Genomic DNA, 57671 nt, shown 5'->3' on the forward strand with positions numbered 1-57671 from the left:
CACCACCACTATCTGAAAGGGCTTCAAGTTTATAGTAAAGTGCATCTAGCTGAGCCAAGGAGAGATTGTCCACATCCTCAACAACCATCTCCTGATCATTATCCTGAAATTTTTCTTCACTTTCACAGGAAGTATAGACTAGCATCCCAAAAACCAAAGGAAGGAGCATTCCATATTTCAACTGATAAATTGATTTTGACTTTTTTCTTGTTAACATGACGATTCGTTTTTTGATTAATGATTTTTTATAAAACTGATTGACTAGACTGAAATTCTGACTGTGGAAAACCTCTGAAAGCAACAATTCGTACTGTTCCTTTTTACTTGTTTTGGATGCCTTGGCATCTGCAATAAACTCATGGAGCTCAGAAATACGTGATTGATACAAGTAGACCAGTGGATTAAACCAGAATGCAATCCGCATCAACTCAAAAAAGATGAGATCCAAGGAGTGCCGCTGCTTTACATGCACCAATTCATGCTGGACTATTCGTTCCTGTTTTTCCTTTGGAATTTCTTCTCCCAAAAAGACATTTTTAAGAAAGGAGAAGGCCGCCGAACTTTTGGGAATTTTAATTTCGGTGTACTCCTGATAATATTTGGTTTTCCCTATCGCTTTTAAGTGGTACAATCGGAAGAGTTTTGCAACAAACCAAACAGTCATGATCAAGGCACCAATGGCAAACACCACATACTCCCAGGAATTGGGTTCAAAAATTGAGGTTTCCATTCCTGATGGCAGCAACACTGCCTCATCCAATTGCAAAAAGAACGTCTGATATTCAATCAGGTTTTCCGGAACATTGGTTTGTAGCGCCTCAATTTTTATCCAGGGAAGTATCAAGGACAGTACAAAGCTTGCCAAAAGATAAAAACGGTTCCATTGAAGGAAAGTTTCCTTTTTCAAAAGCAGGTCGTATACAAGTAAAAAGACCAATTGAATGGTCACACTTTCTAACAGATAGGTAATCATTTCGAGTCCTTCTTAATGGTTTGCATAATCTCTTCCAGCTCACTTAAGCTGATATCGTTCTTTTTCATAAAAAAAGACACCATACTTTTAAAGGATCCTTGAAAGTAACCGTCTACCAATTTGGATATGGACTGATTGCTATATTCCTCTTTTCGTACCAAAGGAAAATATAGGTGTCCCTTCCCTACTTTTTCATGACTCACAAATCCTTTGTCCTCCAAAATTCGAACAATGGTAGACACTGTATTGTAGGCGGGTTTGGGTTCGGGCAATTCATCAATGATGGCAGCAACATTGGCTTTTTCCAGTTTCCATAAAAACTGCATTACCTCTTCTTCCGCTTTTGTCAACTGTTTCATTTTTAAACTAAGTTTTTAGTTTTAACTTGGAACAAATATAACTAAATTTTTAGTTTAAACTAATTTTATAGTTGAAAATGTTCTTTTTACACCTTAGGCTGTAACATTTGATGTTTAAATTTGTCTCATAGTCAAACACCCAATATGGATATAGCACTTCTTGTTTTAGGTTTTATTTTGATGCTGGTCGGCATCCTTGGTAGTTTTCTACCTGTATTGCCAGGTCCTCCCTTAAGTTGGGTAGGTCTTTTGCTGCTTTACTTGACCAAAGCTGTACCAGACAATTGGTGGATTTTGGGCGGTACCTTGGTCCTTGCTCTTGGTATTACCATCTTGGACTATGTAATTCCAGCAGCGGGAACAAAAAAGTTTGGTGGTAGTAAAGCAGGGATGTGGGGGAGCATCATCGGTCTGTTGGTGGCCATCTTCTTTCCCATTTTTGGCCCATTTGGAATAATTATTTGGCCCTTTGTGGGTGCCTTGGTAGGTGAGCTCATGAACAAAGCCGACCAAAAAACTGCTATGAAAGCAGCCTTTGGGTCCTTTATTGGTTTTTTAACGGGCACCTTTATGAAGTTGGTTTTGACCTTTGCCTTTGCTGTGTTCTATGTTATTGTAGCTTTAAAGTACGCTGGGGAAATATTCTCATTCTAACCACTGCACTTTTTCGGATATTGGTTTTCGGGGAGATGGTTCTATGTCGCCATCATAATACCCCATATAGAAAAAGCCCAAGCACTTTTCATCTTCTTCCAAATCCAAAAACTCCCCCATGTATTTGATCAAGCCCGGGGAGCTCCAGTAGCATCCAATACCTAATTCCGTGCAGCACAGCCACATATTTTGAACAGCCATTGCGGTAGCTGCCAACTCCTCCCACTCGGGCAAACTCTCTTCGGGATCCCGTTGCATGCAAATAGCAATTACAGCTCCGGAACGCCCAGGGTTTTCCTTTAGTTTGTTTATTTTGACTTGTTTGGGTTTGGGATCCACTTCCTGATACTTGTCCGAAAGAAATTGCCCCAATTCCCGCTGTTTCCCATTCATAAAAACCTTAAACCGCCAAGGCTCGGTTTTCTTGTGGGTAGGCGCCCAGTTGGCAGCTTCCAATATTTTTTCAATGATTTCCCTGGCAATGGGTTGGCTATTGTATTGGGCTGGAAAAACACTTCTCCGGTTCTGGATCAATTCAAAAATCATAGACAATTGTTTAGAGTTCCAAAGATAAGGCCTGTTCCGTTCCCTATTAATGTTTCATCAACAAATCCATACAATTTTGCAATGCCGGATTCCTATTGTCCTCCTTCCATACCATGGAAAGTACTGCTCGCTGTTTAATTCGTTTTAATTCAATGAACTTTACCTTCATCTGGAAGCCGTATTGCAAGGCCGTGGGAACAATGGCGATGCCCAATTTATTTTCCACCAACTTAAAAATAGTTTGCGCATGCACCGATTTATGCGAAACCTTGGGTGTAAACCCGGCATCCTCGCAAATGCTCAAAACGGTATCATAATATAGGGGGCTATAGTCTTGGGAAAACAAGATAAAATCATCTTCGGATACCTGTTTCATCCCTTTAAATTTTTTGGATTCCATGGGATGGTCCTCGGGAAGAACCAGTGAGAAAGTATCCTCAAACACAGGTCGCAATTTTAATCCCTTGGGTACCCTGGCCAAACGGACGAAGCCCAAATCAAGTCGGTCGTGTAAAATGGCATTGACCTGTGCCCTATTGGAAAGTTCCTCCAAACTGGTATGTATCAAGGGGAACTGCTTCTTTAAATCCAAAAGCAGGTTGGGCACCACATTTTGCATTGCGGATCCCAAAAATCCTATCCTGATTTCCCCCAAATGCCCCTCACCTATCAATTTTAGTTGTTTTTTGGTCTGTTCCAAGTGGTTCAACACAAACTCCACCTCTCCTTTTAAAAATGCTCCCGCAGGAGTCAATTGCACTTTTTTCTTATCCCGAATAAACAATTGGGTCTCCAAGATTTCTTCCATTTGCTTGATTTGCGTACTTAAACCAGGTTGGGAAATGAACAATTTTTCAGCCGCTTTTCTATAGTGGAGTTCTTCGGCCACAGCCAAAAAATAAATGAAATGTCGAAGTTCCAGTTGATAATTCATACTTATTAATTATTACAAAAATAAGTATTGGTAATTATTAAACATAGCTTTTACCTTTATCTGATAAAATTGAACACATGCAACTACCCAAAACATTTCATTTTGGTGAAGATCATTTAACAGCCAGCATTGCCTTGGGCCTAGCAGATGGTTCCATTCAAGGAGTGGTAACCGATCATTGCTTCGAAAAAATAAAAGCGAGCAGTCTTCGCGTACAAAACATAGTGGCAAGGGGTGACACCGTTTACGGAATAAACACGGGTTTTGGCCCTTTATGCAATACCAAGATTTCCAAGGAGGATACCAGAATCCTTCAATCCAATATCTTACAAAGTCACAGTGTGGGCGTTGGGCAACCCATTGCCCAGAAGTTGTCCAAACTCATGCTCATTCTAAAAATCCACGCCCTTTCCAAGGGATTTTCGGGAATTGCCGTAGCGACCATACAAAGAATGCTCTGGCATTTGGAAAACGATGCCATTCCCGTGGTTCCATCCCAGGGCTCTGTGGGAGCTTCAGGAGATTTGGCTCCACTTTCCCATCTTTTTCTCCCTTTGATCGGGCTGGGTAAAGTTGATTATGAAGGCAAGACCATTACCACGGACGAGCTCTTCAAAAAAACAGGATTAAAGCCTTTGGAACTTGGCCCAAAAGAAGGACTGGCATTGATCAATGGCACCCAATTTATAGCAGCCCATGCCGTTTTGGTCGTTCAAAAGTTGCAATATGCTTTGCGCCATGCGGATATTATTGGAGCCATGATGCTGGAAGGGCTTCAAGGTTCCATGAAACCTTTTCACGAAAAACTCCATGAGGTTCGTCCCTTTAAAGGAAATCAGCATGTAGCGGGCAGAATCCGAACGCTGCTTCAAGGTTCTGAAATTCTGGAAGATCATATCGATTGCGAAAGGGTTCAAGACCCGTACTCCCTGCGTTGCATCCCCCAAGTGCATGGGGCATCACGAAATGCATGGCTGCATTTAAAAGAATTATTGGAAGTAGAGTTGAATGCCGTGACAGACAACCCCGTGATCATAGATGATGAACTTACCATAAGCGGAGGTAATTTCCACGGACAACCTCTGGCCATGGCCCTGGATTATGCAGCTTTAGCCGCATCTGAATTGGGGAATATTTCTGACCGTCGAGTGTATTTGGCCCTTGAGGGAAACAGCCCCGGCGTTCCCAAATTGCTGATGGAAGATACAGGAATCAACTCGGGATATATGATCCTGCAGTACACCTCAGCAGCCTTGGCCAGTGAAAACAAGAGTCTGTGCTTTCCTGCCAGCGCTGATAGCATTCCAACCTCATTGGGGCAAGAAGACCATGTAAGTATGGGCTCCATTAGTGGTAGAAAAGCGCTGAACATCATTGAAAATGTGGAAAAAATATTGGCCATCGAATTGTTGACTGCAGCACAGGCCTTCGAATACAGAAAACCATTAAAATCTGGCATATTGCTGGATGAAATCCATAAGTTCGTAAGAACCAAGGTCTCCTTTGCTGAAAGCGACCGTGTCTTTGCAGATGACATTGAGCAGGGTATTCACATGATTCAAGAGGGTGAAATAATTGCTCTTGTGGAACATGTTATGGATTCTAAAAAATTAAAATGGAACACCCCCCACCAACACGAATTTGAAATTTATTGATCCCATGGACAAACCTTTATTGATAGGCCCATTTAGCCAGTTACTACCTATGACCAATCTGCCCTTAAAAGGCAGTTTGAAGGATGTCGATTTACCAATTATTAAAAATGGGGGCATTTTGGTTTCCGAAGGAAAAATCAAAGAGATTGGCGTTTATGAAGATTTGAAATCTCCAGACGTTGATCTGCACCTCATTGAAGGGCAATATGTCTGTCTCCCAGGGTTTGTGGACTCCCACACCCATATCTGCTTTGGGGGTTCCCGTGCCCGGGATTATGCCCTACGAAATGCCGGGGCATCCTATTTGGAGATTGCCAAGGCCGGAGGCGGCATTTGGGATACCGTGACCCAAACCCGCAAAGCCTCCCAAGAACAATTGGAAGTTGGCATTATAGATAGAAGCAAGTTTCATCTACAAAACGGAACCACCACCATTGAGGTAAAAAGCGGCTATGGTCTTTCTGTGGATGAGGAACTAAAAATGCTTCGAGCCATCAAAAATGCCAATGCAAAGACCTCTGCTGATTTGGTGGCCACATGTTTGGCCGCCCACATGAAACCCAAGGATTGGAATGGGGAAGTTGCCTATCTGGATGAAATCATTGCAAAATTGCTTCCTGCAATTAAAGCTGAAAATCTATCCCAACGAGTGGATGCCTTTATTGAGGAAAGTGCTTTTACCCCAGAAGAAATTGAAAGCTATTATGGACAAGCCCAAGAAATGGGTTTTGATATTACCGTTCATGCCGACCAGTTTACCACAGGGGGTAGTGAAGTTGCTATAAAGTTTGGTGCCATTAGCGCCGACCATTTAGAGGCCAGTACCGAAAAAGAAGTTCAACTGTTGGCAAAGAGCAATGTGATTGCAACCGCCTTGCCCGGGGCTTCCCTGGGACTGGGATGTGCCTATACCCCAGCTCGTAAAATTTTGGACGCTGGTGGCGCCTTGGCCATTGCCAGTGATCACAATCCAGGTTCAGCCCCCATGGGAGATTTACTTACCCAGGCCAGCATTCTGGGCACTTTTGAAAAATTGTCCAATACAGAGGTCTTGGCAGGAATCACCTTTAGGGCTGCGGCAGCCTTAAACCTATCCGACAGGGGAACTTTAGAATCTGGAAATCTAGCCGATTTTGTGGTATTCCCAACGGATAATTATCAAGAAATAACCTATCATCAGGGGCAATTGAAACCAGTTTCTGTCTGGAAAAATGGAAAACAAGTTTTTGAAAGAAATTAGTATGGAGCTTCAAGAATTCAAATCACAAATCCTTCAAGGAATCCCAGAGCAACTTCCTGCGCCAAAACCATATCCCAAAGGAGGGAACCCGGCTCCCAAAAGGAAGGATATTCTGACCGTGGAAGAGAAAAAATTGGCGGTTCAAAATGCCCTTCGCTATTTTCCAAAGGCGTGGCACCAAGAATTGTCCAAAGAATTTGCCGAGGAGCTCCAAACTTATGGCCGAATCTATATGCACCGCTTCAAACCGGAATATAGCATGTATGCCAGGCCTATTTCCGACTACCCGGCCAAATCCCGACAAGCTGCTGCGATCATGCTCATGATACAGAACAATTTGGATCCAGCTGTGGCACAACATCCAGAAGAATTGATTACCTATGGAGGGAATGGGGCCGTATTCCAAAACTGGGCACAATATCTGTTGACGATGCAATACTTGGCGGAAATGACCGAAGAACAGACCCTGCATATGTATTCCGGGCACCCTATGGGATTGTTCCCTTCTTCCAAGGAAGCACCAAGGGTAGTGGTCACCAATGGCATGATGATTCCCAACTATTCCCAACCCGATGATTGGGAGAAATTCAATGCACTGGGTGTTACCCAATACGGACAGATGACAGCAGGTTCCTATATGTATATTGGCCCGCAAGGCATTGTGCATGGAACTGCCATTACGGTGATGAACGCCTTTAGAAAAGTACTGAACAAGTCAGAATCTCCAGAAGGTAAAGTGTTTTTAACTGCTGGATTGGGAGGCATGAGTGGGGCACAACCCAAAGCAGGAAACATAGCTGGATGCATCACCGTCTGTGCCGAGGTAAATCCAGAAGCGGCCAAAAAAAGACACGAACAGGGCTGGGTGGATGAACTTTTGACCGATATTTCAGGGCTTATCCAAAGAACCCAAAAAGCCATTGCAAACAAAGAGGTGGTCTCCTTGGCCTATATTGGAAACATTGTAGAAGTCTGGGAGCAGTTTTTGGAAGCGGACATCTTTGTGCATTTGGGATCGGACCAAACTTCCCTTCATAACCCATGGGCAGGTGGTTATTATCCAGTTGGATTGTCTTTTGAAGAAGCCAACACGCTAATGGCTGAAAATCCATCTGCATTCAAGGATAAAGTTCAAGAATCCCTACGTAGACAGATCAATGCCATCAACAAGCACACAGCCAAAGGCACTTACTTCTTTGACTACGGAAATGCCTTTTTGCTGGAAGTATCCCGTGCCGGTGGAGAAGTAATGGCAGCAAACAATATCGACTTTAAATATCCCTCTTATGTCCAGGATATTTTGGGACCCATGTGTTTTGACTATGGTTTTGGGCCATTCCGATGGGTCTGTACTTCGGGAAATCCAAAGGATCTGCAAAAAACGGATGCTATTGCCTTGGAAGTAATGAAAGCCATAAAGTCCAAGGCGCCGGAAGAAATCCAACAGCAAATGCAGGACAACATTAAATGGATCGAGGAAGCGGAGCAGAACAAATTGGTGGTTGGTTCACAAGCCCGAATCCTATATGCTGATGCCGAAGGAAGGGCCAAAATAGCGGAAGCTTTTAACCAGGCTATTTCCGATGGGGACATTTCTGCGCCTGTGGTTTTGGGCAGGGATCATCACGATGTTAGTGGCACGGACTCCCCGTTTAGGGAAACCAGTAATATTTACGACGGCAGTAAATTCACTGCCGATATGGCCATTCACAATGTAATTGGCGATAGCTTTCGAGGAGCCACCTGGGTATCTATCCACAATGGTGGTGGTGTAGGCTGGGGCGAAGTAATGAACGGAGGATTTGGAATGGTATTGGATGGCTCCAAAGAAGCTTCAAGACGACTCAAAAACATGCTCTTCTACGATGTGAACAATGGCATATCCCGTAGGAGTTGGGCCAGGAACAAAGAAGCGCTTTTTGCCATCAAACGGGAAATGGAAAGAACCCCGAATTTGAAAGTAACTTTGCCCAATTTGGTAGAAACTGATATTTTGGACCATCTTTTCTGAGGTCATGAAAAATTATTCCAAACCCAAAACTGATAATTGGCAGGGACGCAAGAGCACCAAAAACCTCTACCTGCATGAAAAGGTGAAGTACGTTCCCCTGGAAGAGATTCCCGAGCCGCCAAAAAAATCAATAACCCTATTGGGTTATGCCTGTGATGAAGGGGTGAGTCGTAATCAGGGTCGGGTTGGAGCTGTAGATGGGCCAGATGTAATCAAAAACAGCCTGGGACGTTTTCCTAACCATTTGCCCAGCGCTGTACAACTATATGATGCTGGAAATATCACCTGTACCCAAGGGGATATGGAGGCTGCCCAAGCCAAATTGACATCTTCAGTGTGTTCGTTGTTGGACAAAAAGCAGTTTCCCATTATTTTGGGCGGAGGCCATGATGTAGCTTATGGACATTATCACGGAATCAAAAAACATTTGGATTCCAAAAAGGAGGGAAAGAGCATCGGCATTGTAAATTTTGATGCTCATTTTGATCTTCGTCAAAATACGCTGAACAACAACTCGGGCACGCCATTTTATCAAATTGCCCAGGAGTGCAAGGAGGAACATATCCGTTTTAATTACCTCTGCCTGGGAATTCGAAAAGACGCAAATGACCGCTCCCTATTTCAAACCGCCAAGGAACTGGATGTTACTTACGTGCTCACGGACACTTTCCAAATTCAATTTTTGGATGAAATCAATACGTGGATCAATGCGTTCATCAAAACAGTGGACAAGGTTTATGTTACTATTGATCTGGATGGGTTTTCGTCTGCCTTTGCTCCGGGAGTGAGTGCCCCCTCTCCTATGGGTTTTACCCCACATATTGTCTTGGAATGCCTTAAGACCATCAGTGCTTCGGGAAAATTGATCAGTGTGGATCTTGCCGAGATGAATCCCAAATATGATATTGATGGGCAAACGGCCAAATTAGCGGCTTCATTGATCCATCATATTATGGATTTGCAATTTCCTTAACGAGGTATTTTCTTTTCAGATTAAGGGATTCCGCCTTTTCGGCGGAATTAGTTCAGCTATAGTTTGCTATCCTCCCAATACGATTAAAGGGATTCCGCCTTTTCGGCGGAATTAGTTCAGCTATAGATTGCTATGCTCCCAATACGATTAAAGGGATTCCGCCTTTTCGGCGGAATTAGTTCGGCTATGGTTTGCTATGCTTCCAATACAATTAATTAGGGATTCCGCCTTCTCGGCGGAATTAGTTCAGCTATCAATTTCGGATGCGGCATAAAGCCTTTCCGAAATTGAGCTTCACTAACAAAAAAAGCCTTCCAAATGGAAAGCCTTTCATTGGCTAGCATTGTTTTAATGCTACAACCTGATTCCAATCCTATGACAGATTGAAATCCAACACAACGCGGCAAAGATAGGAATGATTTTTGAAAAACAACATAGAATTAAATAACCCTAATGATATATCGCATATGCAAAGCGGAAAACAGGTGGATTATATTGAATATACTTTTCATCAATATTATATCACTTGTATATCACATTGATATGTATTAGATTTGTGATATACCTCAATCCAAAATAAAATGAAAACAAAACAGGTTGCCCTCCGCTTTGATGAGGAATTGATTGAACTTGTTAGAGCAAAAGCAAAAGCACAAAGAAGAAGTCTCAATAATTATATTGAGTTTTTATTGTACAACGATGTTGGGAATATTCCCAATGAAGAAACCAAATCTGCCATTGAAGAGGCCAGGAACAGTGACAACCTAGATCCTATTGACGATTTGGACAAGTTCTTGGACGAGCTTTAACCACTATACCCATGTACCAATTAGTGCCTACGACCCAATTTAAAAAGGATTTAAAAAAGGTAAAGAACAACGATAAGGATTTTAAGCTGACCACAGCGGTACTCAAAGTACTACAATTAAAGGGAGTCAAAGGGATTCCCGCAAAAATGAAACCCCACAAGCTTTCCGGCAGATATAGTGATAATTGGGAATGCCATATTAAACCAGATTTACTGATTATCTGGATACAAATAGAATCTCCCAATATTATTAAGTTGGTTCGAATAGGTAGCCATTCAGACCTGTTCAAATAAAATAATTCTCAAAATTTCGAATTTTCTTTCTCTCCATTTTTGAATTATTTGGATTTATTCCATTTTTTAGGATTTATTCCATAAATTAGCTGTCCCTCTAAACTAAACAATGAAAAAGACCATTTTGCACATGGACTTAGATACCTTCTATGTCTCTGTGGAGCGCATTATCAATTCCGAGCTTAAAAATAAGCCCTTGCTGGTAGGTGGCACCAGTGACCGAGGCGTGGTGGCCGCATGCAGTTATGAAACCCGTGGATTTGGGGTGCACTCCGGTATGCCCATGAAAATGGCCAAGGAGCTTTGCCCAGAAGCCGTTGTAATTCGTGGTAATGCAGGAACCTACAGCAAATACTCCGATGTGGTAACGGAAATCATCAAAGAACATGTGCCACTTTTTGAAAAATCGAGCATTGATGAGTTCTACGCTGACCTCTCAGGCATGGATCGCTTTTTTGGTTGCTATAAATACGCTTCGGAAATGCGAAAAAAAATCATAAAAGAAACTGGATTACCTATTTCGTTTGGGCTTTCCGTAAACAAAGTGGTTTCCAAAGTAGCCACCAATGAGGCCAAACCCAACAATCAACTTAAAATAGATTTCGGCTTGGAAAAACCCTTCTTGGCACCGCTTTCCATCAAAAAAATCCCCATGGTGGGCGATAAAACCTATCAAACCCTTCGGAATTTGGGCATTCGGAAGGTAAAAACGGTACAGGAAATGCCCATGGACATTATGCAGCGGGTGTTGGGGGCCAATGGCAGGGTTATTTGGAAACGGGCCAATGGCGTGGACAACACTCCCGTAATTCCTTTTCATGATCGTAAATCGATTTCTACCGAGCGTACTTTTGACCGGGATACCATTGATGTTGTCAAACTTAAGGGCATTTTACTTGCCATGACGGAGAATCTGGCCTATCAATTACGGCGAGGCGATAAATTGACGGCCTGTATTGCCGTAAAAATCCGCTATTCCAATTTCAACACCTATTCCAAACAATTACGGATTCCGTATACCAGTGCCGACCATATCCTTATCCCAAAAATCTTGGAGCTGTTCAACACCCTGTACAGCAAAAGAATGTTGGTTCGATTGATTGGGATTCGATTTAGCCATTTGGTCTCGGGCAATTACCAAATCAATCTTTTTGAGGACACCGAAGAAGCCCTGAACCTATATCAAGCCATGGATTATGTACGAAACAGGTTTGGCGGTCGCAGTGTTATACGGGCCTCTGCCATGGGCGCAAAAACTATAGGCAGCATGCACAACCCTTTTAACGGGGAACCTCCAGTGGTATTGGCGCATAGAAAACAATGAAAAATGGAAAATGGAAAATCGAACATTTTTCGATAGTTCGATTACTCGATTGTTGGAATTTGGGATTTGGAGCTTGGGCAAAAGGTTGAATGTTGGGCCCTGAATTTTGAATGAAGGCCCATCCACAATTCAACATTAAAAATTGAACATTGAATATTGATAACTGATAATTGAACATTGTACCTAAACTGCCATACATATTACAGCATGCGTTACGGCACCTTCTCGGAGTTGGAACTTCTGGAACTTGCCCAACAGAACCATGTTACCCGCTTGGTGTTGACGGATATCAACAATACTTCTGCAGGGCTCAATTTTGTGAGGAAAGCTCCGGAATATGGAGTTACCCCCCTTTTGGGCATCGATTTCAGGAATGGCGCACAATCTTGTTTTTTGGGAATTGCCCAGAATAATAAAGGCTATCTGGAACTGAACAATTTTTTGTCCCGCCATCTTCACAACGAATTGGAAACCCCAGCTAGAGCCCCAGTTTTTGAAAATGCCTTTGTCATCTATCCGTTTGAACAGGTCTTGCTCAACGAGCTGGAAAATTTTAAAGAACATGAATTCGTTGGGGTTTCCATTCAGGATTTAAGACGGTTACCTTTTTCCAGATTGATTAAGCTCAAAAAAAAGTTGGTGGTGCAGCAACCTGTTACTTTTCGCAACAAGGCCGATTTTAATGCCCACCGTTTACTTAGGGCCATTGACAATAATGTACTCTTGAGCAAACTCCCCAAAGAGGAAGAGGCAAATGAAGAGGAAAAGATGTTTCCCGTTCAAAATCTGGCAGCCGTTTTTTCCGAATACCCCTTTATTTTAGAGAACACTGAAAAACTGCTTAATCGCTGTAGCATCCATTTCGATTTTTCCAAAGGCCGAAAACCCCAAAACCTCAACAGCTATTTGGGCAGCGTGGAAGAAGATGAAAAATTGATTGAAAAACTGTGTTATGAAGGCCTTCCTTATCGCTATAAAAAAGTAGATGCCTCCATCCAAAATCGATTGGACAAAGAGCTCAACCTTATTAAAAAAATGGGCTTTGTCTCTTATTTTTTAATCAATTGGGATATTGTTTCCGAAGCGCGTCGCAGAGGGTTCTATTATGTAGGTCGGGGTAGCGGGGCAAACAGTATTGTAGCTTATCTTCTCCGGATCACCGATGTGGATCCCATGGAACTGGACCTTTACTTTGAGCGCTTCATCAACCTATATAGAGCCAACCCGCCCGATTTTGACATCGATTTTTCTTGGCGGGACAGACCGGCCATGACCCAATATATTTTTGATCGCTTTGACCATGTGGCCCTCTTGGGAACCTATGTCACCTTTAAGGAACGGGGCGTTATTCGGGAATTGGGCAAAGTCTTTGGACTGCCCAAACAAGAAATTGATTTTTTGGTTACCGGAAGGTATAATCTTGACCAACTGGACAGCATGTCCCTACTTGTCTTGAAATATGGGAAACTCCTCAAGGACAAACCCAACTATTTGAGCATTCATGCAGGAGGGATTTTGATTAGCGAAAAGCCCTTGCACTGGTTTTCGGCCACTCATTTACCGCCCAAAGGATTTCCCACTACCCAATACGATATGGTCATTGCCGAAGATGTGGGGCTGTACAAATTTGATATTCTGGGACAACGCGGCTTAGGAAAAATCAAAGAGGCCCTGGAAATTGTGGCCTACAACCAGCCCAAAAAACATCAGGAGATTGACATTCATGATATCCAGGGTTTTAAAACCGATGACACCATAAATAATCTTATCAAAACCGCACAGTGCATGGGCTGTTTTTATGTGGAATCGCCCGCCATGCGGATGCTGTTGCGAAAGCTGGAAGTGGACAATTATTTGGGCTTGGTGGCCGCCAGTTCCATTATCCGTCCCGGGGTGGCCAAGAGCGGAATGATGCGGGAGTATATTTTGCGACACAGGAACGAGGGTCGCGCACAGGAAAAAGCCCATCCGGTGATGCTGGATATTATGCCCGACACCTATGGCGTAATGGTCTATCAAGAAGACGTAATCAAGGTGGCCCACTATTTTGCTGATTTAAATTTGGGTGAAGCCGACGTGCTCCGAAGAGGGATGAGCGGAAAATTCCGGTCGCGGGAAGAGTTCCAAAAAGTGAAGGATAAATTCATTTCCAACTGCAGAAAAAAAGGCTATACGGACACCCTCATTTTTGAAATATGGAACCAAGTGGCCAGTTTTGCCGGCTATGCCTTCGCCAAGGGGCATTCGGCTTCCTATGCTGTGGAGAGTTATCAAAGCCTTTTTCTACGGGCCTACTTCCCTCTCGAATACATGGTGGCCGTGCTCAATAATGGCGGTGGATTTTACCGTTCCGAATTTTACATTCACGATGCCCGCATGCTTGGAGCCACCATTCATGCTCCTTGCGTAAACAACAGCAATGCGGCCAACCGTATTCACGGCATCCATATTTACCTGGGGATGATGTACTTGCGGGATTTGGAAAGTCGGGTCGTGGAACGCATCATTAAAGAAAGAAGCTTGAACGGCCTTTTTGTTTCCCTCGAAGACTTTTTGGACCGGGTCATTATTTCAGTGGAACAGCTTTCCATCCTTATTCGGATTGATGCCTTTCGGTTTACGGGCATCAACAAGCATAAACTGCTTTGGAAGGCCCATTTGATGCTCTCCAAGAACGATCGCTTGGAACATCCCAAGCTCTTCCCGCCCCGACATCAAAAGTTTAAGATTCCCAAACTGTACACCACCAACTTGGAAACTGCCTTTGATCAATTGGAACTCCTGGGGTTTTGTCTATGCAGTCCGTTTGAGTTGTTGGCCGAGCCTCCCAAAAACAACAATGGTCAACGGGATTTGCATCGATATTTGAACAAACACATTGATATTTATGGGTATTTGGTCACCGTAAAAAATACCAACACCCACAGCGGTAAGCGGATGCATTTTGCCACGCTTGTAGACCAACACGGAGAGGTTTTTGACACCGTGCTCTTCCCTCCTGTTGCCGCCAAATACCATTTCAGGGGCAAAGGGATTTATCGCTTTTACGGAAAAGTGGTAAGTGAGTTTGGCTTTTTAAGTATTGAGGTCGTGAAAATGCAAAAACAGGATTACATCCCAGATCCCCGCTATGCAGACATGAAAACGAGCAAGAAACTACTAAAGCCTAAAGTTGTAAAAGGATAATCCTATATTTGTATATATAAAATATATACATATACCATGGAGAGGATTCGAAAATTAATTGATGTAGATGAGAATGCCCTTGTAATCTTAGAGGCAGAAGCAAAAAAACAAAAACGTTCCCTTAAAAGTTTTCTTGAATACACTTTGGAAGAAACTGCAAGGAGATTGGAATCCCCATCAGAGGAATACAAAGCTATGATGGACGACATGTTGACACGTGTCGCCGAAGGAAAAGTGGAGTATATTCCCATTGAGGAAATAGAGAAAAAATATGGTTTATAAAGTCCATATTTCCAAAGAAGCACAAATTGAATTGAGCTTTGCCGAATGTTTCTTTAGAGCGAAAAAATTAGAACAAATCTTTCTTCAAGATTTCAAAAAACAGCTTCAATTTTTAAAAACTACCCCAGAATCCTTCCAGGTCAAGTACAGAAGCGTTCGAATAGTACAGTTCGAACAATTTAACTACTCCATTCATTACATCATAAAAAACGATGAAGTGTTGATTCTACGAATATTGAACCAACGCCAGAATTATTAACCTATTTAAAAGCTGGATAACCTGTGATATCAGCTCCCGTAATCAACAAGTGAATATCGTGGGTACCTTCATAGGTAATCACACTTTCCAGGTTCATCATGTGGCGCATAATACTGTATTCCCCAGTAATACCCATTCCCCCTAAAACCTGTCGCGCTTCACGGGCAATCTTGATGGCCATATCCACATTGTTCCGTTTGGCCATGGAAATCTGGGCAGTGGTAGCCCTACCTTCATTCTTTAGTTGCCCCAATCGGAAGGCCAATAATTGCGCTTTGGTGATTTCGGTAATCATTTCAGCCAGTTTCTTCTGCTGCAGCTGCGTGGCCGCAATGGGCTTTCCAAACTGGACACGCTCCTTAGCATAGCGGAGTGCGGTATCATAGCAGTCCATGGCAGCACCAATGGCACCCCAAGCAATGCCATACCTAGCAGAGTCCAAACAACCCAGCGGGGCTCCCAAACCATTCTTGCCTGGCAGCAGGTTCTCTTTTGGAACTTTTACATTATCAAAAATCAATTCTCCTGTTGCAGAAGCACGTAACGACCATTTGTTATGCGTTTCCGGAGTGGAGAAACCTTCCATTCCCCTTTCTACAATAAGCCCATGAATTCTTCCTTCTTCATTTTTGGCCCATACCACAGCAACATCTGCAAATGGCGAATTGGAAATCCAGAGCTTGGCACCATTCAATAGGTAATGGTCGCCCATATCTTTGAACTTGGTCTCCATTCCACTGGGATTGGATCCATGATTGGGTTCTGTAAGTCCAAAACAGCCCATCCACTCACCTGTAGCAAGTTTGGGAAGATACTTTTTTCGTTGTTCTTCCGTTCCGTACGCAAAAATGGGATACATCACCAAAGAAGATTGCACAGAAGCCGTAGACCGCACTCCACTATCCCCTCTTTCTATTTCCTGCATGATCAGTCCATAACTGATTTGATCCAAACCAGCCCCTCCATATTCCTCAGGGATATAAGGCCCAAAAGCACCAATCTCTGCCAAGCCTCCAATAATTTCCTTTGGAAATTCAGCTTTTTGGGCGTACTCCTCAATAATGGGCGAGATATCTCTTTTTACCCATTGACGAGCCGCGTCGCGAACCAATAGGTGTTCTTCGGAAAATAGATCATCTAAATTGTAGTAATCCGGGGCTTCAAACAAATCAGGTTTCATTCAATATGATTTAGTATTACAGGCTTGCCTAAAAACATACATAAGCTACCTGGTCAAATAGATCCCGCAATAAATGCGGAATGACAAGACTCTCAAAAGAATCTTGTCAAATGTACTAACGAAATATAACTTTATACCATCCCATTGTTACATTTTTAGGTAAAAAGCTCCGGTCAAGGCAACATACTCTTCGGTGTATTCATGCCGTCCCCGTTCAATGGTCAATTCTTCCATCCTAAGTTGGGCTTCTCCAAGACCAAATTCCAGCAAACTTCGTTTGAAAGGAGCATTTGGATTTCCCCTTACGTGCAATGTACGCCTTGGATGTAATCCCAATGCGCTAGCCATATCCACAAACCGTTTTTCTTCCTTGAATGGGATTACCACAGAAAAAATACCCTCGGGAGACAACAATCGGGATACACCTTCCAAGAGTTCATCAAAGGGCAATGAAGTATTTTGCCTTGCCATATCCCTTGCCTCTGCACCACTGGTCACTTCTTCGGAATAAAATGGGGGATTGGATACAATCAAATCATATTTATCCTCAATTTCATCCACAAACTCATCCAGACCGGCATGATAACAAAAAAGTCTATCTGCCCAAGATGATGCTTCAAAATTTTCAACACATTGCTCATAAGCATCCTCATCCAATTCAATGGCATCTATAACCTCCGCCATTGAGCGTTGAGCCATTTGAAGGGCAATCAACCCCGTACCGGCACCGATATCCAAAATGGAATCCGGTTGGGCTTCCAAACTTGTCCAAGCTCCAAGCAATACCCCATCGGTGCCCACTTTCATGGCACAGCGGTCTTGATGGATAGTAAACTGTTTAAATTGAAATGGTTTCATTAAAATTCCAACCTACAAATTCCAAATTCCAAAAATGAACTCTTGTAATTTGGTGCTTTACTATTGGTTTATTTCATTCAACCTACCCGGTTCCCGAGTTTCTGAACCCTCAAGTCCAAGCAATGCATCTCCAAGTTTTTGGCGCATCCCATTGGCCATAAACTTGATTTCCGAAACAATTTCTGGATGCTCATCGGCTACGTTCTTGGTCTCACTAACATCGTTGACGACGTCGTACAACTCAATCTCCTCCATATCGATCATCCGGTAATCCCCGGGTTGACCGTCCTTCCCAGGTTCTTGTCCGTCCATGGTACGATAACGATGCGGGAAATACAACTTCCACTTGCCATAACGCACCCCGAACATTTCATTGACTCTATAATAAAAGAAATAGGCTTTTTGTGGACTGTCTTCACTTTCCCCAGTCAATAGCTTTACGGCACTTTTGCCATCAATAGTATTAGTAGGCAGATCTGCCCCTGTAAATTCAGCAATAGTAGGCAGAATATCTATAGCCATCATAGGAGCCTCTATGACTTTTCCCGCTTTCAATTTTTCTGGATATTTCATTATGAAAGGTTCGCGCTGCCCTCCTTCCCAGGCAGTACCTTTTCCCTCGCGAAGTGGTAAGGCACTTCCAGCATGGTTGCCATAAGAAAGCCAAGGCCCATTATCCGAAGTAAATATGACAATAGTGTTGTCTTCCAAACCGTTTTCCTTAAGTGCTTTATTGATTTCCCCAACAGACCAATCAATCTCCATGATCACGTCTCCGTACAGTCCCCGTTCTGATTTTCCCTTGAACTTTTCAGAAACAAACAAAGGAACATGAGGTTGCGGATGGGGCACATACAAAAAGAAGGGAGTATCCTTATTTCTTTTGATGAAATCCACGCTCCGCTCCGTAATTTGGGTAGTTAGTTGGGATTGTTCTGTGAGCGTATCGATTACCTTTTCATTTTCATATAAATGAAGATCAGGAAAGTTGAAAATTGGACCTTGCTGTGGATGATAAGGCCACATATCGTTGGAATAAGGTATACCAAACCACTCATCAAAACCATGACGCGTGGGCAAAAACATAGGGTGGTGTCCTAAATGCCATTTCCCAAAAATACCTGTTGCATATCCTTGTTCCTTGAGCATTTCCGCCAAGGTGGTTTCGGAAGCATTGATACCATGTGTATTGTCGGGACCCAAGGCATTATGTATACCAATTCGGTTGGGATAGCAGCCCGTTAAAATTCCGGCTCTGGACGCAGAACATACGGCTTGGGCAGCATAGTAATGGGTCAGTTGCAATCCCTCTGCTGCCATCTTATCTAGGTTAGGAGTCTCGATATCCGGCGAACCAAAAACTCCTACATCTTGATATCCTTGATCATCGGTAAAAATGAGGACTACATTGGGTGGAACTTTCTCTTTTTGTTCTTTGGATGGTTTTTCGGCACAGGAAACAAGGCACAATAGTGCAATGAGGAAAGAGTATCTGAACATGGTTTTGGTTGTTTGAGGTATAAATATAACTAAAACCAAATCCCTTTTAAACCCGATGAAAGAGTCCCATATCTTCTGGTGCCTTTATACAACCAACATTTGATTCCCAATTGACGCTTTGGACAAAATCATCCATTAATTGGAAAATAGATTATTGCCCTTCAGCCCTCTTATTTAATCGATTCGTGACAAGACTTTTCCCTAGACGTATAAACCTTGATTCTACTAAATAATAAACAAGCAGACTTAGAATCAACGTTATTAAGCTACTAATTAAAAAGAATTTTACCGGCTCTTCCCCTTTCTGCAAAAATCGATTGAGATACCAGAAAACAATAGGATGTATTAGATAAATCGAATATGAAATATGACCCAAAACTTTTAAAATTGAGCTAAGAAATTTTATCTTTCTATTCGGAATAATCAAAAATGAAATAGTAAATAAGATGGTTACCGTTGAAAACACCAATCTATTATTTTCGGTAATCAATGCTATTCTGTTCCCTGAAGCAGGCCAAATAACAAAAATCAAAATCGCTAGCAAAAACAAACTCCATCCTAACTTTACATTCTTATATCCATTATAAAAAAATGCGACGAACATTCCTCCTACAAAAAGAAACAATTGATTAAATGGATTAATATACTCATCCCATTGGTCTCCTAAAGGTATTTCTGGATCCAACATGTGGAACGCAAAGTAATACCCAACTAAAACCGAAACACCAAAGCACAGCCAAATTCCGTACTTAAATCTTCTGCTCAAAAGTACAATTAGAGGAAAAAAAACGTAAAAAACCAACTCATTCCCAATAGACCATGCCCCCGTGGATATATATTCTCTTGGAGCTACAAAACCAAATGCCCCAGTAAAGTTCAGCCACAGTTTTTCAGTAGGATAGGTTTTATTAAGTAGAAAAATATTGAGCAAAATAGAAATCCATAAAAGTGGATAAATCCTTAAAATTCTTTTAAGAAAGTAAGAAGGTAAATTCCTAACAACCAACCTCTCCGAATAAACCAAAAAAAGGGTCAACCCGCTTAATACGTAGAAAGCTGAAACTCCATAAATTCCCAATCTACTTAATGTTGAATCGCTCGGCAAAGCGCCATAAAGCCATGCATTATAATGGTATATCATTATGACTATGGCCATTAGCCCTCTTAAATAATCAAGGTTGTCAATTCTTTTATCCATTAAGCATATATTAACTTGAAATATACAAGTTTACCAATCCTTCAGGGGTTTTTACGTGAATAATTTTTGATTCCCGATCAACTTTTATAATGATATCATCGCTAATGGGAATCAGCAGCTCTTTCCCATCCTTTTCGGCTTCAAAAAGTTCTTGGGAAGCACTATCATTTACCGCTTTTATAACTCCAATATCACCATGCACCTGATCAACAAGATTAAAGCCAATAACTTCATGAAAATAAAACTTGTTTCCAGATAATGGCGGCAGCATCGTTAAGGGCAAATACAATTCAGAACCCATGATTTTGTCAGCAGAAATCTCATCCTTCACCTCCTCAAAATCGATACGTAGGAGGGCCGACTTATGCAATCGGCAGCGGTCAATAAAAAATGGAACCAGATTGTTTCCCAATGAAACAAAAACTGATTCCATGTTTTCGTAGATTTCAGGTTCGTCGGTATCGAGCTTCACCAATACCTCCCCCTTAAAACTGTATTTTGAGACGATTTTGCCCAAGTAGAAGCAATCTTCCTTGCGCATCGTCGGAACTTTTACTCTTCTTCCTTGGCAGCTTCAGCCTCAGCGGCAGGAGCTTCTTCGGTTTCAGCAGCTGGCTCTTCAACTGCAGGAGCTTCCTCTGTGGCAGCTTCAGCAGCCTCGGCAGCAACCTCTTCACCTTCAGCAACTGCTTCTTCTTCTACTTCAGGAAGTGCAGCAGCAGCACGCTTCTCATTGGCTTCTTTCTCAGCTTCCAATGCTTTGGCCTTTGCCTCTGCCTGAGCTTTGCTCAATCCATCTCTTTTGGCCTGGATTCCTTTTTCTTTTTCTTCCAACCAAGCATTGAATTTCTCCTCAACTTGCTCTTCGGTCAAAGCGCCTTTACGAACCCCACTCAACAAGTGGTGCTTCAACAAAACACCTTTGTAAGAAAGAATGGCTCTTGCAGTATCTGTAGGTTGTGCACCATTTTGCAACCACTTTACAGAATTGTCCACATTAACATCAATGGTAGCTGGATTGGTATTGGGGTTATAGGTTCCCAATTTTTCCAAAAACTTACCGTCTCTTTTTGCTCTTGAATCTGCGGCCACAACCCAGTAGAAGGGTTTTCCTTTTTTACCGTGTCTCTGAAGTCTAATCTTTACTGGCATATCACATTAATTTGTAGGGTGCCCGACCCTGGTTATTAATCCTAATTTTAGTTCGCTTTCACTTTAAGCGGGTGCAAATATACTTGATTTCTTTTAATGCACAATGACTTACACGACTTTCTATTCCCTTGCTGCCAATTGATCTTTACCCGGCACCAAATTGGCTTTATGCCCTGCCACCAACTCTTGGATTTGACCCAAAATCTCTTCATTCCCTTCCGCAATATCAAACTGTTCCGAAGCATCGTGATTCAAATGGTACAATATGGGAGGATTATGCTCTTCCCGATCCCCAAATTGGCCATACACCCCTTGGGTAATAAAATGCGCTTTATAATCCCCCAAACGAGCGGCATAAAGTTCCGTTCCCCTATAATACATGATATGATTCCGCGGACTAGGTTTCAGCTCCATCAAAGTAGGGCCTAGATCATAGCTATCCATAATCCGGTCTTGGGGAAGTTCTGCCCCGGCCATGGCGCTGAAGGTCGCGAAAAGATCCATGGTAGAACCCAAATCTGTAACAACTCCAGGTTTAACTTGTCCTGGACCCCAAAAAATACCAGGTTCCCGCATACCGCCTTCCCAGGTGGAACCTTTTCCAGCCCTTAAAAGACCTGCACTTCCACCATTATTTTTAAAGGGGAGCCAAGGCCCATTATCAGAAGTAAAGACCACAATGGTATTTTCGGCCAACCCTTCCGTCTCAAGCGCCTCCAGGATTTGCCCTACCCCATGGTCAATTTCTTGCACCACGTCACCATAGAGTCCGCGTTTGCTCTTGCCCGTTGCTTCTTCTGAGGCAAACAATGGTATATGGGGAAGGTTATGTGCCAAGTAAATGAAAAAGGGCTTATCCTTATTCTTTTTAATGTAGGAAACGGTCTCTTCTGAATATCGTTTTGTTATGGTATTCTGGTTCGCTGGTCTTTCAATAATCTCAGTACCTCGAATCAAAGGCACATTGAAATGTTCGGTTTTGATATCTTCATCTTGTTGGCTCCAATAGTCCCCGTTTGGGTATTCGGCCACCCGATCCATATCATTGGAGTAAGGAATCCCAAAGTAATAATCGAATCCATTGTTGGTGGGCAAATACTGTTCCTTATGACCCAAATGCCATTTGCCGATGGCCGCGGTAGCATATCCTACCTTCTTCAGCTGTTCTGCCAGAGTTATCTCATCAGCTGGCAAACCATTTTTGGAATCCGGGAAAAGAACCCGACTTTTATTACTGGCCATTCCGCTTCTAACAGGTAGTCTTCCCGTAAGTAAGGCCGCCCTACTAGGGGTACAAACACTGGCTCCCACATAAAAATTGGTCCACTTCTGCCCCTCATGTGCCATGCGGTCCAAATTTGGGGTGAGAATAGTGGGATTACCGTAACAACTTAAATCGCCGTAGCCCAAATCATCAGCAAAAATGACAATGAAATTAGGAGGGACACCTTCCTGTTCAGGTTCGGGTTTGGGTTCTTCTTTACAAGAAGTAAGGATCAAAAAAATCGAAAGTAAAAGACAAAAAGAGTTTCTCATTTTTAAAGGTTGGTTTGAATCCTTAAAGATAGCGAATGTCCATTACAAGCATAAAAGTCAAAGCTTAAGAAGGAAGTTAATAACTCCTAAAAACTACATTTTAAAATAGCTTTGTGTTTATCTATTTTTAATCATTTATTTTTTGCTAGCACAGCCGATCTATGTACTTAATATTTGACACCGAAACCACAGGATTACCAAAGCGCTGGGATGCTCCGATTACGGACACGGATAACTGGCCCAGATGCGTTCAGATTGCATGGCAACTCCACGATGAAATGGGAAATCTTGTGGAACATCAGGACATGTTGGTGAAACCTGATGGATTCAACATCCCTTATGAATCAGAGCAAGTACATGGGATTTCCACTGCTTTGGCAGAACAGGAAGGCGTGTCCTTACAGGAAACTTTGGAAGCCTTCAACCAAGCCCTTTCCAAGGCCAAGTTTGTGGTGGGTCAAAATGTGGATTTCGATGTTAACATCATGGGATGTGAGTTCCATCGGATGGGGGTGGCAAACAACCTAACGTCTCTCCCCTTACTGGACACATGTACAGAGGACACCGCTGAACTCTGTAAAATTCCAGGGGGACGGGGTGGAAAATTCAAGTTGCCTACCTTGACCGAATTACACCAACATCTCTTTGGGGAACCATTTGCCGAAGCCCATAATGCCACCGCAGATGTTGAGGCCACAACACGTTGTTTCTTGGAACTGGTCAGACAAAAGCACTACTCCATCGAGCAACTGGATGTTCAACCCGATTATTTTGAACATTTCTCCGAAGCCAATCCGCAAGAAATACAACTGATTGGCCTTAAACACATCAATCTTAAAAAGGCTTCCAAGAAAATTGCAGATGCCCTTTGGGCCAAGGACACCGATGGAATTTCGGAGGATGAAATCAATGAAAATGTCCAAAGTCTGGCTGATGCGCCCTTTGCACATTTACATAACCACTCCCAATTTTCGGTACTACAATCCACTATCAACATCAAGAGCTTGGTGAAGGCCACTGCTGATAACTCCATGCCCGCGGTTGCTTTGACGGATCATGCCAATATGATGGGAGCCTTTCACTTTGTAAAGGAGGTAAAAGCCCATAATAAAGGCGTCAAAGAGCGGAATGCTGAACGGGAGGAAAATGGCGAAACGCCCTCTGAAAAAGAAATTACCCCAATCATAGGTTGCGAGTTCCATGTTTGTGAAGAGCATACCAATAAAAATATCAAAGACCACGGATACCAGATTGTGTTGTTGGCCAAAAACAAAAATGGTTATCACAACTTGGCAAAAATGTCGTCCATTGCCTATACAGATGGCTTTTACTATGTACCGCGAATAGACCGCAAGGTGGTGGAGCAATACAAAGAAGATATTATTGCCTTAACAGGAAACCTTTACGGGGAAGTTCCAAACAAAATCCTGAATGTTGGCGAAAAGCAAGCGGAAGAAGCTTTGCTGTGGTGGAAGGAGCAGTTTGGGGAAGATCTTTATGTTGAGATGATGCGTCATGGGCAGGAAGATGAAGATCGTGTGAACCAAGTTTTGGTGCAACTGGCCAAAAAACACGAAGTAAAATTGGTAGCCACCAACAACACCTACTACTGCGACAAAACGGATGCTGAGGCGCACGATATTTTACTTTGCGTAAAGGACGGTGAAAAACAGGCTACTCCTATTGGGCGAGGTCGGGGATATAGATATGGATTGCCCAACCAGGAATACTATTTCAAGTCTTCGGACGAAATGAAGGCCCTGTTCAAGGATATACCCCAGGCCATCCTGAACACTCAGGAAATTGTGGACAAGGTGAAACCTTTTGACCTGGCCAGGGATGTACTCCTTCCAAAATTTGACATCCCAGAAGAGTTTAAGGTAGCTGAAGACCTTGAGGATGGCGGAAAGCGAGGGGAAAATGCCTACTTGAGACATATTACCTACAACGGCGCCAAGAACAGATATGGTGAGATTACCGATGAAATCACCGAGCGGGTGGATTTTGAATTGAGCACCATTCAAAATTCTGGCTATCCAGGGTACTTCTTGATTGTTGAAGATTTTATTAGGGAAGCCCGAAATATGGGAGTCTCTGTGGGGCCAGGGCGTGGTTCTGCCGCTGGTTCCGTAGTGGCCTACTGTTTGGGAATCACCAACATCGACCCCTTAAAATACGACTTGCTTTTTGAGCGGTTCCTGAACCCAGATCGGGTGTCCATGCCAGATATCGATATTGATTTTGATGATGAAGGGCGTGGCAAGGTCATGGATTATGTGATCAACAAATATGGGGCAAACCAGGTGGCCCAGATCATCACCTATGGTACCATGGCGGCCAAATCCTCCATTCGGGATACCGCTAGGGTTTTGGATCTTCCGTTAAATGATGCAGACCGTATTGCCAAGTTGATCCCCAATATGTCCAAGCTCAACAAAATCTTTGGGGTTGAGGAAGCAGATCTTAAGAAAAAATTCCGTTCGGATGAGCTGGAAAAGGTTCATGAATTGCTGAACATCTCCGAAGGAGATGATTTGGAAGGCCAGACGGTGAACATGGCCCGTGTGCTGGAAGGTTCGCTCCGAAATACTGGGATCCATGCCTGTGGCGTCATCATCACCCCGGACGACATTACCAATTTTGTCCCTGTTGCCACGGCCAAGGATTCGGACTTGTACGTTACCCAGTTTGACAACTCCGTCGTAGAAAGTGCCGGTCTTCTAAAAATGGATTTTTTGGGATTAAAGACCCTGACCTTGATCAAGGACACGGTTAAAATTGTGAAAGCGAGGACCGGAGTGGAACTAATTCCAGACGAGTTCCCTTTGGATGACGAAAAAACCTATGAACTCTTTCAACGGGGAGATACGGTGGGGATATTCCAATACGAATCCCCAGGAATGCAAAAGCACATGAAGCATCTGAAACCTACGGTTTTTGATGATCTCATCGCCATGAACGCGCTTTATAGGCCCGGCCCCATGGAATACATTCCGAGTTTTATCGCCAGAAAACATGGAGATGAGGAAATCACCTACGACCTTCCAGATATGGAAGAATATCTTAAGGAAACCTATGGAATTACAGTATACCAAGAGCAGGTGATGTTGTTGTCCCAAAAATTGGCAGGTTTCTCCAAAGGTGATGCAGATGTTTTGCGAAAGGCGATGGGGAAAAAGATTTTTGCCTTACTACAAAAGCTGAAACCCCAATTCTTGGATGGCGGGGAAAAGAATGGGCACCCTAGGGACGTTCTTGAAAAAATCTGGAAAGACTGGGAAGCCTTCGCCTCTTATGCTTTCAACAAGAGCCACTCAACATGCTACGCCTATATAGCGTATCAAACTGCATATTTAAAGGCTCATTATCCTGCAGAGTATATGGCAGCGGTCCTGTCCAATAATATGAATGATATCAAGCAGGTGACCTTCTTCATGGAAGAGTGCAAACGCATGGGATTGGAAGTACTTGGCCCGGATGTCAATGAATCCTATTACAAATTTGCCGTAAACAAGGACAATGCCGTTCGGTTTGGAATGGGGGCCATCAAGGGAGTTGGCCGTTCAGCGGTGGAAACCATAGTGGAAAACAGGAAGGAAGGCGGCCACTATAAGTCCGTTTTTGATTTGGCCAAACGTGTCGAACTTCGTTCTGCCAACAAAAAAGCTTTTGAAAATTTGGCCTTGGCCGGCGGTTTTGATTCATTTGGTGACACCCATAGGGCCCAATATTTTCATCATGAGGGTGACGGGGTGACCTTCTTGGAAAAGGCAATCAAGTATGGGGCCAAATTTCAAGAAAACGAGAACTCTTCACAAGTAAGCCTATTTGGGGAGTCCAGCGAAGTACAGATTCCTGAACCGGTTGTACCGCCCTGCGAAGATTGGGGCACCATGGAAAAACTGCGTCGGGAAAAAGAGGTGGTTGGCATCTACATCTCTGGCCATCCCTTGGACGATTTCAAAAAGGAAATCACGGCATTCTGCAATAGCCATGTCTCTGCCTTTTCGGATTTGGAACCTTATGTTAATCGGGAGTTGACGGTAGCCGGCGTTATTACGGATGTACAACATCGCATTTCAAAAAATGGGAAGGGATGGGGACTTTTTACCCTTGAGGACTATACTGATTCGCATGAATTCCGAATTTTTGGGGAGGAGTACCTCAAGTTTCGTCACTTTTTAATGATCAATTCCTTTGTGCATGTCAAAACCTTCGTCCGTGAAGGTTGGGTAAACCGTGATACTGGAAAGAAAGGGGACCCCAGACTCCAGTTCAACGATTTTAAACAGCTTCAGGATGTTATGGAGGCCTATGCCAAAAGGTTGACCATCAAACTGGATATAGACCGCTTACAGGAAAAAAGGATTCAAGCCCTGAAGGATACGTTGCGATCTTACAAAGGAGATCATCCGCTCAACTTTGTGGTTTACGAAATGCAGGACGAAATCAAGCTCAACCTTTCCAGCAGAAAACAAAAGGTAAAAATCAACAGTGAACTGCTCTCCGCATTGGAAGAGAACGAGATACACTACAAGCTGAATTGAGGTGACAATAATTTATGTCGATGGTACAATAATGAAAACGAATGCATTCGTGGTAAGGAAAGTGGACAATATTTGACTAAATTTGCGAATATTAAAATAAATAAAATGGCACTAGAAATAACAGATGCAACCTTTGATGAAGTAGTACTAAAAAGTGACAAGCCCGTTGTTGTGGATTTTTGGGCAGCTTGGTGTGGACCTTGTCGAATGGTTGGACCTATCATCGAGGAAGTAAGTCAGGAATATGAAGGCAAGGCCGTTGTTGGAAAGGTAGATGTTGATGCCAATCAGCAATTTGCCGCTAAATACGGTGTACGAAATATTCCAACGGTATTGGTCTTTAAAAATGGTGAAATTGTAAATCGCCAAGTTGGGGTTTCTCCAAAGAAGGTTTACACCGACGCTATTGAGGCTGTATTATAAGATAATCCGAAACTGGATTTTAAAAAAGGTTTGGCAAATGCCAAGCCTTTTTTGTTTTATATTAATCCCATAATCTGGAAATGGATATACGATCAGAACTACATAAGGCCCAACTTTTCCAAAACCTTGAGCTTTTGGCCAATCAGATTGTGGAAGGATTTATCAGTGGAATCCACAAAAGTCCTTTTCATGGGTTTTCCGCGGAGTTTGCAGAACACAAAATCTACAACCCCGGAGAAAGTACCAAACATATTGATTGGAAGCTTTTTGCAAAAACGGACAGACTCTACACCAAACGTTATGAGGACGAGACCAATTTAAGATGTCATATGATCTTGGACAATTCGGGCTCTATGTACTATCCGGAAATTGGCAATTTGAGCTTGGAAAATCTGAACAAGGTTGGATTTGGGGTCTTGGCAATTGCCGCTTTAATGCAGATGCTCAAACGGCAAAGGGACGCGGTAGGGCTCAGCATCTACTCAAATAGCTATAATTTTTATACTTCGGAAAAAAGTAGTGAACGGCATTTTCAGATGTTGTACTCCAAATTGAACGAGGTTGTTGGAACAAAAGAGACTTCTGACAGTACCAGAACATACACCTATTTGCACCAGATTGCGGAAAAAATCCATAGACGTAGTCTAATATTTTTGTTTTCGGACATGTTCCAGACCGAAACGGAAGAGTCCCAATTGTTTGAAGCCTTGCGTCATTTAAAATACAACAAGCACGCCGTAGTCCTGTTTCATCTTATGGATTACGAACATGAATTGAATTTTGATTTTGACAATGCTCCCAAGCGCTTTGTAGATGTTGAAACAGGTTCACATATTGATTTGTATGCGGACAACATCAAAGATGCCTATCAGCAAAAAGTGAAGGATTACCAGCAAGAGTTAAAGCTGAAATGTGCCCAATATCAAATTAAATATGTAGCGGTTGATGTGCGTTCCAGCTTTGCACAAGTACTTAATACTTTTATGATCGAGCGGCAAAAATTTGTTTAGTTTCTTTTTTCAAAAAAATGTTTTGTTGAATCAAATTTGAGAATGTATATTTGCACTCGCTTTGCAAAAAGCATGAACAAGATTTGAACCTGGCTGTTGTCAGGGTCTGAAAAGATAAAATCATTGGTCTGGTAGTTCAGTTGGTTAGAATACCTGCCTGTCACGCAGGGGGTCGCGGGTTCGAGTCCCGTCCAGACCGCCAGTAAAACCAAGGCCTCCGATAGATTCGGGGGCCATTTTTGTTTCTTATATGCATAGTTTGTGCAAAGTATTCAAATTTTAACAAAATTTAACTTTTTAAGATTCATATCTGTAGGAAATAGTTTTATTTCCCACTATTAATAATCCATTTTCCCTTCATATTGGGTAGCCAACAATCGAAGTTTGCGATTCACTAATGTCTGTTATTCTAAAAGTAACTTATCAAGCAGGCAGTTGCTAGTTTGAGTCTCATACAAACTGCCAATAAAATAACAACCTTCGAGAGGCTTGAAGGCTTTTACTATTATATTTTCATACTAATTCCAGATTTACTCTTGTTTCTCGAATTTTCAGAAAATTTAAGTAATATCAAGATTTTAGAATGATTTCACAATAAGTGAGTTCAAAGTTAAATTGGGTATTATCTAATGGCATAGCCCAATTTTTTCGGTCGAAAAGTTTAGCTATAAAGTTCAGGCAATTTTTGTTGGGCTGTATTGTGATTGATTTCAAAAATGTAATCGGAAAAAGGATAGAAGATTTCTTTGAATAGCTTTTTCAATTAACGTTTATTTATCTGAATAGAAAGATTTGAAAGTTTGATTTTCAACGTCTAAGTTGAATTCTTCCCCCTTTTAAAATTAATTAATACCCTGTACGGCTATCATTTTTTTAACAGGTTTGCATTAAAGTTAATATATCATGCAAATCCTCTGTTTCATTGGCTTTACTTTTTTGGTAGCGGTTATTTCCTATTGGCGAACAAAAAGGACCAATGAATCAACCAGTGATGGATATTTTCTTGGAGGCAGAAGCCTGACCGCGGCCACAGTTGCAGGTTCCCTATTGCTCACTAACCTTTCCACGGAGCAGATTGTTGGTTTAAATGGCACAGCGTTTAAAGAGGGAATACTGGTCATGGCCTGGGAGACCATTGCGGCCATCACCATGGTAATAACGGCCGTATTCTTACTTCCCAGATATCTGAAAGGTGGAATTACCACAATACCGCAGTTTTTGGAACGCAGATATGACAAGGGTACTAAGACTATAAGTTCTATCCTATTTTTAAGTGGATATATGATTGTATTATTGCCCATTGTTCTATATTCTGGTGCTCTAGCCATAAACACTATGTTTGATATCCCCGAACTGCTGGGAGTATCCAAGGTGATTGCTCTTTGGATTACGGTCTTTTCGATTGGAACAATAGGGTCGATCTATGCTATTTTTGGAGGTCTTAAAGCCGTGGCAATCTCGGATACTATTAATGCCATTGGTCTTTTGTTGGGAGGTGTTCTCATTCCATATTTTGGATTGCAGATTATTGGTTCTGGAGACATTTTAGATGGATTTATCACCTTGGTCCAAAGCCAACCAGATAAGTTCAAATCCATGGGAGGTCAGGAAGCATCAGTCCCATTTGGCACTATTTTTACTGGTATGTTGTTGGTTAATCTCTTTTATTGGGGGACCAACCAAGCCATAATCCAACGAGCACTTGGAGCAAAGAATCTTAAAGAAGGACAAAAAGGATTGTTGTTGGCCTCGTTCATCAAGATACTTGGTCCTATAATAGTGGTCCTTCCGGGGATAATTGCCTTTCATATGTTCGGGGATACCTTGGACAATGCGGACGAGGCATATCCGACTTTGGTGACAAAAGTATTGCCAGCATATCTTGTAGGTTTTTTTGCTGCGGTACTGTTCGGCGCCATACTGAGTTCTTTCAATTCAGCATTGAACAGTTCGGTCACCCTTTTTGGCGTTGACATCTATAGATCTCATATAAGACCAAATGCCACAGAAAGTCAGACGGTCAAGGCAGGGAAAAAGTTCGGAATCTTACTGGCTTTACTTTCCATGCTGATAGCACCTTTGATAGCCTATGCACCCGATGGTCTGTTCGGATACCTTCAGAAGATCAACGGATGTTACAGCATACCTATTTTGACGATAATCATCGTGGGGTACCTTACCAAATATGTACCCGCCATTGCTGCCAAGGTCAGTATTGCTTCTGGGGTTTTACTATACATAGCATATGTACTACTGGACGAATTCGTGTTGCCAGGATTTTTTCCGCACTATCTTCATGTGATGGCCATACTATTTGTGTTCAACATACTTTTGATGCTCCTGATAGGAAGGTTCTACCCCCTAAAAAAGGCCTACATGCAGCTATATACCAATCAGGTGGACATAAATCCGTGGAAATATCTCAAGGTTTCTGGAATCTTGATATCTCTTATTGTAATATTCATCTATATCTATTTTGCCTAAACCATGAACATGGAATTGCTTCATAAGGTCAAACGTAATTACAAAGCACAATTCAGTGATGATCCAATCATGGTAAAGGCGTCAGGGAGAATCAATCTAATTGGGGAACATGTTGATTACAATGACGGTTTTGTTTTTCCTGCTGCGATTGACAAGGGCATAATAGTGGCAATAGGAAGAAATGAAGATTCATGTTGCTATGCCACCGCCCTGGATTTTGAAGAAACCTATCGATTCGGATTGGATGAAGTATCGAAACAGAACAATGGGGGGTGGCGAAACTATCTTTTAGGTATTATCCATGAACTACAAAAAAGATTCTTGCCCCTTGGAAACTTCAATATGGTCTTTGCTGGTGATATACCAGCTGGATCTGGACTTTCCTCTTCCGCTGCTTTGGAGAACAGTATTGTTTTTGCAATCAATACTCTTTTTGATCTTGGTCTGTGCAGGGAAGAAATGGTCAAGATTTCACAAAAAGCGGAACATGAATTCGTAGGTGTGCAATGCGGAATTATGGATCAATATGCAAGCATGTTCGGCAAAAAGGACAATTTTCTTCTGCTTGACTGTAAAAGCCTGGATGTTGTATCCTATGAAGCGGATTTTGATTCCCACGAATTGGTACTGATCAATACCAATGTACAGCATACTTTATCCGATAGTGCATACAATGACAGGCGTAATGTTTGTGAAAAGATTTCCAGTATGCTTGGAAAAAAGGCCTTGAGGAATGTATCCGAAGAAGAGTTGACGACCCTATCTGGTAAGATCACACTAGCTGATTATCAAAAGGCCCAATTTGTAATCCAAGAGATCCAAAGGACACAACGCGCTGCTATCTGTCTTGAAAATAAGGACATGGCTGGACTTGGCAACTTGTTGTTCTCTTCACACGAAGGGTTGAGCAAAGAGTATCAGGTCAGTTGTGACGAACTTGATTTTTTAGTTGATATGGCCCGAGAGGATAATGGGGTAATTGGTGCACGAATGATGGGTGGTGGTTTTGGAGGATGTACGATTAATCTTGTGAAGAAAGGTGAGGGTCAAAATTATATTGAAAAAGTAGAAATGGCATATAAAAACAAGTTTGGAGTAACATGTAGTGTGTACCATGTTTCCATTTCTGATGGAACATATTTACTGAACGAATAAAAATGGATTTACAGAATTTTTCACATAAACGATTTAATATCCTTACACAGGAGTGGGTATTGGTATCTCCGCATAGGGCCAAAAGGCCTTGGCAAGGACAAGAAGAAGAGGTGGTAAATGAATATAGATTGCAATACCACGCTGATTGCTACCTGTGTCCAGGAAACAAAAGGGCCAATGGGGAGATTAACCCTGACTATGGGGATGTTTTCATATTCGAAAATGATTTTGCAGCACTGCAAAGGGATTCTGTTCAAGAAGTAAAAAGAGACGGACTTTTATGGGCTGAAGGAGAGAGGGGAATTTGCAAGGTAGTTTGTTTTAGCCCTGACCACAGTAAGAGCTTGGCCCAAATGGATGTGCAGGACATCGCCAAAGTGATAAAAGCATGGAAGAGGGAATATGCCGAACTGGGCAATCATGATTTTATCAATTATGTCCAAATTTTTGAGAATAAGGGAGCAATAATGGGATGCAGCAATCCCCATCCCCATGGCCAAATATGGAGCCAGTCGACCCTTCCCAATGAAGTTGTCAAAAAGGATTATAGCCAGAGGGAATATTTTCGTGACAATGGAAAGTCACTTTTGGGAATATACCTTGACCAAGAACTGGAATTAATGGAACGTATCATATATGAGAACGATACATGTGTGGTCATTGTTCCCTTTTGGGCCGTATGGCCATTTGAGACGATGATCATTCCAAAAAAGCACCAAACTGATATTGGGGACTTATCTGAAGCGGATGAAATCGGATTTGCCGATGCAATTTCAACCATTACCTCGGCATACGACAAAATCTTTAATTGCTCGTTTCCATATTCAAACGGAATCCACCAAGCGCCCACGAACGGCAGGAAAAATGAGCATTGGCATTGGCATATGAGCTTCTATCCCCCACTTTTGAGAACCGCCACGGTAAAGAAGTTTATGGTGGGCTATGAAATGTTTGGTTCGCCGCAGCGTGATATTACACCAGAGCAAACAGTAAAACTGATAAAAAATTGCCTGTAAAGAACTAGGGGTCAGAGATTTTGACAATAAGAAACACAATCGCAATATGAAAACCAAGATATTGGTGACAGGTGGCACAGGGTATATAGGATCACATACTGCGGTTTCACTTATTGAATCTGGCTATGAGGTTGTTCTAATTGATAACCTATCCAACTCTTCCAAGGAAACAGTCGTTGGAATCCAGGAAATAACAGGTACAAAACCTAAACTTGAAGTTGTCGACCTGACCTATAAAAAGCAATGCGCAGATGTTTTTGCCAAGCACAATGATGCCAAAGGGCTCATACATTTTGCTGCGCTTAAAGCAGTCGGTGAGTCAGTAAAAAGACCCTTGCAATACTATTATAACAATTTGTCCTCGCTTATGAACACACTTGAGTGTACTGTAGACAATCAAATAAACAATTTCATCTTTTCATCTTCGGCAACAGTTTACGGTAAACCGGATAATGTTCCAATTTCTGAGGATTTTGAAATGAAGAGACCTTTCTCGCCTTATGGGAACTCAAAAAAGATTGCGGAGGAAATCATGGAAGATTTTATTGTCTCAAATGATTCGCTATCCATTATCTCATTAAGGTATTTTAATCCAATTGGTGCTCATGAATCTGGAATAATAGGAGAACTTCCCACGGGTACACCAAATAACCTGATGCCTTACATTACGCAAGTCGCAGCAGGTGTTAGGGAAAAATTACTTGTATTTGGGAACGATTATCCCACACGAGATGGAACCCCAATAAGGGACTATATTCATGTGGTTGATCTAGCGGAGGCCCATCTTAAAGCTTTAAAGCGATTGCTTGATAGAGAAAATGAAAAAACAATGGAAGTTTTTAACCTAGGATCCGGAAAAGGGTACACAGTGTTGGAAATCATTCATGCATTTGAGAAAGTTTCTGGAAAACAACTGAATTATGAAGTCACCGCAAGAAGGGAGGGAGATGTTCCAGAATTGATATCATTGCCAGATTTGGCTAACATAAAACTTCAATGGAAAGCAAAACGTGACTTGTCGGAAATGGTAAAATCTGCATGGGAATGGGAGAAAAAAATAAGAACAAAGGTCAATGGCGAATAACAGAACAACTTTACGTGAGCTTTCTCAATTGCTGGACCTTTCAATATCAACCGTGTCCAAAGCTCTTTCTGATAGTAAAGAAATAAGCGAAAAAACAAAAGAAAGAGTAAAGGAAACAGCTGTAATCTATAATTACAGACAAAATAAATTGGCCTCTTGTTTTAGAACAGGATCAACCAAAGTAATAGGTGTTGTTGTACCTACATTGACAGATATATTCTTTTCCGAAGTTCTCTCTGGAATTGAAAGGTATTTATCAGCAAATGGCTATGCTATGATGGTAGCGGTTTCCGATGATTCAATATCAAAAGAAGCAAAGGTTTTAAAGTCGTTAAGCAACGGTTTTGTAGATGGTCTTATTATAAGCAATGCTCAAGAAACACTTGTTAAAGCTTCCAATAAAAGTATGTCCGTACCTATTAATGATGGCATTCCAATGGTTCTTTTTGGCAGAAAGAATCCAATGGTTAAATGTGACCAAATCTTGAATGACTTTTCAACGGTTTCATTTCAATTGGTTGAATATCTGCACAGAAGTCAAAAATGTAATAACATAGTTGCAATAAGCACGGAAGATGATATCATAAACACAAGGGCAAAGATTGATGGTTTTAAACAGGCATTGAATTTTTTTGGACTATCCCATACTTTAAATTCAGTCTTAATTTATCAAAAGGCCGATTTAATCAATAAAATTTCTGAAGTCATTGAAGAAGGAAAATTTGATGGGATACTTTGTTTAGACTATGCAAGTTATAATTTATTGAGTGGAATTTTAACTGGACTTTCCGCTGAAGTTTTTGATAATATTCAAGTTGCTACTTTTGGTAACATAAATTTATTGAAACGTCTTCCCTGCGCTTCAATTGACCTGCAAGCTAAAAAAATTGGGAGAATTACCGCAAGGACGCTACTTGATCGAATTAAAGACAGAAAGATAAATTATAATGGAACAAGATTAATAAAAGGCAATTTGTTGAATCACAAATTGACTATGGATAATGAACTAAGACTATATTAAGCAAAAAACATAGCGCAATGATTGTTGGTGGTGAAATACCCAAAAAAACAAGGGTTCACCTGATTTTTATAAAACATATATTTCTACTCTCTTTCCTTTCAGGATGTTTGAGAGTTGATATGGCCATCGAGGAATTAAAAAAGCCCAATATCGTAATTTTTTATGTCGATGACTTGGGATATGCGGACTTGAGTTCTTATGGAGCCTTGGGTGTAAAGACCCCGAATGTGGACAATCTTTTGGTAAATGGTTTAAAATTTACCGATGCACATAGTCCAGCTGCAACTTGCACACCTTCAAGATATTCACTCTTGACAGGTGAATATGCTTTTAGGAACAAAGCAAAAGTTTTATCCGGGGATGCACCATTGTTGATAGATACAGCGAAGGCTACCTTGCCAAAGATGTTGAAAAGAGCTGGGTATACCAATGCTGTTGTAGGAAAATGGCATTTAGGATTGGGTGCTGGCAATTTGGACTGGAATATAAATGTTATCCCTGGGCCATTGGAAATTGGTTTTGACTACAGTTTTTTGCTTCCTGCCACAGGAGATCGAGTGCCTACGGTTTATTTAGAAAACCATAAGGTATTGAACTTGGACAGAAGCGACCCAATCTGGGTGTCCTATAAGGCCCCTACTAAAAAGACAAAGGCGTTGAATGCCTCTGATTCGATCCGTTATAGTTCAGATTCTGACCATAGTCAAACTGTTATTAATGGCGTTGGGCGCATAGGCCTGATGAAAGGAGGTAAAACAGCCATTTGGAAGGATGAGGACTTTCCTGATGTATTTACAGACAAGGCGATTAGTTTTATCAAGAAGAACCAAGAGAATCCTTTCTTTCTTTTCTTCTCATTCCACGATATTCATGTGCCAAGATTACCAAACGAAAGGTTCCAAGGTACGAGTAAAATGGGCCCGAGAGGTGATGCAATCGTACAAATGGATTGGATGACGGGAAGAATAATGGAAGAGCTAAAAAGGCTTGGTCTTGAAAAAAATACCTTGGTGATCTTTACAAGTGACAATGGACCAGTTTTGAACGATGGTTATGACGATTTTGCTGCAAAAATGCTAGGGGAACATGTTCCTGCCGGCGAATATCGTGGAGGCAAGTACAGTGCATTTGAGGGAGGTACACGAGTACCAACCATAGTCTATTGGCCAGGTTTTGTTAAACCAGGGGAGAGCGATGCTCTTATTAGTCAGGTCGACTTTTATGACTCACTACGTGGATTGTTAGATGTAGCTATAAAAGAAGGTTCAGCTCTAGACAGCAAAAACCTAATCAAAGCACTTTTAGGACGAAGCAAGACTGGCAGAAAGTATCTTTTGGAAGAATCCTTCACTTTAAGTCTAAGAACCAAAGATTGGAAATATATACAGCCCATATCTTCTGTAAAAGAATTCCCCAAATGGCTATGTTCAAAAGATATTGAAAGTGGTCTTGATACTATTCCCCAACTTTATAATATGATTATTGACCCTAGTGAACAGGTTAACGTGGCTATGCAAAATGAAGAGGTGGTTCGTGAATTACAGTATGAACTGGAAAGGATTGTCAATAGAAATAAAATAGAGTAGGCCAAAATAAAGGATAAGATCCTCAAATTAAAATTTTGCAAAATCTTTAAAGACTTGATCTGTATGTTTGAAAATGGACAAAGAAAAAAATAATGACCCTCTAGGGTTACCGCAAGTTATGTCAATAAGCATAGTTTTAATAACCATTTAGGAGATGATACAAGATGAAATCAACTATTTAAAAAGAGAGGAGTTCAGAACAAAGATCGACGGATTGGATGTAGATCTTTTTGTTCTGGAAAATAATAACGGATACGTTGCTGAGTTTACCAATTATGGAGGTCGGTTATTATCTTTATGGGTGCCAGATAAAGATGGAGCTTTTGAGGATATTATCTTGGGTCCTTCATGTATTCAGGATGCTCAAAAGAACGGTTTTCAATATTTTGGAGCTATTATTGGGCGCTATTGCAACAGAATCAAGCGGGGTAAATTTACGTTGAACGGAATCCCTTTTGAATTAAGTATTAATGATAAAAAAAATCATTTACATGGAGGTAAAAAGGGTTTCAACAATGTTGTTTGGACCGTTGATTATAAGGATAAACAAAATTTACGATTGAGCCATGTTTCCAAAGAAGGGGAAGAGGGATATCCGGGACGTTTGGAAGTAAAAGCAAATTTTAGCCTAACCGACAAAAACGAATTGCAGATACAATTTCGAGCATCAACGAATACTAGCACCATTGTTAATCTGACCTACCACCCATTTTTTAACTTAAAAGGTTGTGAAAGTGAAGATTTAAATAGTCATTTTATACAAACCAATGCTTCAAGGTACATTCCAATTGATAATGAATCAATACCAATCGGCTCAATTGATAGTGTAAAAGGCACTCCATTTGATTTTGGGCAACTCTCTTCTCTTAAAGATAGAATTGACATGCGCCATACTCAGATGAAAAGGGGAAATGGTTTTGATCATAGTTTGGTTTTGGACGGACTGGATTATAAATATAAAAAGGCCTTAACGGTATTTGAATCGCATACAGGAAGGATAATGGAAATTTTTACCAACCAACCTGCCATTCAATTTTACTCTGGAAATTTTCTAAATGGAACTATAAAGGGGAAAAGGCAATCCATTTATAAAAAAAGATCTGCGCTGTGTGTTGAACCACAGGGCTATCCAGATGCCCCAAATCACCATAATTTTCCATCTACAGTTTTGAACCCAGAAGAGGAATATTGTTCCATGATTACCTATAAATTTTCGGCGTCCTGATAAAAAAGCTTAAATTCTGTAGAGATTTGGGTTCTAGGTTTATTGAATCAAATTGTACAATTGGCAAAAAATAAATGACATGTGGCTTCTAAGAAATGGACTTGTCTTTTTTGGGTGCCTTCTTTTTTTAACTGGGGCGCACCCACAGGATAGCTCTGGCCTGACTCAACCTATTTTTGATAAGATAGACCGCTCCAATGGTCTTTCGAACAATCGAATCAACTCAATTGTGAAGGAATCTAATGGGTTTGTTTGGATTGGGACAAATAACGGCCTTAACCGTTATGACGGACTTGATGTGAAAATATATAATCAACAAAATAGTAACCTAAATTCAAATGATATCACCGATATTTTAATTGACTCTTCCCATAAAATGTGGGTTGGTACGAGTGATGGAGGCTTGCACCTTTATAATAGTACAAATGATGATTTTGAAGTTTTCAGGAATGACCCAGATGACAAAGCCTCGATTTCTTCTAATAGGATCAATGTCCTTTATGAGGATTCCAAAAAAAATATTTGGATAGGCACCCCGAACGGGTTTTGTCTTTTAGACAAAGGAACTGGAAAATTTGTTTCCTGGTTGAATAGCTTTTCAAGTGGAGTTACTTGCTTTTTGGAAACTGAACATGGTCTTCTTATCGGAACATTTGGCAACGGGCTTAAGTTGTACAATGAAAACAAACAGATCCTTGAAGATATTTTGTTGGACGACCCACATTTAAATTTCATACATGTAATCACCGCACTCAATAAAGATGAATTTCTGATTGGAACCAGTGGAGCAGGTCTATTACTATTGGATATTGAGAACAGAAAGATTTCTAATTTTCTTGATGGCAGACTGAATTTTAATAAGAACATCAACATCGTTCGAACCATAAAAAAAGATGTGCAGGGGAATTTTTGGATTGGAACAGATGGTAACGGACTGCTAAATATCATTAATTCAAATAGTAATCCTACTGTTAAATGGCATACCCACAATTCGCAGGTTACGTCTTCACTAAGTGGAAATGCAATATATGATGCGTTTGTGGACGACAATAACAATATTTGGATTGGGACCGCTTGGAATGGTATAAATTATTTGGACAGAACTAATAGTTACAACATTGTTTTAAGTGATATTAATGGGGAAAGTACCTCTCCAGTATTGTCAATATATAAAACGGGCGACACGTTCCTTATGGGACTTGACGGAGATGGCCTGACAATACATGACAACACTTCAGGAGCTACACGTCTATTGAAAGAAAATGAACTGGGCGCTAGCTATGTTCAATATATTACGGAGGCTTCGGACGGCACCTTTTGGCTAGGCACTTTTACAAAAGGTTTGATAAATATTGATTCAAGGGGGAGATTGTTGAAAAAGTTTCAACATGAGGATGAACAAAGTCCACTAAAATATAATGACATCAGATATATTGTTGAAGACAATGAAAATAACTTTTGGATTGCTTCGTGGGAAGGAGGGCTAAGCTATCTAGAATCTAATACCAATACATTTACCCATTATTCCAAACAAACAGGAAGTAAGAATTCTTTGAGCAGTAATAATATAGTTTCACTCGAAAAAGACGGTAAATATTTATGGATAGCAACATTCGGAGGGGGTGTGAATCTAATGGATACTGAAACAAAGGAGTTTCAACATTTTAGGTATGATGAAGACAGTGAAAACTCAATAAGTTCGGACAATACTTTCTCTATCCTCAAAGACTCTAAGGGTTTTTTATGGATTGGTACAGCTGGCAATGGTGTCAATCGTTATGACCCCAAGGAAGATTGTATGGAAAGGTTTGATGGCCATGAAGCACTAAGATATGCTTCCGTGGTATCCATTGTAGAGGATAACTATGGAAAAATATGGTTCGGAACTAAAGATGGGGTTTTTAATTTCGATTATGATAAAAATAAATTTGCGAGCTTCCCAAGTTTGCATGATGAGTTTCATATAAATTCTGCCTTTGTCGACAATTCTGGTACGCTTTATTTTGGAGGGTTGCAAGGTGTAATGTCATTCAACCCAGTTAAATTATATAATCCCGAACAGCCTCCTGCGGTCATTATTACAGATTTTAAATTGTTCAATAAATCCGTTCCAATAGAGAAATCAGGGATTCTCCAGAAAAATATTTTATTGACGGATAAAGTGACTTTAGGATATGATCAGGATGTCATTTCTTTTAATTTTTCCGCTTTACAATTTCCATTTGCATCCAGAATGGAGTATGCGATAAAACTGGAAAATTTTGATTCTGAATGGCGGGATATTGGAAGCGAACGGAATGCTACATATACAAACCTTCAGAGTGGAAACTACACATTTAAGGTAAAAAGTAGGGAAAAGGGAATGGAATGGGGGGTTAATGAAGCTTCAATTCAAGTTGAGGTCCTTAAGCCTTTTTGGTTTGAATGGTGGGCCTATATGCTCTACGCTCTGTTATTTTTGTTGGTTCTTTATTGGTTGCGCAGGTACACTGTTGCCTGGGAAAGAATGAAAGCGAATTTAAGACTAGAACAAATCACTAATGAAAAAAATGAGGAAGTACACAATATAAAGCAACGTTTTTTCATGAACATATCTCATGAAATTAGAACGCCGTTGACCCTGATTATGGGTGCTCTCAATGGACTGGGCAATGAATCCCTTTCCCTGAAAGACCAAAGACGTCTTAAAACTGTGGACAGAAATGCAACGAGATTAATCAATCTGATGGAAGAATTGCTCAACTTCAGAAAACTTGAGGCTGGATCCATAAAATTGGAAGTTTCTGAATATGATATAGTAGGTTTTATCAGGGAAATCTACTTGGCCTTTGGCCAACAAGCGATAGATAAAGGCATTGACTTTCAATTTATTACTGCAAATGATAGAATCCCGCTTTGGTTTGATAAGAGGCAGTTGGAAAAGACCATAATAAACATTGTCTCAAATGCCTTCAAATTTACACCCCAAAAGGGTAGAATTAAAATAGGGATTACTACCCAAAAAAAACAAGTTTTTATTAGAATATCAGATACTGGGGATGGTATTCCTGAAGAAAAACTATCAAATATATTTAATCGTTTTTATCAGAATACTGTTACCGAGAAATCAGGTTTTGGAATCGGGCTTTCAATCGCCCATGAAATCATTAAGTTACACCATGGTCAGATAAAGGTAGATAGCATGGAAGGTAGAGGAAGTGAATTTACAATCATCCTTTCGATGGGCAAAAAACACTTTCCTTCGGAATCCATTATTGAGAACTCACTTCCACTTCCAGCATTTTTTGTAGGGGAAGACAATGCCGATGAGCCGTTTGAAATGATTAGTTCGGATTCTGCGCAGACTATTTTAATTGTTGAAGATCATGAAGAGTTAAGGAGATATATTAATGAGGTATTGGATGCCAACTACATAATTGTTGAAGCTTCTAATGGTAAAGATGGATTAAAGGTTGCTCTTGAACAAGTTCCAGATTTGATAATTAGCGATATCATGATGCCAGAGATGGATGGAATGGAATTTTGTAAGATATTAAAAACAAGTGTTGCAACAAGCCATATTCCCATTATTCTACTTACGGCGCTTACCTCAATGGATGATAAACTAAGAGGCTATGATATAGGTGCGGATGACTACGTAACCAAACCATTTAATGAAGAACTGCTCTTAGCAAAAGTAAAAAGCATACTTCAAAATAGGGAATTGATAAGAAGGAAATTCAACGCTGATGGATTGATTTTGCCAAGAGATCTCGCTTTGACAAGTACCGATCAAGAGTTTTTGGAAAAACTTACGGAATTAATTGAAGGTAACCTTGATGCCCCAGATTTTGGAGCAAACCAACTTTCAAGAGAAATGGGTATGAGTCATTCTGTTTTATACAAGAAAATTAAGGCCTTATCTGGCATGAATATGGTTGAATTTATAAGGGATTATAAACTAAGGATTGCGAAAAAACTTTTGGAAAACCAATCCAATTCAGTTTCAGAAGTGTGTTATAAAGTAGGTTATTCGGATAGAAAATACTTCAGTAAGCTGTTTAAACAAAGATTTGGTGTACCTCCTTCTAGTTTTCTAAGAAAGACAGAAGAATCCTAGCATTTTACTCAAATAGATGTTCAGTTTTATATACAGATGGGTTCTGGTGTTCTAATGAACATTGGCAGGTGGTAAAAATGAATTCGACCCCCTTATTAAATTGAATCTTTCCCCTCTGTATTTTTCCGTATAAGGTTAATTGCAGACAAGTTTTGAGTTAGTTAGTTCTTAAAAGGGAACATTCATCAGATGAATGTTCCCTTAAGCTGACTAATTTAAGAAGATTAAGTAAACCACATACAGAAAACTAACTGAACATTATGAAAAAAAACAAACGTATGATTAATGCACCCATAAAACCGAATACAGGGTTTTTGAAAGTCTTATTTTTAATTGGATTGTGGATAGTTGGGCATTCAGTTTATTCAAATCCGATAAAAATGGAAGTTCAGGGTAAGCAATTGACCCAGATGGAGATAAAAGGAATTGTGCAAGATGAATTAGGAAGCCCACTTCCTGGTGCTAGTGTTATCGAAAAAGGGACAACAAATGGAACTCAAACAGATTTTGATGGTAATTTTTCTTTGGTAGTTTCGAATGGTAATGTCACGTTGGAAGTTTCTTATATTGGATTTGAAACGAAGGAAGTCTCGATTAATGGCCAAGGTAATATAATAATAAATTTGAAGGAAAGCACTTCACAACTAGACGAAGTGGTCATAATAGGTTATGGTTCAACAACATTAAAAGAATCTACTGGTGCTGTTGCGAACGTTAAGGTTGATGACATTAGACAGGCAGCAAATACTTCTGTTGATCAAATGCTACAGGGCAGGGTAGCAGGATTGAATCTAGGGTTAAGTACTGCTCAGCCAGGTGCAAGAGTAAGCGCAAATATTAGAGCGGATATTTCTCCCAGAGGTAGTGGAGAGCCACTTTATGTTGTTGATGGTGTGCCAATTATTAACAGTTCCCCTGAACCAGGCCTTAATGATTCAGATTTGGGTTTCTTCGGCGGGGTAGATAGAAGTCCATTATCAACAATAAACCCAGCTGATATTGAGTCTGTTGATGTGATAAAAGATGCTAGTACCACTGCCATTTATGGATCTGCTGCAGCAAATGGTGTAATATTCATTACAACAAAAAAAGGTAGAGTTGGAAAGGCGACAGTTGACTATAGGGTTACAACAACAGTGCAGACACCTAAAGATTACCTAGAATTTCTTAATGCCGAAAACTTTATGAGGCAGCACAATAGGCTAGCTTTCGACAGGTATCTTTTTGACAACAAATTTGCCCCATATGGATCACAAAACGCTCCAGAAGATGGATTTGTTCCCTTTTTTAGCCAGAGTGATATCGAAAATGCTGGTCAGGGAGTGGACTATGTGGGAGCTTTGATTAAATCCGGTTTCATTCAAGAGCATAATCTGTCCATAAATGGAGGAACAGAAAATACTCGGATATACTCATCATTTAATTTTTATGACAACGAAACAATTTTAAAGGGATCTGATTTTCAAAGATTCACTGCAAGATTCAATCTTACCCAAAAACTTGGGGAAAGATTCAACTTAAATTTGAAAACTAACCTAAGCCAGATTAACAGTAATAATGCGTCCACAGGGGCTAATGGAGGTGGTAGTGAGAAGTTTAACATGTTGCAATCCGCTTATGCTTTTGCTCCAACAATTCCAATATTAGAAGAGGATGGGAGTTTCTCTAGAACTTACAACACTCTTATTGTTAACCCTCTCGCATTTCTGACTATAGATGATGAGTTGCGTACCAATAGATTTTCCATTACACCAAATTTGGATGTTCAATTGTTCAATGAGCTTACCCTGTCCTTGGTAGGAAGTATGGATAGAACAACATCCACAAGGAAATTTTTTATTCCCTCGATAGCGGAACATACCCTTCTGCCTAATGGGATGGCTCAGTTGGCGACAAATAGAAATGACGCCTACACAGGTGAAGCTTTTTTAACTTATACAAAATCATTCGGTAAAAGTACATTATCCGCTGTGCTAGGTGCTGGCGTATATAAAACTTTAGGTGATGGCTTTAGCCTACAGGCGGTTGGATTTTTTACAGATGCGCTTGGTTTCGACAATGTTGGTATTGCGGATGAATTGCTAAGGAACACACAAGATTCTTTTAGTTTTGAAACAAGTAGACTTTCGCAGTTTGCTCGGGTTAACTATACAATAAATGGGAAGTACATTCTAAACGGAGTTGTAAGACGGGATGGGGCAAGTAATTTTGCAACAAATAACAAATGGGGTGTTTTTCCAGGTATTTCTGCAGCCTGGAGGATTAGTGAGGAACCATTTCTCCAGGATTCAAAAATCACTAATCTCAAACTTCGAGTTGGTTATGGAGAAGTTGGTAATGTTGTTCTAGCAGATAATGCACTTCAGCTATACGGTATAAGTGGTGAATTCACCTTCGGCAATGTTGTCCAGCCAGGGGTTGTGCTATCACAAGTTGCCAATCCAGACTTTAGGTGGGAGACAAATACCAGTATTGATCTTGGGCTGGATTTTGGGTTTTTTAGCGATAGAATTAGCGGTAGTGTAGAAGTTTATGAAAAGAAGGCAAAGGATTTAATAGATTTTGATCCGCTACCTTCAAACAATGCAGTGGGCAGAATTGTTACGAATGTCGGTTCTACCCGTGCACGGGGAATCGATGTAGCCCTTACAACGACCAATATATTAACCAATAACTTTGAGTGGGCAACAAATTTTACATTCACCTCAAGTAGGGCTGAATGGTTGGAACGCAATCCAAATGTACCACTTCCCAATTATATTGGAGAAAATGATGACTTAAACGCTATATACGGCTGGCAAACTGATGGAATAATTAGATCGCTTGAAGAAGTTCCAAATCACATGGCTGGAGCTTTCCCCGGTAATATCAGGTTTGTAGATCAAAATAATGATGGAATTTTGGATGAAAATGATGTTGTTAACCTTGGAACTTGGGGACCGAGGGTCAATTTTGGTTTAGGAACAAACTTTAGATATAAGAACTTCACCTTAAGTGCGTTTGCTTATGGTAACGCCGGTGCTCCAAGAGGATTCGGTTTTTTTCCGAATACATTTAGACTTTCAAACTCCACGCCTTCAAATACGCTTACTAGTGCAAGAGATGTATGGTCTTTTGACAATCCAGACGGAATTCTTCCTGGCATAGCCTCAAATCCATTCGCTGGAAATAATCCTACCGGAACAACAGACTTTTTGTTAAAAAAATCTTGGTTTTTGAGGATAAAGAACATAAATCTTGGATACAATCTTCCAATTTCTCAAAACTCTGGTATACCATTTCAAAAAGTAAGGGTATTCCTAGATTTTCAGAATGTAGCATTATTTACAAATTTCGATGGATTTGATCCGGAACTGAATGCAACGAACCCTTTCCCTCAAGCTCTTTCATCTACCTTGGGGGTTGACATCCAATTTTAACTCAAAAAAAATAATTATGAAAAACAAATTAAAGTATTTCCGATTTTTCATCTGCTTATTGCCCTTGTCATTTTTAAGCATGGGTTGTGAAGATGAACTGGATTCCAAAGTATTTAGTGATCTGACGCCTGAAAATTTTTTTCAGACTGAAAATGATTTCAATGCGGCTTTGGTTGCATTGTATAGCTCATTTTCTATAGACTGGGGCGGGCAAGACCCGGGAATAGGTATATGGTACACTTACCTATACAATGCTAATAATAGAACCTATTTATTACGAAGTGAGCTTACAACTGACGAGTTATATAATGATTGGGATGCAAACATCCTAAACTTTACTTGGGGACCAGCAACCTATTCGGGCACAGGCGCTTCCACCTATTCAAGAATTAGATATGTAGCAAGGGCAACAGATGTAATTGACAAAATCGAAAATTCTTCAGTTGATGATGTTGTTAAAAATAGATACCTGGCAGAAGCTAAGACCTTAAGAGCTTGGCTGATGTATATATTATACGACTTCTTTGGGGCTGTTAATGTTAAAGTAGATCCTTCGACATTAAGCGATATTGCTATCACACCTAGATTATCAGATGAAGACTATACAGGAGTCATAGAACAAGATTTATTGGATGCAATTAACACAGATGAATTACCTGAAAAATATAATGGTACTTCAGATTGGGGAAGGGTCTCCAAAGGTGTGGCAAGGGTACTATTGCTCAAATTATATATGCATCAAAAAGAATGGGCAAAAGCGGAAACAATAGGTAAAGATATTATTAACTCAGGTTCCTATGCGCTTTTAGCAAACTACGAAGATGTCTTCATTGAAACGGGAAATAACGAGCTTATTTACTCTATTGCCAGCAATGAAGCGGTTCCCAATTGGTATATGCAGCATTTGTTCCCAGGAAATTATGCGAAAGGTTTTGCCGGATCCAAATTAATTGAACGTGGTGGTGGATGGTATGGTTATTCTATGCCCTGGGAGTTTTATGATAAGTTCGAAAATGGTGACCTAAGAACCAACACAATTATTACTGAATTCGAGAGTGGCGGTGGTGACCTTGTTGATCGGGACAATGGGTTGCGTGGTGCAATACCTTTAAAATATACAAGCATAGAAGGACAAGGAAGCGGTCCAAGCTATTCCATAGATTGGGTAATTTTTAGATATGCAGATGTTTTACTATCGGTAGCAGAGGCCATAAATGAACAACGGGGGCCGTCCGATGCGTACCAGTATGTAAATCAGGTACGAGACCGAGCAGGAGTTTTGCAATGGAATGGTATGACGCAAGAAGAATTTAGAGATGCCATTTTGGACGAACGAGGACGCGAGCTCTTTTCTGAAGGCCATAGAAGACAAGATTTGATAAGACATGGAAAGTTTATTGAAAAGGCTATTGAACGAGGTGCTACCAGCGCAAGTTCAAAACATCTTCTTTTCCCAATACCGGCCGAAGTAATTCTGGAAGGTGGTGGCACAATAGAGCAAAACCCTGGATATTAATGGATAAGAACCAAAAAGATGAAAAAAACAATTTATTTTTTGACTTCTATACTATTCTTAGCTCTTTTTTTTGGGTGTGAGGAGACATATGAAGTAATGAATGCAGAAGATTTTGATATTGAAGTTCAAAATACTTTTGAACAGAAGTTTTTTGTAGGCTCGGATCTTTCGTACTTAAACGAAATGTTAGACTGCGGTGCTAGTTATAATGATTTGTCTGGAAATAGTGCAAATCCCTATGAGATTTTCCAAAATGCAGGTAATGATTTAGTAAGAGTACGATTATGGAACGATCCATCAGAATGGACATCCTATTCCAATATCGAAGACGTTGAGAAGACAATAAGCAACTCTAAGGAACAGGGAATGGACATTCTTCTGGACTTCCACTTTTCCGATACTTGGGCCGATCCCGGGAACCAAGTAGCGCCCAAGGCTTGGTTAGATGTTGTTGACAATACGGAAGAATTGGCCCAAAGATTATATGACTATACATATGAAACCTTGGACAATTTAGCAGCCAAAGACCTACTACCAGAGATTGTTCAATTGGGTAATGAAATCAATGGCAATATATTGAATAAAGAAAGTGGGTGGTTTGAAATTAATTGGGACCGAAGTGCAATTTTATTAAATAATGCTATTCAGGCAGTCCGTGATATTTCTAAAAAACATGAAGCCAGGGTACAAGTAATGTTACATATAGCCCAGCCAGAAAATGCCTTATGGTGGTTTGAACAAGCTAGGGAAAACGGTGTGGTCAATTATGATTGGATAGGAATATCATACTACCCTACCTGGTCAGAATATAAAGTATCTGATCTCTCAGATGCCATTGCAGCTTTAGGTTCAGATTTCAATAAGAAGGTTATGGTTGTGGAAACGGCCTACCCTTTTACACTTGAAAATGCCGATGCAGCAAATAATATTCTTGGTAAAACCGTATATCCGGCAAGCCAACAGGGTCAATTGGATTTTCTCTTGGATTTAAAACAGGAAATAAAGGAAGGAAATGGATTTGGGCTGGTTTATTGGGAACCGGCATGGGTTTCAACAGGATGTTCAACATTATTTGGGGAAGGATCTCATTGGGACAATGCTACATTATTTGATAATTCTGGTAATCCTACTCTGGGAATGAACATTTTCAATGACAATTACGTTCCTGAATATAATTGCCAGTCAATTTGGGCATTGGGAGATGGTGTACCAGAGGCATTATGGGATTGGGACAATGCAATTGAGCTGTCTTGCAATGAAAATAAAAATGTTATCGAATTGAATCTGGCAGAAAACAAGTTCAGATTTTTTACCACAGACGGGGATTGGACATCAGGGGTAGGTTATCAATACTTCATAAATAGAGGGTATAGCATAGATTCAAAACTGAAAGATGCCAATGACAATGATGACAATTTTGTTTTTGAAGGTACACCAGGTCTGTACTCCTTAGAAATTGATGGTGAAACAAAAAGCATTGTCGTAGAACCTGTAGTTTCCGAATCGTACTATGCTTTGGGTGATGCTTTGCCTGGGGGATGGAGTTTTGATGATGCCACTTTGATGGAATCTCCAATTTTTGGGATCAGAAGAGCTACAGTAAACCTTTCACCAGGTACTTTCCGGTTCTTTACCATTAAGGATGATTGGGCAAGCGGCTTAAATTACGCATACTATGATGACCAAGGTTACACGATAGACTCCAATTTGGAAAATGCTGGAGATGGGGACCAGAACTTTAGGTTTGTCGGTACAATAGGTGAGTATATACTGGAGATAAATGATAATGCTAAAACAATTACCCTGTTGGGGTCTGGTCCATTTCCGTCAGTTTGGGCTGTTGGTGATGCAGTGCCTGGTGGATGGGATTTCAATGACAATACCATAGAGTTCACACAAACTTTTAGTGGAATATGGACTGCCAATCTAGAGTTGAACACCGGAATCTTTAGATTTTTTCAAGAATTTGGGACATGGGATACCAATAATAACTACTCCTATTACATAAATGAAGGTTTTGACATAGATGCAAATTTTGAAAACGATGGTAGTAGTGATGAAAATTTTAGATTTATTGGTACTCCGGGCACATATACCTTGACCATCAATGCCAATAGTAAGAGAATCACGTTGGAAGAATATGAGACCTTGCCTTCTCTGTGGGCTGTTGGCGATGCAGTACCAGGGGGTTGGGGCTTTAATAATGATACTGTTGAGTTTCCTCAGTTAACTGAAAATGTCTGGACTGCCGAAATATCTTTGAACAATGGTGGAATCTTCCGTTTTTTCCAAATTTTCAATACTTGGGACACTAATAACAACTATGCATTTTATGCCGGTGAAGGTTATGCCATAGATTCAAATTTTACCGAGCAAGATTCTGCTGATAAGAACTTCTTGTTTACAGGCACTTCAGGTTCTTATGTGCTTACCATTAATGGTAATGATAAAACAATAACCTTGGAGTAATATTATCATATCAAAATTCATGTCGGAAGGGAATGCCCTCATTCCTTTCCGATAATTGAATTAAGAGGAAGCAATAAATCATATCAAAATCATTCCTAAAAGAACATCTCATGAACAAACACATGGTCTTGATAATGCTATCTTTAGTTTCTATAATTGGGCTCAACTCATGTATGAATTCTCCAAAAACCGTTGAAGATGATTCAAATACGGCGGTCACCGCAAGCGAGGTTTTGGAAAGCCTGTATCCGCCTGCAGATTTGGTGATTGCTTCCCATTCTGAATTTACAAAACAACATTATCCTCAAAGAATTGCAGAATTTAAAAAGAATCCTCTTCAATTAGGGGATATCGTTTTTTTGGGAAATAGCATTACCGAAGAGGGTGGGGATTGGAATGAAAAAATAAGTAGGAAAAATGCCAAAAATAGGGGGATTTCCGGAGATACATCCGAAGGTGTTCTTGCAAGAATGAAGGAAGTGACCTATTTCAAGCCAACCCAGGTGTTTATTTTGATAGGAATTAATGATCTTTTTAATGAGAAAATATCAGGTCGGGAAGTATTTGAAAACATATTGAAAATTGTAGAGAAACTAGAAAAAGAAAGCCCAAACACAGAAATTTTTGTCCAAACTATATTACCTGCAAATACTGCTTCAATTGTCGAAAAAATAAAATCGACCAACGAATTTATAAGATTAAACGCACAAAATGAAGGGTACAAAATTATTGATTTACATCCGCTCTATATAGGTAGTTCTGATTTTATGAATATGGATTATTCATATGACGGAGTGCATTTGAACGAAAAAGGCTATGAAATTTGGGTTGATACAATAAAACACCTTGTTAAATAGATGTTGTCTAAGTCCTATACTTTACAAATTCCAATTCTACTTAAACCTTTATTAGAACTTGATTTTATCAGATCAAAAAATGAAAAATAGCATCAAAATATTTCTTTTTACCCTTTCATTGTTTATGGTATTTGGGTTGCTGGCGCATGTTTTAAAAAGCGAAGCTAAACAAATCCTAGAGGCTCCACAATATATTGATTTCAACAAGGATTGGAAGTTTAGCCAAGACAGTATATTCTCAAAAAGCATTTCAATAGAAGTGCCCCACGTTCCAAGGATTGAGCCCTTGGTTGTAAATGACCAATGGCAGGGGGTCATGTGGTACAAAAAAGAGTTTGAACACTATTCCCAAGGTGAAGAAAAACTATTCTTGAAATTTGAGGGCGTGATGCATGAATCGGAAGTGTGGTTGAACGAACAATACGTTAAACACCACAAAGGGGGATACCTACCGTTCACAATCGATATTTCAAATCATTTAAGAGAAGGTAAAAATTCCGTAAAAGTGAAGGTGAAGAATACTGACAACCCCGTTATCCCTCCTGGTAAGCCACTAAGGGATTTGGACTTTAACTATTACGGTGGAATCTACAGAGATGTCAAGTTGATTACTAAAAATAACGTGTATATATCTGACCCTATACTGACCAACAAGATTGGCGGAGGTGGAATTTTGGTTCATTTTTCAGAGATAACCGATGTATCTGCAAAATGTGAAATTAATATCCATGCGGTGAACGAATCCAGCAAAGAAAAAGAGTTATATGCAGAAATAATCCTAAGGGACCCTGATGGAAAAACGCTGCTCCAAAAATCCGATGTCGTGTCCGTAAAGTCAAAAAGTGACCACGGACTCTCCATCTCATTTAATATAGACAAACCAAAGCTTTGGGGCACATCTTCACCCTATTTGCATACTCTTACAACCAAGCTATATAGTAATGACCAAATTGTTGATAGCGTGACTCAAAAAGTGGGTATTAGGAAAATCGAGATGAACAGTGAAGGTTTCTTTCTCAATGAGAAAAAAATGTACATAAGGGGAACCAATAGGCATCAAGAATACCCTTATGTCGGATATGCCATCTCGAATGCGGCAAATTATAGGGATGCGGTAAAGATAAAGCAAGCTGGATTTGATTTCGTTAGATTGTCACATTACCCTCAAGATGAATCGTTTTTGGATGCATGTGATGAGCTGGGCTTGTTGGTAATGAACGCAATTCCTGGTTGGCAGTTCTATCAAGAGGGAGAATTTGAAAACAATTCTTTCAAGGATATAAGAGATATGGTGCGAAGGGATAGGAATCACCCGAGTATTGTTTTTTGGGAAACTTCTCTTAACGAGTCAGGAATGACAGAGGAATACATGATAAAAGCAAATAAAATTCTAAAGGAAGAACTTCCTTTTCCTGACACATACAGTGCGGGATGGATAGACCATCCATCATTTGATCTTTACATTCCTGCAAGGCAACATAGCAAACCACCAAATTATTGGATGGATTATGATAAAGAGGGTCGAAAGGTGTTTATTGCTGAATATGGAGATTGGGAGTATTATGCCCAAAACGCAGGATTCAACCAAAAAGCCTTTAAAGACTTGAAAGAGGAGGAAAGGACCAGTAGGCAATTGAGGGAGCATGGTGAAAAAAGACTTTTACAACAGGCATTAAACTTCCAGGAGGCGGCCAATTCAAATCGTCAGGGTGAAAATACTATTGGACATGCAAATTGGGTCATGTTCGATTACAACCGGGGGTATTCGGACGACCTTGAGGCTTCAGGAATAAGCGATATTTTTAGGATTCCCAAGTTTACATTTTACTTTTATCAAAGTCAAAGACCCCCTAATGAATCTGTCAAGTTTCGAGGATTAGACATTGGAGGTCCCATGGTGAAAATTGCCAATTATTGGAACAGGGATTCACCAACAGAAGTAAAAGTTTATAGTAACTGTAGTGAGGTAGCACTGTATTTAAATGGTGGTTTAATTGCTAAAAAAGTACCAGAAAAGGATAAGTATTCTTCACATCTAAAACACCCTCCGTTTATTTTCAAGATTCCAAAGTATGTTCCATGAGAATTGATGGCCATTGGTTTTATTGATGGTACTGAAGTTACCACTGATGTTGTTAGGACTCCAGAGAGGGCAAAAGGACTAAGATTATCCATAGATATCGCCGGTATAAAGATCGGGGATATGGACACCGAGGATATATTGATTTTGAACGCAAGAGTGATCGATGAATTGGGAAATGTAGTAACAACAGATAATACAACAAAGGTCTTTTTTGAGGTTGAAGCAGGAGGAGCCGAACTGATTGGAGAAAATCCGAGCACAAGCAAGGCTGGAATTGCTTCAATCCTAATAAAAATGTCTGGAGATGAGACGCCTTTATTGATTAGTGGTAAAAACAATTTGCTAGGAAAGTACTCCCAAAGCTTGAATCCATAATCGTATTTAGATGAAAAAACAGAGTGATTTGAACCGGATTTTATGTATAATTTTTTTGTTTTCACTATTCATAGGATGCAAGAACGAGATCAAATCTTATCCCAGCGAAAAATTTAAAAATAAACCTAATATCATATTTCTTTTAGCTGATGATATGGGTTATGGAGAATTGGGGTGCTATGGTCAAAAAATGATAAAAACTCCTTTCTTGGACAGCTTATCAATGAAAGGGGTAAAGTTCAACCAGTTTTATGCTAACGCAGTTTGTTCACCTTCAAGAGCTGCTCTTATGACTGGTAAGCATCCCGGAAATACTTCAATTAGAGGCAACAGCGCAATTGGTGAAAACGATTTGTGGTATAGAATGCCATTAAAACGACAAGAATTGACTATTGGAGAATATTTAAAAAAAGAAGGTTATAAAACCGGCATCATAGGTAAATGGCATTTAGAAAGTCCAGACAGTCTTTATTCCTGGGCTCATAATAGAGGGTTTGACTATACTTTTCATCGCCAATGGAATAAATACAAAGATGATCCAAATGATCCAAAAACAATTTGGGAATCAGGAGTGCCCTTGAACATTGACAGTGTTTGGGTCAAAGATTATGTTTCAAGAGATGAATTAAGGACCGATAAAGCCATTGACTTTATCAATAGGTATAAAAATGACCCTTTTTTTCTGATGATGTCCTACAAAATACCACATACTCCAGAAAATGACATTAATGATCAAGATATATATTCCGATATGGGATGGCCTGAGACAGAGCGGCAGCATGCTGGAAGGATAACAATTTTAGACAAACTTATTAAGCGGCTTTTTTCTCATTTGGAGTCCAATAATTTATTGGAGAATACACTAATAATATTTACCAGTGACAATGGTCCTCACAGCGAAGGCGGGCATGATCATGAATTTTTTGATAGTAATGGTCAACTTAGAGGTTATAAAAGAGACTTTTACGAAGGTGGGATAAAGGTGCCCTTTATTGCATATTGGAAAGGACGAATCCAACCTAAAACGTCAAGCCATATAGCAACTTTATGGGACGTATTGCCAACTATTTGTGAAGTGTCCGGAGTGGACACTCGTGACGACATAGATGGTATTTCTTTTTTACCTGTACTACTCGGTAAACCTCAGAAAGAACATGAATATTTATACTGGGAGCTACAATTGGACGGATGGTGGCAAGAACTTCTAGATGGTGGATTTAGACAAGCCATTCGCAAAGGTGATTGGAAAGCGATTCGCTATGGGTTAAATAATAAAACAGAGTTGTACAACCTGAGAGTTGACCCTTTTGAATCCAATGATATTGCAAGGCACAACACAGATATTGTGAAAGAGATGGAGGAACTGTTCAAGCAATCCTCTACAGAAACCGTGGGCTTTCCATATGGGGGTAAGATTCAGAATTACAAAGCCATGGACGTGTGGCAAAAATAGGACAAGAGCACTTAGAATTAAACTGGAATCTCTACCAGTGGTTGGTAAGATTCTGGAAAATGAAAATTCATCCATTTGGAAAACAGCTGTATTTCCACATATTAACCACTATAGATCTCTTAATGAAATACACTTTGTTGCATTTCTCAATTATTAACGGGTTTATCAATCACTCGTTAAGAATTGAGAACAAAAATAATTTTAGATTAATGAGAACTTTAAAGAATAAAAAGGCCTTAATATTTTTCGGTTTAGTTTTATGTACGATTCATTGTTTTACCCAAGAAATGGATTCTGCCAATAACGTTTATGTTGATTCCCTTGGGGTTATGCGCTGGAACAATAATAACTCGGTAGTAAAGGGATTTGGTGTAAATTATACCGTTCCTTTTGCACATGCCTATCGAACGGCCAACCGACTTGGTTTGAACCCAAAAGCGATTATTGATAATGACGTTTACCATTTTACACGCCTTGGATTCGATCTCTACAGAATTCATGTGTGGGATACCGAAATATCAGATGCCGAAGGTAATTTAATTCAAAATGACCATTTGGACACTTTTGATTACCTCCTGGATGTTTTAAGCAAGAACAATATCAATTATGTCATAACTCCTATTGCGTTTTGGGGCAATGGATGGCCGGAACCAAATGAACTTACATCAGGTTTTTCCCAAAAATTTGGAAAGGCCAATTGTTTGGTCAATATGCATTGCATTGAAGCTCAAAAGCGGTATCTAAATCAATTTATAAACCATACAAATCCGTACAACGGGAAGAAGTATGGCGAGGATCCAAACCTTATTGCTTTTGAAATAAGTAATGAACCGCACCATTGGGGTGAACCTAAAAAGGTCACAGATTTTGTCAAGCAAATGGTAGAGGCAATGCGACAAACAGGAACTAAAAAACCAATTTTTTATAATATAAGCCATGGGGTTCATTTTGCCAACGCATATTTTAATGGAGAAATCCAAGGCGGAACATTTCAATGGTACCCAACAGGTCTAGGGTATCAAAAAGAAATTCCCGTGAATGTTCTACCCAATGTGGATAAATATAATATCCCTTTTGATAGTGTTATTAGGGAAAGGAAAGGAGCAAAATTAGTATATGAATTTGATGCGGCCGATGTTGGTGGTTCCTATGTTTATCCAGCCATGGCAAGAAGTTTTAGGGAGGCTGGTATTCAGATAGCAACGCATTTTGCCTATGACCCTACTTTTTTAGCTCCCTTTAACACTGAATACAATACCCATTATATGAATTTGGCTTATACACCCAAAAAAGCGCTGGCGCTAAAAATATGTTCAGAAATTTTTCATGAAATCCCAATGTATACTGATTTTGGCAAATATCCCAATAACAAGAATTTTTCAAACTTTTTGGTGGACAACGAGCGGAATTTAGCTGTTTACAATACTGAAGAGAAGTTTATTCATACTAACTCAACTACCATAGATCCGATAAATGAACTTAATCTTAAACATATTTCGGGTTACAAGAGTTCCCCATTGGTGAAATATGACGGAAGGGGAGCCTATTTTTTGGATAAAATAGAAAAGGGCTTATGGAGGCTGGAATTGATGCCTGATGCGTTGCCAATAGCCGACCCGTTTGGCAAAAATAGTGTTGGGAGAAAAGTAAGTTCAATTAAATGGAATAAGCACAAGATGAAGGTATCGTTAAAAGAATTGGGTAAAAAATTTAACATTCAAGCGATAAATAAGGGCAATGAATTTAACTCAGTTGTTGCCAGAGATGGAGAATTTGAGATACTTCCTGGGACTTATATTTTTAACAATCTCGAAAACAAAACAAAGTGGTCCGCTGAAGATAATTTTGAAGGATATGAATTAGGCCATTACTACGCACCTAAACAAAATGTTGATGGATTGACACTTAATCATGAACCTATTGATGAAATATCTGTTGAGCATTCCTTAAAGATAGATGCTCGTATTGCTAGTCAAGGAAACCTTAAGGAAGTCAATGTTCTTTTTTACGAAAATGGGGCTGCCAAAACAATAAAAATGCAATCCATAGATAAGTTTCATTATACTGTAGCAATAGCCTCAGAGAAGATTGAAGTTGGAAATTTTGAATATTTCATTGTGGTCACATTCGACAATGGTGATAGCTATACATTTCCGGAAAACAGAAAAGGACAACCGGGTGACTGGGATTTTGATAATGAAAAAACATACAGCACCAGGGTAGTTCCAACCGATTTCCCCATACACCTATTCGATGCTGATGAGGATTCCAGATTTTTGGTCTCGCCATGGAGTAAGAGCTCCTTTAAGTTATTGCCCATAGAGAAAAAAGACCAATCCATTTATGAAGTTAATATTGATGAATTATTTGTTCTGGACAGCGAGAACCTAAATGCAAAACCAATTTTTGACTTCAGTTTCAAACACTTCATTCAAGACAAGATAAAGGGGAGAAAAGGGGGTTTGTCAAAAAAGGAGGAATTGGTAATAAATGGGCGTAGTTTGAATGGGAAAAATTGTAAGGTTCAAGTGGCTCTTGTAATGGAAAATGGATCTTCATTTGGCACTATAATAGAGTTAACTCCAGAAGCTATGGACCATAGGGTGAAGTTGGAAGATTTCAAATTAGTTAAGACTGTTTTATTGCCACGACCCTACCCTTCTTTTCTGCCATACTATTTTGATCATAATAACGAATCAAAGTTTGAAGTTGAAAAGGTGGAGGCAGTGCAATTTTCAGTGGGTCCCGATATGTCTAAATCTGAATTAAAAGAAAGTCATGGAGTGGGTATAATTTCTCTGAGAATGGAATAAAACTTATAAAAATAGCGGTTAAGGATGTGTTTCTGCCAATGTTGACAACTCAAAATGAGTTTAATGCATAGTGCACTAAGGACGGCTTTTAAAGCATTATTCTTAGTGATAACA

41 protein-coding genes and 1 tRNA gene (1 of these 42 only partly in view) are annotated in these 57671 nt (G+C 40.3%); 31 read left to right on the forward strand and 11 right to left on the reverse strand.

Annotated features, from left to right (window positions below; translation table 11 throughout):
- Together ACRHOZ_RS12350 and ACRHOZ_RS12355 are read right to left on the reverse strand one after the other, a co-directional pair.
- A protein-coding gene (locus ACRHOZ_RS12350; RefSeq protein WP_431126054.1) for a TonB family protein crosses the window boundary here: on the reverse strand, positions 1–973 show its 5' portion. It extends 542 nt beyond the left edge of the window; the window shows 973 of its 1515 coding nt (coding positions 1–973); the start codon lies at positions 971–973; its stop codon lies off the left edge, out of view.
- Entirely contained in the window at positions 970–1332 is a 363-nt protein-coding gene (locus ACRHOZ_RS12355) for a BlaI/MecI/CopY family transcriptional regulator (protein WP_431126056.1), read from the reverse strand. The genes ACRHOZ_RS12350 and ACRHOZ_RS12355 overlap by 4 nt, the downstream gene beginning before the upstream one ends.
- Positions 1333–1476: 144 nt before the next feature.
- On the opposite strand from ACRHOZ_RS12355, the gene ACRHOZ_RS12360 reads away from it, so the two are divergent.
- Positions 1477–1986, forward strand: coding sequence for a DUF456 domain-containing protein (locus tag ACRHOZ_RS12360; protein ID WP_431126058.1), 510 nt, complete (start codon positions 1477–1479; stop codon positions 1984–1986).
- On the opposite strand, the gene ACRHOZ_RS12365 is transcribed toward ACRHOZ_RS12360, so the two are convergent.
- Both ACRHOZ_RS12365 and ACRHOZ_RS12370 read right to left on the reverse strand, forming a co-directional pair.
- Positions 1978–2532, reverse strand: a complete 555-nt coding sequence (locus ACRHOZ_RS12365) for a nitroreductase family protein (protein ID WP_431126060.1) — start codon at positions 2530–2532, stop codon at positions 1978–1980. The genes ACRHOZ_RS12360 and ACRHOZ_RS12365 overlap by 9 nt on opposite strands.
- Before the next feature lie 46 nt (positions 2533–2578).
- Entirely contained in the window at positions 2579–3466 is an 888-nt protein-coding gene (locus tag ACRHOZ_RS12370) for a LysR family transcriptional regulator (protein ID WP_431126062.1), read from the reverse strand.
- A 77-nt stretch (positions 3467–3543) separates the two neighbouring features.
- Between ACRHOZ_RS12370 and hutH the strand changes: the two genes are divergently transcribed.
- From hutH to ACRHOZ_RS12420, 10 genes are all read left to right on the forward strand, one after another.
- Positions 3544–5121, forward strand: coding sequence for a histidine ammonia-lyase (gene hutH / locus ACRHOZ_RS12375; protein ID WP_431126064.1), 1578 nt, complete (start codon positions 3544–3546; stop codon positions 5119–5121).
- Positions 5122–5125: 4 nt separating this feature from the next.
- Complete coding sequence (hutI, locus tag ACRHOZ_RS12380; RefSeq protein ID WP_431126066.1) at positions 5126–6361, forward strand: imidazolonepropionase; 1236 nt, start codon at positions 5126–5128, stop codon at positions 6359–6361.
- Between the two features lies 1 nt (position 6362).
- Complete coding sequence (locus tag ACRHOZ_RS12385; RefSeq protein ID WP_431126365.1) at positions 6363–8372, forward strand: urocanate hydratase; 2010 nt, start codon at positions 6363–6365, stop codon at positions 8370–8372.
- A gap of 4 nt (positions 8373–8376) precedes the next feature.
- Entirely contained in the window at positions 8377–9345 is a 969-nt protein-coding gene (gene hutG / locus ACRHOZ_RS12390; RefSeq protein ID WP_431126068.1) for a formimidoylglutamase, read from the forward strand.
- A 581-nt stretch (positions 9346–9926) separates the two neighbouring features.
- On the forward strand, positions 9927–10154 hold the full coding sequence (locus ACRHOZ_RS12395; RefSeq protein WP_420401973.1) for a hypothetical protein: 228 nt from the start codon (positions 9927–9929) through the stop codon (positions 10152–10154).
- An 11-nt stretch (positions 10155–10165) separates the two neighbouring features.
- On the forward strand, positions 10166–10447 hold the full coding sequence (locus ACRHOZ_RS12400) for a type II toxin-antitoxin system RelE/ParE family toxin (protein ID WP_431126070.1): 282 nt from the start codon (positions 10166–10168) through the stop codon (positions 10445–10447).
- A 109-nt stretch (positions 10448–10556) separates the two neighbouring features.
- Positions 10557–11771, forward strand: coding sequence for a DNA polymerase IV (gene dinB, locus ACRHOZ_RS12405; protein WP_431126072.1), 1215 nt, complete (start codon positions 10557–10559; stop codon positions 11769–11771).
- A gap of 177 nt (positions 11772–11948) precedes the next feature.
- The gene (locus ACRHOZ_RS12410; RefSeq protein WP_431126074.1) at positions 11949–14957 is read left to right on the forward strand and encodes a DNA polymerase III subunit alpha; all 3009 of its coding nucleotides are present in this window, start codon (positions 11949–11951) and stop codon (positions 14955–14957) included.
- Between the two features lie 36 nt (positions 14958–14993).
- Positions 14994–15239 carry a hypothetical protein gene (locus ACRHOZ_RS12415; protein ID WP_431126076.1) on the forward strand — a complete coding sequence of 82 codons (246 nt, stop codon included), beginning with the start codon at positions 14994–14996 and terminating at the stop codon, positions 15237–15239.
- Positions 15229–15498: a type II toxin-antitoxin system RelE/ParE family toxin gene (locus ACRHOZ_RS12420; RefSeq protein ID WP_431126078.1), complete on the forward strand. Its 270-nt coding sequence runs from the start codon at positions 15229–15231 to the stop codon at positions 15496–15498. The genes ACRHOZ_RS12415 and ACRHOZ_RS12420 overlap by 11 nt, the downstream gene beginning before the upstream one ends.
- A gap of 1 nt (position 15499) precedes the next feature.
- Here ACRHOZ_RS12420 and ACRHOZ_RS12425 read toward each other — a convergent pair whose 3' ends face one another.
- The 7 genes from ACRHOZ_RS12425 to ACRHOZ_RS12455 all read right to left on the reverse strand — a co-directional run bounded on the left by ACRHOZ_RS12425 (position 15500) and on the right by ACRHOZ_RS12455 (position 22922).
- On the reverse strand, positions 15500–16678 hold the full coding sequence (locus tag ACRHOZ_RS12425) for an acyl-CoA dehydrogenase family protein (RefSeq protein WP_431126080.1): 1179 nt from the start codon (positions 16676–16678) through the stop codon (positions 15500–15502).
- A 147-nt stretch (positions 16679–16825) separates the two neighbouring features.
- Positions 16826–17536 carry a tRNA1(Val) (adenine(37)-N6)-methyltransferase gene (locus tag ACRHOZ_RS12430; RefSeq protein WP_431126082.1) on the reverse strand — a complete coding sequence of 237 codons (711 nt, stop codon included), beginning with the start codon at positions 17534–17536 and terminating at the stop codon, positions 16826–16828.
- A gap of 60 nt (positions 17537–17596) precedes the next feature.
- Positions 17597–19036 (reverse strand): sulfatase family protein, encoded by a 1440-nt coding sequence (locus ACRHOZ_RS12435; RefSeq protein WP_431126084.1) that lies wholly within the window; start codon positions 19034–19036, stop codon positions 17597–17599.
- Between the two features lie 151 nt (positions 19037–19187).
- Entirely contained in the window at positions 19188–20234 is a 1047-nt protein-coding gene (locus ACRHOZ_RS12440) for an acyltransferase family protein (RefSeq protein WP_431126086.1), read from the reverse strand.
- 10 nt (positions 20235–20244) lie between these two features.
- The gene (gene rimM / locus ACRHOZ_RS12445; RefSeq protein ID WP_431126088.1) at positions 20245–20775 is read right to left on the reverse strand and encodes a ribosome maturation factor RimM; all 531 of its coding nucleotides are present in this window, start codon (positions 20773–20775) and stop codon (positions 20245–20247) included.
- A gap of 11 nt (positions 20776–20786) precedes the next feature.
- A complete protein-coding gene (locus tag ACRHOZ_RS12450) occupies positions 20787–21386 on the reverse strand; it encodes a 30S ribosomal protein S16 (RefSeq protein WP_431126090.1) in 600 nt (199 codons plus the stop codon).
- Positions 21387–21506: 120 nt separating this feature from the next.
- Positions 21507–22922, reverse strand: coding sequence for a sulfatase family protein (locus ACRHOZ_RS12455; protein WP_431126092.1), 1416 nt, complete (start codon positions 22920–22922; stop codon positions 21507–21509).
- A gap of 161 nt (positions 22923–23083) precedes the next feature.
- Between ACRHOZ_RS12455 and dnaE the strand changes: the two genes are divergently transcribed.
- The 20 genes from dnaE to ACRHOZ_RS12555 all read left to right on the forward strand — a co-directional run bounded on the left by dnaE (position 23084) and on the right by ACRHOZ_RS12555 (position 57557).
- On the forward strand, positions 23084–27469 hold the full coding sequence (gene dnaE, locus ACRHOZ_RS12460; RefSeq protein WP_431126094.1) for a DNA polymerase III subunit alpha: 4386 nt from the start codon (positions 23084–23086) through the stop codon (positions 27467–27469).
- Between the two features lie 105 nt (positions 27470–27574).
- A complete protein-coding gene (gene trxA, locus ACRHOZ_RS12465) occupies positions 27575–27892 on the forward strand; it encodes a thioredoxin (protein ID WP_138835863.1) in 318 nt (105 codons plus the stop codon).
- 80 nt (positions 27893–27972) lie between these two features.
- Entirely contained in the window at positions 27973–28902 is a 930-nt protein-coding gene (locus ACRHOZ_RS12470) for a DUF58 domain-containing protein (protein ID WP_431126097.1), read from the forward strand.
- 125 nt (positions 28903–29027) lie between these two features.
- Positions 29028–29104 (forward strand) — tRNA-Asp (locus ACRHOZ_RS12475).
- Positions 29105–29805: 701 nt separating this feature from the next.
- Positions 29806–31386, forward strand: coding sequence for a solute:sodium symporter family transporter (locus ACRHOZ_RS12480; RefSeq protein ID WP_431126099.1), 1581 nt, complete (start codon positions 29806–29808; stop codon positions 31384–31386).
- Positions 31387–31395: 9 nt separating this feature from the next.
- Complete coding sequence (galK, locus tag ACRHOZ_RS12485; protein WP_431126101.1) at positions 31396–32541, forward strand: galactokinase; 1146 nt, start codon at positions 31396–31398, stop codon at positions 32539–32541.
- Positions 32538–33557, forward strand: coding sequence for a UDP-glucose--hexose-1-phosphate uridylyltransferase (locus tag ACRHOZ_RS12490; protein ID WP_431126367.1), 1020 nt, complete (start codon positions 32538–32540; stop codon positions 33555–33557). The genes galK and ACRHOZ_RS12490 overlap by 4 nt, the downstream gene beginning before the upstream one ends.
- 46 nt (positions 33558–33603) lie before the next feature.
- Complete coding sequence (gene galE, locus ACRHOZ_RS12495) at positions 33604–34641, forward strand: UDP-glucose 4-epimerase GalE (RefSeq protein ID WP_431126102.1); 1038 nt, start codon at positions 33604–33606, stop codon at positions 34639–34641.
- A complete protein-coding gene (locus ACRHOZ_RS12500; protein WP_431126104.1) occupies positions 34631–35662 on the forward strand; it encodes a LacI family DNA-binding transcriptional regulator in 1032 nt (343 codons plus the stop codon). The genes galE and ACRHOZ_RS12500 overlap by 11 nt, the downstream gene beginning before the upstream one ends.
- Before the next feature lie 17 nt (positions 35663–35679).
- Positions 35680–37248: a sulfatase family protein gene (locus ACRHOZ_RS12505; RefSeq protein ID WP_431126106.1), complete on the forward strand. Its 1569-nt coding sequence runs from the start codon at positions 35680–35682 to the stop codon at positions 37246–37248.
- A gap of 154 nt (positions 37249–37402) precedes the next feature.
- Positions 37403–38473, forward strand: coding sequence for an aldose epimerase family protein (locus ACRHOZ_RS12510; protein ID WP_431126108.1), 1071 nt, complete (start codon positions 37403–37405; stop codon positions 38471–38473).
- A 79-nt stretch (positions 38474–38552) separates the two neighbouring features.
- Positions 38553–42572 (forward strand): hybrid sensor histidine kinase/response regulator transcription factor, encoded by a 4020-nt coding sequence (locus tag ACRHOZ_RS12515; RefSeq protein WP_431126110.1) that lies wholly within the window; start codon positions 38553–38555, stop codon positions 42570–42572.
- A gap of 260 nt (positions 42573–42832) precedes the next feature.
- On the forward strand, positions 42833–45991 hold the full coding sequence (locus ACRHOZ_RS12520; protein WP_431126112.1) for a SusC/RagA family TonB-linked outer membrane protein: 3159 nt from the start codon (positions 42833–42835) through the stop codon (positions 45989–45991).
- A gap of 16 nt (positions 45992–46007) precedes the next feature.
- A complete protein-coding gene (locus tag ACRHOZ_RS12525) occupies positions 46008–47507 on the forward strand; it encodes a RagB/SusD family nutrient uptake outer membrane protein (RefSeq protein ID WP_431126114.1) in 1500 nt (499 codons plus the stop codon).
- An 18-nt stretch (positions 47508–47525) separates the two neighbouring features.
- Positions 47526–49976, forward strand: coding sequence for a glycoside hydrolase family 53 protein (locus ACRHOZ_RS12530; RefSeq protein ID WP_431126116.1), 2451 nt, complete (start codon positions 47526–47528; stop codon positions 49974–49976).
- A 110-nt stretch (positions 49977–50086) separates the two neighbouring features.
- A complete protein-coding gene (locus tag ACRHOZ_RS12535) occupies positions 50087–50833 on the forward strand; it encodes a GDSL-type esterase/lipase family protein (protein WP_431126118.1) in 747 nt (248 codons plus the stop codon).
- A gap of 79 nt (positions 50834–50912) precedes the next feature.
- A complete protein-coding gene (locus tag ACRHOZ_RS12540; RefSeq protein WP_431126120.1) occupies positions 50913–52916 on the forward strand; it encodes a glycoside hydrolase family 2 TIM barrel-domain containing protein in 2004 nt (667 codons plus the stop codon).
- 3 nt (positions 52917–52919) lie between these two features.
- Positions 52920–53291 (forward strand): hypothetical protein, encoded by a 372-nt coding sequence (locus tag ACRHOZ_RS12545; protein ID WP_431126122.1) that lies wholly within the window; start codon positions 52920–52922, stop codon positions 53289–53291.
- Positions 53292–53301: 10 nt separating this feature from the next.
- Positions 53302–54744 (forward strand): sulfatase-like hydrolase/transferase, encoded by a 1443-nt coding sequence (locus ACRHOZ_RS12550; protein WP_431126124.1) that lies wholly within the window; start codon positions 53302–53304, stop codon positions 54742–54744.
- A gap of 890 nt (positions 54745–55634) precedes the next feature.
- Positions 55635–57557 (forward strand): hypothetical protein, encoded by a 1923-nt coding sequence (locus tag ACRHOZ_RS12555; RefSeq protein ID WP_431126126.1) that lies wholly within the window; start codon positions 55635–55637, stop codon positions 57555–57557.
- The last annotated feature ends 114 nt before the right edge of the window (positions 57558–57671 follow it).

It is taken from the genome of Flagellimonas flava (assembly GCF_050617915.1).
GTDB lineage: Bacteria > Bacteroidota > Bacteroidia > Flavobacteriales > Flavobacteriaceae > Flagellimonas > Flagellimonas flava_A.

Bases quoted from the DNA above. Each gene is read 5' to 3' on its own strand.
- ACRHOZ_RS12355 (WP_431126056.1), bottom strand. From the start codon at position 1,332: ATGAAACAGTTGACAAAAGCGGAAGAAGAGGTAATGCAGTTTTTATGG.
- ACRHOZ_RS12360 (WP_431126058.1), top strand. From the start codon at position 1,477: ATGGATATAGCACTTCTTGTTTTAGGTTTTATTTTGATGCTGGTCGGC.
- ACRHOZ_RS12365 (WP_431126060.1), bottom strand. From the start codon at position 2,532: ATGATTTTTGAATTGATCCAGAACCGGAGAAGTGTTTTTCCAGCCCAA.
- ACRHOZ_RS12370 (WP_431126062.1), bottom strand. From the start codon at position 3,466: ATGAATTATCAACTGGAACTTCGACATTTCATTTATTTTTTGGCTGTG.
- hutH (WP_431126064.1), top strand. From the start codon at position 3,544: ATGCAACTACCCAAAACATTTCATTTTGGTGAAGATCATTTAACAGCC.
- hutI (WP_431126066.1), top strand. From the start codon at position 5,126: ATGGACAAACCTTTATTGATAGGCCCATTTAGCCAGTTACTACCTATG.
- ACRHOZ_RS12385 (WP_431126365.1), top strand. From the start codon at position 6,363: ATGGAGCTTCAAGAATTCAAATCACAAATCCTTCAAGGAATCCCAGAG.
- hutG (WP_431126068.1), top strand. From the start codon at position 8,377: ATGAAAAATTATTCCAAACCCAAAACTGATAATTGGCAGGGACGCAAG.
- ACRHOZ_RS12395 (WP_420401973.1), top strand. From the start codon at position 9,927: ATGAAAACAAAACAGGTTGCCCTCCGCTTTGATGAGGAATTGATTGAA.
- ACRHOZ_RS12400 (WP_431126070.1), top strand. From the start codon at position 10,166: ATGTACCAATTAGTGCCTACGACCCAATTTAAAAAGGATTTAAAAAAG.
- dinB (WP_431126072.1), top strand. From the start codon at position 10,557: ATGAAAAAGACCATTTTGCACATGGACTTAGATACCTTCTATGTCTCT.
- ACRHOZ_RS12415 (WP_431126076.1), top strand. From the start codon at position 14,994: ATGGAGAGGATTCGAAAATTAATTGATGTAGATGAGAATGCCCTTGTA.
- ACRHOZ_RS12420 (WP_431126078.1), top strand. From the start codon at position 15,229: ATGGTTTATAAAGTCCATATTTCCAAAGAAGCACAAATTGAATTGAGC.
- ACRHOZ_RS12425 (WP_431126080.1), bottom strand. From the start codon at position 16,678: ATGAAACCTGATTTGTTTGAAGCCCCGGATTACTACAATTTAGATGAT.
- ACRHOZ_RS12430 (WP_431126082.1), bottom strand. From the start codon at position 17,536: ATGAAACCATTTCAATTTAAACAGTTTACTATCCATCAAGACCGCTGT.
- ACRHOZ_RS12435 (WP_431126084.1), bottom strand. From the start codon at position 19,036: ATGTTCAGATACTCTTTCCTCATTGCACTATTGTGCCTTGTTTCCTGT.
- ACRHOZ_RS12440 (WP_431126086.1), bottom strand. From the start codon at position 20,234: ATGGATAAAAGAATTGACAACCTTGATTATTTAAGAGGGCTAATGGCC.
- rimM (WP_431126088.1), bottom strand. From the start codon at position 20,775: ATGCGCAAGGAAGATTGCTTCTACTTGGGCAAAATCGTCTCAAAATAC.
- ACRHOZ_RS12450 (WP_431126090.1), bottom strand. From the start codon at position 21,386: ATGCCAGTAAAGATTAGACTTCAGAGACACGGTAAAAAAGGAAAACCC.
- ACRHOZ_RS12455 (WP_431126092.1), bottom strand. From the start codon at position 22,922: ATGAGAAACTCTTTTTGTCTTTTACTTTCGATTTTTTTGATCCTTACT.
- dnaE (WP_431126094.1), top strand. From the start codon at position 23,084: ATGTACTTAATATTTGACACCGAAACCACAGGATTACCAAAGCGCTGG.
- trxA (WP_138835863.1), top strand. From the start codon at position 27,575: ATGGCACTAGAAATAACAGATGCAACCTTTGATGAAGTAGTACTAAAA.
- ACRHOZ_RS12470 (WP_431126097.1), top strand. From the start codon at position 27,973: ATGGATATACGATCAGAACTACATAAGGCCCAACTTTTCCAAAACCTT.
- ACRHOZ_RS12480 (WP_431126099.1), top strand. From the start codon at position 29,806: ATGCAAATCCTCTGTTTCATTGGCTTTACTTTTTTGGTAGCGGTTATT.
- galK (WP_431126101.1), top strand. From the start codon at position 31,396: ATGGAATTGCTTCATAAGGTCAAACGTAATTACAAAGCACAATTCAGT.
- galE (WP_431126102.1), top strand. From the start codon at position 33,604: ATGAAAACCAAGATATTGGTGACAGGTGGCACAGGGTATATAGGATCA.
- ACRHOZ_RS12500 (WP_431126104.1), top strand. From the start codon at position 34,631: ATGGCGAATAACAGAACAACTTTACGTGAGCTTTCTCAATTGCTGGAC.
- ACRHOZ_RS12505 (WP_431126106.1), top strand. From the start codon at position 35,680: ATGATTGTTGGTGGTGAAATACCCAAAAAAACAAGGGTTCACCTGATT.
- ACRHOZ_RS12510 (WP_431126108.1), top strand. From the start codon at position 37,403: ATGATACAAGATGAAATCAACTATTTAAAAAGAGAGGAGTTCAGAACA.
- ACRHOZ_RS12515 (WP_431126110.1), top strand. From the start codon at position 38,553: ATGTGGCTTCTAAGAAATGGACTTGTCTTTTTTGGGTGCCTTCTTTTT.
- ACRHOZ_RS12520 (WP_431126112.1), top strand. From the start codon at position 42,833: ATGAAAAAAAACAAACGTATGATTAATGCACCCATAAAACCGAATACA.
- ACRHOZ_RS12525 (WP_431126114.1), top strand. From the start codon at position 46,008: ATGAAAAACAAATTAAAGTATTTCCGATTTTTCATCTGCTTATTGCCC.
- ACRHOZ_RS12530 (WP_431126116.1), top strand. From the start codon at position 47,526: ATGAAAAAAACAATTTATTTTTTGACTTCTATACTATTCTTAGCTCTT.
- ACRHOZ_RS12535 (WP_431126118.1), top strand. From the start codon at position 50,087: ATGAACAAACACATGGTCTTGATAATGCTATCTTTAGTTTCTATAATT.
- ACRHOZ_RS12540 (WP_431126120.1), top strand. From the start codon at position 50,913: ATGAAAAATAGCATCAAAATATTTCTTTTTACCCTTTCATTGTTTATG.
- ACRHOZ_RS12550 (WP_431126124.1), top strand. From the start codon at position 53,302: ATGAAAAAACAGAGTGATTTGAACCGGATTTTATGTATAATTTTTTTG.
- ACRHOZ_RS12555 (WP_431126126.1), top strand. From the start codon at position 55,635: ATGCGACAAACAGGAACTAAAAAACCAATTTTTTATAATATAAGCCAT.